This window comes from Mesorhizobium sp. USDA 4132 (assembly GCF_056279545.1).
Map to the genome: position 1 here is coordinate 3,214,330 of NZ_JBWCCP010000001.1, position 55,133 is coordinate 3,269,462.

General features: G+C 61.8%; 57 protein-coding genes and 2 pseudogenes (2 of these 59 only partly in view). 24 read left to right on the forward strand and 35 right to left on the reverse strand.

The genetic code is table 11. From position 1 onward, the window contains the following. Positions 1-428: the 3' portion of an NAD(P)H-dependent oxidoreductase gene (locus ACZ9IU_RS16440; protein ID WP_038544666.1), read on the forward strand. The gene continues 151 nt to the left of window position 1, outside the view; only the last 428 of its 579 coding nucleotides appear in the window; its start codon lies off the left edge, out of view; it ends in the stop codon at positions 426-428. Here ACZ9IU_RS16440 and ACZ9IU_RS16445 read toward each other — a convergent pair. Continuing rightward, positions 425-1,039, reverse strand: a complete 615-nt coding sequence (locus tag ACZ9IU_RS16445) for a GNAT family N-acetyltransferase (protein WP_080719193.1) — start codon at positions 1,037-1,039, stop codon at positions 425-427. The two genes, ACZ9IU_RS16440 and ACZ9IU_RS16445, sit on opposite strands and share 4 nt — an antisense overlap. A 106-nt stretch (positions 1,040-1,145) precedes the next feature. Here ACZ9IU_RS16445 and ACZ9IU_RS16450 point away from each other — a divergent pair, with 106 nt between their 5' ends. Both ACZ9IU_RS16450 and ACZ9IU_RS16455 read left to right on the forward strand, forming a co-directional pair. Beyond that, positions 1,146-2,345 (forward strand): low temperature requirement protein A, encoded by a 1,200-nt coding sequence (locus ACZ9IU_RS16450; protein WP_038544668.1) that lies wholly within the window; start codon positions 1,146-1,148, stop codon positions 2,343-2,345. A 54-nt stretch (positions 2,346-2,399) separates the two neighbouring features. Then, positions 2,400-2,975, forward strand: a complete 576-nt coding sequence (locus ACZ9IU_RS16455) for a transglycosylase SLT domain-containing protein (RefSeq protein WP_038544669.1) — start codon at positions 2,400-2,402, stop codon at positions 2,973-2,975. Positions 2,976-2,983: 8 nt separating this feature from the next. Here the strand turns inward: ACZ9IU_RS16455 and ACZ9IU_RS16460 are convergent. The 7 genes and pseudogenes from ACZ9IU_RS16460 to ACZ9IU_RS16490 all read right to left on the reverse strand — a co-directional run bounded on the left by ACZ9IU_RS16460 (position 2,984) and on the right by ACZ9IU_RS16490 (position 9,281). Next, a pseudogene (locus ACZ9IU_RS16460) lies at positions 2,984-3,413 on the reverse strand (L,D-transpeptidase). A gap of 222 nt (positions 3,414-3,635) precedes the next feature. Next, on the reverse strand, positions 3,636-4,028 hold the full coding sequence (locus tag ACZ9IU_RS16465) for a RidA family protein (RefSeq protein ID WP_038544673.1): 393 nt from the start codon (positions 4,026-4,028) through the stop codon (positions 3,636-3,638). Beyond that, on the reverse strand, positions 4,018-5,445 hold the full coding sequence (locus tag ACZ9IU_RS16470; protein ID WP_038544675.1) for an aldehyde dehydrogenase family protein: 1,428 nt from the start codon (positions 5,443-5,445) through the stop codon (positions 4,018-4,020). The genes ACZ9IU_RS16465 and ACZ9IU_RS16470 overlap by 11 nt, the downstream gene beginning before the upstream one ends. A gap of 286 nt (positions 5,446-5,731) precedes the next feature. After that, entirely contained in the window at positions 5,732-7,273 is a 1,542-nt protein-coding gene (locus tag ACZ9IU_RS16475; protein ID WP_038544677.1) for a DHA2 family efflux MFS transporter permease subunit, read from the reverse strand. Positions 7,274-7,279: 6 nt separating this feature from the next. Further along, on the reverse strand, positions 7,280-8,437 hold the full coding sequence (locus ACZ9IU_RS16480; RefSeq protein WP_038544679.1) for an HlyD family secretion protein: 1,158 nt from the start codon (positions 8,435-8,437) through the stop codon (positions 7,280-7,282). Then, positions 8,430-8,933: a MarR family winged helix-turn-helix transcriptional regulator gene (locus ACZ9IU_RS16485; protein ID WP_244447430.1), complete on the reverse strand. Its 504-nt coding sequence runs from the start codon at positions 8,931-8,933 to the stop codon at positions 8,430-8,432. Before ACZ9IU_RS16485 ends, ACZ9IU_RS16480 begins: the two co-directional genes overlap by 8 nt. Before the next feature lie 60 nt (positions 8,934-8,993). After that, a complete protein-coding gene (locus tag ACZ9IU_RS16490; protein WP_157885159.1) occupies positions 8,994-9,281 on the reverse strand; it encodes a hypothetical protein in 288 nt (95 codons plus the stop codon). Between the two features lie 54 nt (positions 9,282-9,335). On the opposite strand from ACZ9IU_RS16490, the gene ACZ9IU_RS16495 reads away from it, so the two are divergent. Next, entirely contained in the window at positions 9,336-10,253 is a 918-nt protein-coding gene (locus ACZ9IU_RS16495) for a DUF4344 domain-containing metallopeptidase (protein WP_051899790.1), read from the forward strand. Positions 10,254-10,323: 70 nt separating this feature from the next. Here the strand turns inward: ACZ9IU_RS16495 and ACZ9IU_RS16500 are convergent, their stop codons facing one another. The 4 genes from ACZ9IU_RS16500 to galE form a co-directional block, all read right to left on the reverse strand. Continuing rightward, positions 10,324-10,938: an alpha/beta hydrolase gene (locus ACZ9IU_RS16500; protein ID WP_038544681.1), complete on the reverse strand. Its 615-nt coding sequence runs from the start codon at positions 10,936-10,938 to the stop codon at positions 10,324-10,326. A gap of 24 nt (positions 10,939-10,962) precedes the next feature. After that, entirely contained in the window at positions 10,963-11,895 is a 933-nt protein-coding gene (locus ACZ9IU_RS16505; RefSeq protein ID WP_038544683.1) for a VOC family protein, read from the reverse strand. Positions 11,896-12,044: 149 nt separating this feature from the next. Further along, positions 12,045-12,731 carry a uracil-DNA glycosylase gene (gene ung, locus ACZ9IU_RS16510; RefSeq protein ID WP_038544685.1) on the reverse strand — a complete coding sequence of 229 codons (687 nt, stop codon included), beginning with the start codon at positions 12,729-12,731 and terminating at the stop codon, positions 12,045-12,047. 11 nt (positions 12,732-12,742) lie between these two features. After that, positions 12,743-13,732: a UDP-glucose 4-epimerase GalE gene (gene galE, locus ACZ9IU_RS16515; protein WP_038544687.1), complete on the reverse strand. Its 990-nt coding sequence runs from the start codon at positions 13,730-13,732 to the stop codon at positions 12,743-12,745. 116 nt (positions 13,733-13,848) lie between these two features. Here galE and ACZ9IU_RS16520 point away from each other — a divergent pair, with 116 nt between their 5' ends. From ACZ9IU_RS16520 to ACZ9IU_RS16530, 3 genes are read left to right on the forward strand one after another with little or no spacing between them, the layout of a single operon-like run. Beyond that, the gene (locus ACZ9IU_RS16520) at positions 13,849-14,208 is read left to right on the forward strand and encodes a type II toxin-antitoxin system RelE/ParE family toxin (protein ID WP_038544690.1); all 360 of its coding nucleotides are present in this window, start codon (positions 13,849-13,851) and stop codon (positions 14,206-14,208) included. Continuing rightward, positions 14,198-14,521 (forward strand): helix-turn-helix domain-containing protein, encoded by a 324-nt coding sequence (locus ACZ9IU_RS16525; protein WP_038544692.1) that lies wholly within the window; start codon positions 14,198-14,200, stop codon positions 14,519-14,521. Before ACZ9IU_RS16520 ends, ACZ9IU_RS16525 begins: the two co-directional genes overlap by 11 nt. Positions 14,522-14,541: 20 nt before the next feature. Continuing rightward, entirely contained in the window at positions 14,542-14,898 is a 357-nt protein-coding gene (locus ACZ9IU_RS16530; RefSeq protein ID WP_038544694.1) for a YbaN family protein, read from the forward strand. Positions 14,899-14,909: 11 nt separating this feature from the next. On the opposite strand, the gene ACZ9IU_RS16535 is transcribed toward ACZ9IU_RS16530, so the two are convergent. The 3 genes from ACZ9IU_RS16535 to ACZ9IU_RS16545 are packed head-to-tail and all read right to left on the reverse strand — an operon-like array spanning position 14,910 to position 17,661. Continuing rightward, a complete protein-coding gene (locus ACZ9IU_RS16535) occupies positions 14,910-15,692 on the reverse strand; it encodes a heme ABC transporter ATP-binding protein (protein ID WP_038544696.1) in 783 nt (260 codons plus the stop codon). Beyond that, the gene (locus ACZ9IU_RS16540) at positions 15,689-16,777 is read right to left on the reverse strand and encodes a FecCD family ABC transporter permease (RefSeq protein WP_051899791.1); all 1,089 of its coding nucleotides are present in this window, start codon (positions 16,775-16,777) and stop codon (positions 15,689-15,691) included. The genes ACZ9IU_RS16535 and ACZ9IU_RS16540 overlap by 4 nt, the downstream gene beginning before the upstream one ends. Further along, positions 16,777-17,661, reverse strand: coding sequence for a heme/hemin ABC transporter substrate-binding protein (locus tag ACZ9IU_RS16545; protein WP_038544698.1), 885 nt, complete (start codon positions 17,659-17,661; stop codon positions 16,777-16,779). Before ACZ9IU_RS16545 ends, ACZ9IU_RS16540 begins: the two co-directional genes overlap by 1 nt. A gap of 163 nt (positions 17,662-17,824) precedes the next feature. Here ACZ9IU_RS16545 and hmuQ point away from each other — a divergent pair, with 163 nt between their 5' ends. Beyond that, the gene (hmuQ, locus tag ACZ9IU_RS16550) at positions 17,825-18,172 is read left to right on the forward strand and encodes a heme-degrading protein HmuQ (RefSeq protein ID WP_037076909.1); all 348 of its coding nucleotides are present in this window, start codon (positions 17,825-17,827) and stop codon (positions 18,170-18,172) included. Between the two features lie 7 nt (positions 18,173-18,179). Then, complete coding sequence (gene hutX, locus ACZ9IU_RS16555) at positions 18,180-18,698, forward strand: heme utilization cystosolic carrier protein HutX (protein WP_038544700.1); 519 nt, start codon at positions 18,180-18,182, stop codon at positions 18,696-18,698. A 312-nt stretch (positions 18,699-19,010) separates the two neighbouring features. Here the strand turns inward: hutX and ACZ9IU_RS16560 are convergent, their stop codons facing one another. Both ACZ9IU_RS16560 and ACZ9IU_RS16565 read right to left on the reverse strand, forming a co-directional pair. Next, positions 19,011-19,256, reverse strand: coding sequence for a hypothetical protein (locus ACZ9IU_RS16560; RefSeq protein WP_038544702.1), 246 nt, complete (start codon positions 19,254-19,256; stop codon positions 19,011-19,013). A gap of 113 nt (positions 19,257-19,369) precedes the next feature. After that, on the reverse strand, positions 19,370-19,558 hold the full coding sequence (locus ACZ9IU_RS16565) for a DUF3008 family protein (protein ID WP_038544703.1): 189 nt from the start codon (positions 19,556-19,558) through the stop codon (positions 19,370-19,372). 156 nt (positions 19,559-19,714) lie between these two features. Here ACZ9IU_RS16565 and ACZ9IU_RS16570 point away from each other — a divergent pair, with 156 nt between their 5' ends. The 3 genes from ACZ9IU_RS16570 to ACZ9IU_RS16580 all read left to right on the forward strand — a co-directional run bounded on the left by ACZ9IU_RS16570 (position 19,715) and on the right by ACZ9IU_RS16580 (position 21,730). Next, complete coding sequence (locus ACZ9IU_RS16570) at positions 19,715-19,975, forward strand: hypothetical protein (RefSeq protein ID WP_157885160.1); 261 nt, start codon at positions 19,715-19,717, stop codon at positions 19,973-19,975. 166 nt (positions 19,976-20,141) lie between these two features. Continuing rightward, the gene (locus tag ACZ9IU_RS16575) at positions 20,142-20,936 is read left to right on the forward strand and encodes a nucleotidyltransferase family protein (protein WP_038549547.1); all 795 of its coding nucleotides are present in this window, start codon (positions 20,142-20,144) and stop codon (positions 20,934-20,936) included. Positions 20,937-21,043: 107 nt separating this feature from the next. Beyond that, positions 21,044-21,730, forward strand: coding sequence for a metallophosphoesterase family protein (locus ACZ9IU_RS16580; protein ID WP_038549548.1), 687 nt, complete (start codon positions 21,044-21,046; stop codon positions 21,728-21,730). Positions 21,731-21,786: 56 nt separating this feature from the next. Here the strand turns inward: ACZ9IU_RS16580 and ACZ9IU_RS16585 are convergent, their stop codons facing one another. The 7 genes from ACZ9IU_RS16585 to ACZ9IU_RS16615 all read right to left on the reverse strand — a co-directional run bounded on the left by ACZ9IU_RS16585 (position 21,787) and on the right by ACZ9IU_RS16615 (position 29,458). Beyond that, positions 21,787-22,137, reverse strand: coding sequence for a DUF4087 domain-containing protein (locus ACZ9IU_RS16585; RefSeq protein ID WP_038544707.1), 351 nt, complete (start codon positions 22,135-22,137; stop codon positions 21,787-21,789). Positions 22,138-22,209: 72 nt separating this feature from the next. Then, positions 22,210-23,607, reverse strand: a complete 1,398-nt coding sequence (lpdA, locus tag ACZ9IU_RS16590; protein ID WP_038544709.1) for a dihydrolipoyl dehydrogenase — start codon at positions 23,605-23,607, stop codon at positions 22,210-22,212. Between the two features lie 15 nt (positions 23,608-23,622). Then, positions 23,623-24,924 (reverse strand): dihydrolipoamide acetyltransferase family protein, encoded by a 1,302-nt coding sequence (locus tag ACZ9IU_RS16595; RefSeq protein ID WP_038544711.1) that lies wholly within the window; start codon positions 24,922-24,924, stop codon positions 23,623-23,625. A 3-nt stretch (positions 24,925-24,927) separates the two neighbouring features. After that, positions 24,928-25,941: an alpha-ketoacid dehydrogenase subunit beta gene (locus tag ACZ9IU_RS16600; RefSeq protein WP_038544714.1), complete on the reverse strand. Its 1,014-nt coding sequence runs from the start codon at positions 25,939-25,941 to the stop codon at positions 24,928-24,930. Positions 25,942-26,279: 338 nt separating this feature from the next. After that, positions 26,280-27,512: a 3-methyl-2-oxobutanoate dehydrogenase (2-methylpropanoyl-transferring) subunit alpha gene (locus ACZ9IU_RS16605; RefSeq protein WP_038544716.1), complete on the reverse strand. Its 1,233-nt coding sequence runs from the start codon at positions 27,510-27,512 to the stop codon at positions 26,280-26,282. 37 nt (positions 27,513-27,549) lie between these two features. Then, entirely contained in the window at positions 27,550-28,317 is a 768-nt protein-coding gene (locus tag ACZ9IU_RS16610; RefSeq protein ID WP_038544718.1) for a 3-hydroxyacyl-CoA dehydrogenase, read from the reverse strand. Positions 28,318-28,327: 10 nt separating this feature from the next. Beyond that, positions 28,328-29,458: an acyl-CoA dehydrogenase family protein gene (locus ACZ9IU_RS16615; RefSeq protein WP_038544719.1), complete on the reverse strand. Its 1,131-nt coding sequence runs from the start codon at positions 29,456-29,458 to the stop codon at positions 28,328-28,330. A 186-nt stretch (positions 29,459-29,644) separates the two neighbouring features. Between ACZ9IU_RS16615 and treZ the strand changes: the two genes are divergently transcribed. The 4 genes from treZ (at position 29,645) to ACZ9IU_RS16635 (ending at position 35,958) form a co-directional block, all read left to right on the forward strand. After that, positions 29,645-31,456, forward strand: a complete 1,812-nt coding sequence (treZ, locus tag ACZ9IU_RS16620) for a malto-oligosyltrehalose trehalohydrolase (protein WP_038549550.1) — start codon at positions 29,645-29,647, stop codon at positions 31,454-31,456. After that, the gene (gene treY / locus ACZ9IU_RS16625; RefSeq protein ID WP_038544721.1) at positions 31,453-33,996 is read left to right on the forward strand and encodes a malto-oligosyltrehalose synthase; all 2,544 of its coding nucleotides are present in this window, start codon (positions 31,453-31,455) and stop codon (positions 33,994-33,996) included. Before treZ ends, treY begins: the two co-directional genes overlap by 4 nt. A gap of 352 nt (positions 33,997-34,348) precedes the next feature. Then, entirely contained in the window at positions 34,349-35,677 is a 1,329-nt protein-coding gene (locus ACZ9IU_RS16630) for an NAD(P)/FAD-dependent oxidoreductase (RefSeq protein ID WP_080719194.1), read from the forward strand. Then, a complete protein-coding gene (locus ACZ9IU_RS16635; RefSeq protein WP_038544725.1) occupies positions 35,674-35,958 on the forward strand; it encodes a hypothetical protein in 285 nt (94 codons plus the stop codon). Before ACZ9IU_RS16630 ends, ACZ9IU_RS16635 begins: the two co-directional genes overlap by 4 nt. A 73-nt stretch (positions 35,959-36,031) precedes the next feature. Here ACZ9IU_RS16635 and ACZ9IU_RS16640 read toward each other — a convergent pair whose 3' ends face one another. The 3 genes from ACZ9IU_RS16640 to ACZ9IU_RS16650 form a co-directional block, all read right to left on the reverse strand. Beyond that, entirely contained in the window at positions 36,032-36,889 is an 858-nt protein-coding gene (locus ACZ9IU_RS16640) for an SDR family oxidoreductase (RefSeq protein WP_038544727.1), read from the reverse strand. 121 nt (positions 36,890-37,010) lie between these two features. Then, positions 37,011-37,259: a hypothetical protein gene (locus ACZ9IU_RS16645; protein ID WP_038544728.1), complete on the reverse strand. Its 249-nt coding sequence runs from the start codon at positions 37,257-37,259 to the stop codon at positions 37,011-37,013. Between the two features lie 101 nt (positions 37,260-37,360). Beyond that, a complete protein-coding gene (locus ACZ9IU_RS16650; RefSeq protein WP_038544730.1) occupies positions 37,361-37,774 on the reverse strand; it encodes a DUF983 domain-containing protein in 414 nt (137 codons plus the stop codon). 205 nt (positions 37,775-37,979) lie between these two features. Here ACZ9IU_RS16650 and ACZ9IU_RS16655 point away from each other — a divergent pair, with 205 nt between their 5' ends. Further along, the gene (locus ACZ9IU_RS16655; protein WP_038544732.1) at positions 37,980-38,834 is read left to right on the forward strand and encodes a glycerophosphodiester phosphodiesterase; all 855 of its coding nucleotides are present in this window, start codon (positions 37,980-37,982) and stop codon (positions 38,832-38,834) included. Positions 38,835-38,840: 6 nt separating this feature from the next. Here the strand turns inward: ACZ9IU_RS16655 and ACZ9IU_RS16660 are convergent, their stop codons facing one another. Further along, complete coding sequence (locus tag ACZ9IU_RS16660) at positions 38,841-39,143, reverse strand: hypothetical protein (RefSeq protein ID WP_038544734.1); 303 nt, start codon at positions 39,141-39,143, stop codon at positions 38,841-38,843. A gap of 164 nt (positions 39,144-39,307) precedes the next feature. Here ACZ9IU_RS16660 and ACZ9IU_RS16665 point away from each other — a divergent pair, with 164 nt between their 5' ends. From ACZ9IU_RS16665 to ACZ9IU_RS16690, 6 genes are all read left to right on the forward strand, one after another. Next, a complete protein-coding gene (locus ACZ9IU_RS16665) occupies positions 39,308-40,669 on the forward strand; it encodes an amidase (RefSeq protein ID WP_038544736.1) in 1,362 nt (453 codons plus the stop codon). Positions 40,670-40,895: 226 nt separating this feature from the next. Next, positions 40,896-41,672, forward strand: a complete 777-nt coding sequence (locus tag ACZ9IU_RS16670; protein ID WP_038544738.1) for an SDR family oxidoreductase — start codon at positions 40,896-40,898, stop codon at positions 41,670-41,672. 87 nt (positions 41,673-41,759) lie between these two features. Next, positions 41,760-42,830 (forward strand): LLM class flavin-dependent oxidoreductase, encoded by a 1,071-nt coding sequence (locus tag ACZ9IU_RS16675; protein ID WP_038549554.1) that lies wholly within the window; start codon positions 41,760-41,762, stop codon positions 42,828-42,830. A gap of 405 nt (positions 42,831-43,235) precedes the next feature. Further along, the gene (locus ACZ9IU_RS16680) at positions 43,236-43,787 is read left to right on the forward strand and encodes a helix-turn-helix domain-containing protein (protein WP_080719195.1); all 552 of its coding nucleotides are present in this window, start codon (positions 43,236-43,238) and stop codon (positions 43,785-43,787) included. Positions 43,788-43,874: 87 nt separating this feature from the next. Beyond that, positions 43,875-44,066 carry a hypothetical protein gene (locus ACZ9IU_RS16685; protein ID WP_038544740.1) on the forward strand — a complete coding sequence of 64 codons (192 nt, stop codon included), beginning with the start codon at positions 43,875-43,877 and terminating at the stop codon, positions 44,064-44,066. 200 nt (positions 44,067-44,266) lie between these two features. Continuing rightward, entirely contained in the window at positions 44,267-45,025 is a 759-nt protein-coding gene (locus tag ACZ9IU_RS16690; RefSeq protein WP_038544742.1) for a GGDEF domain-containing protein, read from the forward strand. Positions 45,026-45,088: 63 nt separating this feature from the next. On the opposite strand, the pseudogene ACZ9IU_RS16695 reads toward ACZ9IU_RS16690, so the two are convergent. The 7 genes and pseudogenes from ACZ9IU_RS16695 to ACZ9IU_RS16725 all read right to left on the reverse strand — a co-directional run bounded on the left by ACZ9IU_RS16695 (position 45,089) and on the right by ACZ9IU_RS16725 (position 54,800). After that, a pseudogene (locus tag ACZ9IU_RS16695) lies at positions 45,089-46,197 on the reverse strand (glycoside hydrolase). A 22-nt stretch (positions 46,198-46,219) separates the two neighbouring features. After that, positions 46,220-47,392: a polysaccharide pyruvyl transferase family protein gene (locus ACZ9IU_RS16700; protein ID WP_038544743.1), complete on the reverse strand. Its 1,173-nt coding sequence runs from the start codon at positions 47,390-47,392 to the stop codon at positions 46,220-46,222. Positions 47,393-47,446: 54 nt separating this feature from the next. Continuing rightward, on the reverse strand, positions 47,447-48,625 hold the full coding sequence (locus ACZ9IU_RS16705; protein WP_038544745.1) for a polysaccharide pyruvyl transferase family protein: 1,179 nt from the start codon (positions 48,623-48,625) through the stop codon (positions 47,447-47,449). A 39-nt stretch (positions 48,626-48,664) separates the two neighbouring features. Next, positions 48,665-51,343 (reverse strand): glycosyltransferase, encoded by a 2,679-nt coding sequence (locus tag ACZ9IU_RS16710; RefSeq protein WP_038544748.1) that lies wholly within the window; start codon positions 51,341-51,343, stop codon positions 48,665-48,667. Continuing rightward, complete coding sequence (locus tag ACZ9IU_RS16715; RefSeq protein WP_038544750.1) at positions 51,333-52,814, reverse strand: DUF6212 domain-containing protein; 1,482 nt, start codon at positions 52,812-52,814, stop codon at positions 51,333-51,335. The genes ACZ9IU_RS16710 and ACZ9IU_RS16715 overlap by 11 nt, the downstream gene beginning before the upstream one ends. A 181-nt stretch (positions 52,815-52,995) precedes the next feature. Beyond that, complete coding sequence (locus tag ACZ9IU_RS16720; RefSeq protein WP_038544752.1) at positions 52,996-54,243, reverse strand: glycosyltransferase family 4 protein; 1,248 nt, start codon at positions 54,241-54,243, stop codon at positions 52,996-52,998. A 44-nt stretch (positions 54,244-54,287) separates the two neighbouring features. Then, the gene (locus ACZ9IU_RS16725; RefSeq protein WP_046600977.1) at positions 54,288-54,800 is read right to left on the reverse strand and encodes a MarR family winged helix-turn-helix transcriptional regulator; all 513 of its coding nucleotides are present in this window, start codon (positions 54,798-54,800) and stop codon (positions 54,288-54,290) included. A 256-nt stretch (positions 54,801-55,056) separates the two neighbouring features. Here ACZ9IU_RS16725 and ACZ9IU_RS16730 point away from each other — a divergent pair, with 256 nt between their 5' ends. Beyond that, positions 55,057-55,133 carry the beginning of a type I secretion system permease/ATPase gene (locus tag ACZ9IU_RS16730; protein WP_038544756.1) on the forward strand. It continues 1,684 nt past the right edge of the window, so only the first 77 of its 1,761 coding nucleotides appear in the window; it begins with the start codon at positions 55,057-55,059; the stop codon falls past the right edge of the window.

Sequence of the window (55,133 nt, forward strand, 5' to 3'; positions counted from 1 at the left end):
ATGACCGGATGACCTACCACGATTACCCCAACAACCTGTCGCTGGTGAAACCCTATGTCGACCGGCTGCAGGCGGCCGAAGGCCTGGTGATCGTCACGCCGGTCTGGAATTTCGGCTGGCCGGCCATGCTGAAGGGTTATTTCGACCGCGTCTGGCTGCCCGGCATCACCTTCGAGCTGAAGGACGGCAAGCTGACGCGAAAGCTGCATATCGACAAGGTGGCGGTGGTGACCACCTACGGCGCCACCCGCTGGCGCGCCTTCCTCGCCGGCGACCCGCCGCGAAAGCTGTCGAAACGCGTGCTGCGGGTACAGACCAACCCTGCCCGGCCGGTGACGTTTCTCGCCCATTACGACATGAACAACTGCACACCGCAGACACGCGCTGCGTTCCTCGACAAGGTCCGGCGCGAGATGGAGCGGTTCTAGCCCTCCGTTTCGCGGCGGCGCATTACCAGAAGAGCCGCCGCCTCCACCATTGCGACCCGCGTGGCCGCATCCGGTTCGTCTACGTCCGGCGTATTCCGCTCGGAGATGAACAGAAACCGATCCACCTGCGCCCCAGCGGCCGTTACCGTCCGATAGATTTCCCAGCGCTGATGGATCCTCGCCGCAACCCGGAGCGACGGTATATTTTCCGGGCTGACGATCGAGACGATCCGCTCGAAACCGAGGCCGCCGAGACCAAAATCACGGCAGGCAGCGGCCGCCTCAACGGCATAACCACGGCCGAGCCATTCGCGCCGGAGATGATAACCAATCTCCGGCTCCAGGCCGTGGGGCGTCGGCTGAAGGGTAATGCCGCAATCACCAATCAACTCGCCGGCTGCCTTCTCGATGATACCCCAGAGACCGAAACCGTTTTCCGCATAACTCCGGAAAGCAAGCTTTTCGAACCATACTTCGGTTTCTTCGAGGCTCTTGGCGCGCGGATAAAAGCGCATGCTCTCGGCATCGCCGAAGATGCGAAACAAGATCGGCAGGTCCACCCTGGTAATTTCCCGCAATACCAGCCTTTCCGTTTCAACAACGTCACGCATCCCAAGCCTCGATCATCGCGATATGGCCCGCCACTCTTTACTTGAACACGCTTTTTTGCGCTATTTTCCTCGATCGCGAATCTTCATGTTCAGGGACAGGCAGACAATGACTGAGGCTTCACCACTCGCTACTATCCTGCGTCCCTTGCATCCTCGCGATCCTAACGAGCATCACCGGGTCGCAACCCCGCTCGAACTGCTGTTCGACCTGGTGTCGGTGATCGCGATCGCATCCGCCGCCGCCGGCCTGCATCATGCGATTGCCGAAAATCATGCCGCGCAGGGGGTGATGACCTTCATCATGGCCTTCTTCGCCATCTGGTGGGCCTGGATGAACTTCACCTGGTTCTCGTCTGCCTATGACAATGACGACGTCGTCTATCGGTTGCTGACCATGGTGCTGATGGGCGGCTCGCTGACGATTGCCGCCGGCATTCCGGCTCTCTTTACCGAGGCACCGGATTTCACGCTGGTGATCTATGGGTACGCCGTCATGCGCATCGCCATGATCATCCTGTGGCTGCGGGCCGCCTATCACGACCCTCGCTGCCGCCCCACCGCGCTCGGTTATGCGATCGGAATCTTCCTCGTCCAGCTTCTCTGGCTGAGCTTCCTCTTTCTGCAGCCCCTCACCTTCGGCGTATCCTATATCCTCTGGGCACTCGCCGTGATTCTTGAACTTGCGGTGCCCGCCGTCGCCGAACGGCTGACCGCCAACACGCCCTGGCATCGCCACCACATCGTCGAGCGTTACGGCCTGCTCAACATCATCGTGCTCGGCGAGACGCTGCTTGCCGGTTCGACGGCACTTCGCCAGTTCGCCGGCGAGGTCAACATCATGCTGGTGCATACGGCGCTTTCGGCGCTGGTCATCGTCTTTTCGCTCTGGTGGGTCTATTTCGCCCGCGAGGAACAGCTCAACAGCCATCACTTGAGGCGTTCGCTTCTCTGGGGCTACGGTCATTTCTTCATCTTCACCTCGGGCGCCGCGGTCGGTGCCGGCTTTGCGGTGCTCGTCGACATCATCACCCACCATTCCGAAGTCTCCATCCTCGTTGGCGATTATGCGGTGGCGATCCCAGTCGCGATTTATCTGGCGAGCCTGTGGTTCGTACGCGACCGTTACGTCTGCATCGGCCCGGCGCGTTTCACGCTCGCCGTGTTTGCCACCCTGACGCTGCTTGCGCCGGCAATCGGGCTCGGGCTCGAAGGCATTGCGGCCACGACCGCGCTCGGCGTCATCGTGCGAAACCTGTTTGCCGGACGCGCCTATTTAGCGTCACCAACATCTCATCCCGGCCACTAAACTTTTCCTTAAATTTTACCGGTTATTAATCTCTGGAAACCGAGAGATTAAGCGATGCGTATTGCGTTTTTCATCGCCCTCCTGACCGTGTCCCTGTCTGCCTGCGCGTCTGCGCCGAGTAGGGTCACCAATGCCTGCGCGATCTTCGAGCAGCGCGACGGGCTGTTCAACAACTGGGCGCGCGACGCCAAGAAGGCCGAGCGGGAATTCGGCGTGCCCGTGCCGATCCTGATGGCGACGATCTATGTGGAATCGGGCTTCCAGCCCTATGCCCGGCCGCCGCGCACCAAACTGCTCGGCTTCATCCCATGGACGCGCGCCTCGACAGCTTATGGTTACGCCCAGGCGCTCGACGGCACCTGGCTGACCTACAAGCAGGATACTGGCCGCTGGAGCGCCAGCCGCACCGATTTCGGCGATGCTGTCCATTTCGTCGGCTGGTATCACAACCGAAGCCATCTCAAGAACGGCATTCCGCTCACCGACAGCTACAATCTCTACCTCGCCTACTACACCGGCCAGGCAGGATATGCGCGCGGCGAATTCGGCAACGGGGTCAAGCAGACCGCGCAGAAATCCGCCGGCATGGCTGCCAAATACGAAGCGCAGCTGAGGAGCTGCGGCTACTGAGCCGTAACTCAGCGGCTGACGACGATGCGCGTGTTCGACAGACCGTATTGGCTGGTGAGCGTGAAGAATGTCGCTGCATTTTCGGGATGCAGGCGGATGCAGCCATGCGAGGCCGGGCGGCCGAGCCGCCTTGTCTCGAAGGTGGCGTGAACGGCATAACCGCCGTTATAGAACACCGCAAACGGCATCGGCGCGTTATCGTATTTGCGCGAACGATGGTTCCTGGACAACGACTTGGCGCCCCAGTTTCCTGTCGGGCGTCGAATAGCCTGGCCGAGCGGTCGAGACCTTCCATTCGTAAACCACGACGCCGTCACGCTCGACAGTCATGGTCTGCGACGACAGGCTGACACTGGCAACGAGACCTGCGGAAAAGGCAGCGGGCGCGAGAAATTGCGCAGACAGAAGTGCTAAGGCACCCATTACAATAGGACGCATGGAAAAACCCCCGAATAACCTTGATCAGAACCCCACGGCTCACTGATAGCCCAATCAGCTCAAGGAATATTTAAAGAGTGGCCGCGATTTTTCCGCAAATGAAAAAATGCAGAACTTTGCTTCGCAATAGAAACAATCACGTGATCAATAAAAAATAAATCAGCCTCGCCCGACCATGCTCGGCGTCAAAGATATAACGCCTTTATTTATTTGAAGGCAGCGTCAGAACACCTTCGCCGCCGTCACTTCCACTTCCACCAGGAATTCGGCCCGGGTAAAGCCGCCGACGACGATCAGCGTCGAGGCCGGTTTCGGGTCGAGCGTATAGCGGTCGCGCACCGCCATATAGGCCGGAAAATCCTCCCGGCTGGTGACGAAGCCGGAAATGCGGATGACGTCCGTATAGGTCATGCCCGCCTCTTCGAGGATGGCGCCGATCGCCTTGAAGCAAAGTTCGGCTTGGCCCGCCACATCCGGCGGGATCTTGTCCTCGGGCGAAATGCCGAGTTGGCCGGAGGTAACCAGCAGGCTGGCACCGGGCGGCACCAGCAGGCCGTGATTGTAGCCGCCGAACGGCTTGCGGACGGAGGAAGGATTGAAGGTCTTAAACGCCATACCCAACGATACCCTTGATTTCGAGGAAGTCGTGAATGGCCCAATCGGCATATTCGCGGCCGTTGCCGGATTGCTTGAAGCCGCCGAAGGGCGCGAAGAGATCCCATTCGGGATAATTGATGAACACCGAACCGGCGCGTAGGCGCGCCGCCACCCGGCGGGCATGAACGAGGTCGCCGGACTGGACATAGGCGGCAAGCCCATAGGGCGTGTCGTTGGCGATCTCGATCGCCTGCTCTTCTGTCTCATAAGGGAGGATCGACAGGACCGGCCCGAAGATCTCCTCTCGCGCGATGGTCATGTCGTTGCTGACGTTTCCGAACACGGTCGGGCGGATATAATAGCCGCGGTTGAGGTTTTCCGGCCGGCCGGGGCCGCCGGTGACCAGCGTCGCACCTTCCGCGATGCCCGCCTCGATCAGCCGCTGGATCTTGTCGAACTGGATCCTGCTGACCACCGGGCCGAGATCGATGCCATCGGCGCGCGGATCGCCGGTCTTCAGTTTCTCGGCCGCAGCCTTGGCAATTTGAAGCGCCTCGTCATGGCGTTTGGCCGGCACCAGCATGCGGGTCGGCGCATCGCAGGATTGGCCGGAATTTCCAAAGCAGGTGGTCACGCCGTCCGCCACCGCCTTTTCGAATTCCGCATCGGACAGGATGATGTTGGGGGACTTGCCGCCGAGTTCCTGCGCCACCCGCTTCACAGTATCGGCGGCGGTCTTGGCGACGATCACGCCGGCGCGGGTGGAGCCGGTGAAGGACACCATGTCGACATCCGGATGGCCGGCCATCACTTGGCCCACGTCCGGTCCGGTGCCGTTGACGAGGTTGAAGACGCCCTTCGGCGCACCCGCTGCCTCCATCACTTCTGCAAAGATGATGCCGCTGATCGGCGCGATCTCGGAGGGTTTGAGCACCATGGTGCAGCCGGCGGCGATCGCCGGTGCCACCTTGCAGACGATCTGGTTGAGCGGCCAGTTCCACGGCGTGATCAGAGCGCAAACGCCGATCGGCTCTTTCACGATGGTCGTCGTACCGCGCGTCTCCCTGAATTCGTAGGCTTCGAACGCCTCGATCGTCGCCTTGAGATGCCCCTGCCCGGCAGCGGCCTGCGCGTCCCTCGCAAAGCCGATCGGCGCACCCATTTCCTGGGAAACGGCTTGCGCGATATCCTCGTAACGCTTTTCGTATTCGGCAAGGATCCGGCGGAGCAACGCCAGCCGCTCCTCCTTCGACCATTGTGAGAAGGCCGGGAAAGCAGCCTTGGCCGCAGCAACGGCCTTGTCCACATCCGCCTTGGAGCCGAGCGCGATGCGCGTATAGGCCTCTTCGGTGGATGGGTCGATGACATCCAGAGCAACCGGAATGGCCGGCTCGACCCAGACACCGTCGATGAAGAATTTCAGGTGGTTACTCATGGGAGACCTCCGGGCAGCCAGAAACGTGATCGAGCCACTATCGGCCATCGTTATTTGCCTCGCAAGCCCGAAGGAGGTGTTTGCATGTGGAGCTTTGCCCCTCATCCGGCTGCCGCCACCTTCTCCCCGTATGGACGGGGAGAAGAGATATGCCGCACCACCTTGCCCAGCCGAAACCCCGATCCAGAGGGACGGGGATCACGCGGCTTGCGTCCTTCTCCCCGTCAGAACGGGGAGAAGGTGGCGGCAGCCGGATGAGGGGCAATTCCATGCCCCGGAAGGCCGATTATTCCATCGCCACGCTGTGATCCACAGCCGGTGCCTTGGCCGGCTTGCGCAGCACGAACAGCAGCGGCATCACCGCAAGCGACATGATCATCAGCAGCTTGAAATCATCCACATAGGCGATGATCGTCGACTGCAGCGTGATGATGCTGTCGAGTGCGCTGGCGCCGGCAACCGTCGTCGGGTCCAGGCCCGCCGCAGCCTTTGCGTGGAAGGCGTGGTTGAACGGCGTCACGTAGCTGACGATGTCCGCATGATTGCGCTGGACATTTTCCACCAGCAGCGCCGAGACGACGGCGATGCCAACGCTGGAGCCGATATTACGCGACAGATTGTAGAGACCGGTCCCGTCGCCGCGCATATGCGCCGGCAAGGTCGCGAACGCGATCGTCGTCAGCGGCACGAACAGGAAGCCGAGGCCCGCACCCTGGATGAAACCGACATAGACGATCGTCCACTGCGAGACGTCAGGCGTCCAGCCCATCATGTCATACATCGCCCAGGCGGTGATCGCGAGGCCAAGGAAGATCAGGATGCGCGTATCCACCTTGCCGATCAGCCGTCCGACCAAGAACATGCACACCATCGTGCCGAGACCGCGCGGCCCCATGACGATGCCGGCGGTAATCACCGGATAGCCCATCAGCGATTGCAGGTACGGCGTCATCAGGGCGAGCGAGGCGAGATAGGTCACCCCGATCACGAAGATGAAGATCATGCTGACGGTAAAGTTCTGGTCGAGGAAAAGGCGCGGATTGATGAACGACTTTTCTGCCGTGAACGTGTGGACGAGCAGCAGGTAGAAGGCTGCCGCGCAAACCATGGCTTCGACGACGATCTCGCTCGAGGAGAACCAGTCGAGCTGCTGGCCGCGGTCGAGGAAGAGCTGCAGCGACGCGATAGCGAGACTGAGCATGCCGAAGCCGAACCAGTCGAGCTTCGCCTGCGCGTCGATCTTGGTCTCCTTGACGAAGACGCTGATGCCCATGAAGGCCAGGATGCCGATCGGCACGTTGATATAGAACACCCAGCGCCAGCTGATATTGTCAGTCAGCCAGCCTCCGATGACCGGGCCGAGCACGGGGCCTACCATGACCGAGACGCCGAACAGCGCCATCGCCGAACCGCGCTCCTCGACGGAATAGATGTCGAGCAGGATGCCCTGCGACAGCGGCACGAGCGCTGCGCCGAAAAAGCCCTGCAGCAGGCGGAAACCGACGATCTGCGGCAGCGACTGGGCCAACCCGCAAAGCACGGAGGCGGCGACGAAGCCGAAGATGGCGACGAGCAGCACGCGCTTGCGGCCGAACTTGGCGGCCAGGAAGCCGGACGGCGGCGTCATGATTGCCGCGGCGACGATATAGGAGGTCAGCACCCAGTTGATCTGGTCGGCGGAAGCCGAAACGCTGCCTTGGATATAGGGCAGCGCGACGTTGGCGATCGTCGTATCGAGCGCCTGCATGATGACGGCCAGAATGACGCAGGCGGTGATCGCACCACGATTGGCGACCACCGACGCTGCCGATGAAACGACGTTGCTCATGATCGTTTACTCGTGCGCGTAGGCGGTCGACTGGTTGAGGAGCTTCTGGGCGAATTCCGGCAGGCCGCGCTTGTGGCCGGTATCGACATCGACCACCGTGCTCATGCCGGCGCGAAGCGGCGGCTTGCCGGCCGTGTCATCGATCGTCACGCGCATCGGAATGCGCTGCACGACCTTGACCCAGTTGCCGGACGTGTTCTGCGCCGGGAGCAACGCGAAACTGGAGCCGGAGGCGGGGCTGACGCTCGCGACCTTGCCCGTCCACTGGACACCCGGATAGGTATCGACGCTGATCGTCACCGGCTGGCCGGGCTTGATATAGGTAAGCTCGGTTTCCTTCGGATTGGCGGCGATCCACATGTTCCTGGTCGAGACCAGCGAGAAGCCCTGCTGAGCGGCTTCGAGATAGCTGCCGACCTGCAGCGCGCTGACATTGGTGACGATGCCGTCGAACGGCGCCCGCGCGACCGTGTTGTTCAACTGGCGTTGCGCATCGTCGACCGCGGCCTGGGCTTCGAGATAGAGCGGGTTCTGTTCGATGGGTTGGTCGGCATTGCCGCCGAGCTGGGCAAGCGTCGCATCGGCCTGCGCCTTGGCGACCGCCACCTTCTGGTGGGCGGCGTCGAGATTGTGCTTGGCGTCATCCAATGCCGTCTGCGAGGCGGCCGAACCGGAGATCAGCCGTTCCTGACGTTCGACAACGGTCTGGAAATAAGGAATGTCGGCTTCCGCCTGAGCGATCTGTGCGAGCGATTCACGGTAGGAGGCCTGCAGGTTGAGGAGCTGGTTGCGTGCGGCCCCGAGCTTTGCCTTGGCCCCGTCAAGCGCGATGCGGAAACTGTCCGGCTTCAGCGTGAAGAGAACCTGGCCCTGGCTGACCTCCTGGTTCTCGTGCACGTCGACGGACGCCACGGTGCCGGCGACATCGGTCGTTACGCCGATCATGTCCGCCTGGAGATAGGCGTTGTCGGTCGACAGGATCTGGCCGCCTTCGACGTAATAATAACCGCCGATGACCAGCGCGATCGGCAGTAGCGCGAAGAGCACCGGGCGCTTGAGGCTCCGTCGCTTGCGCGCCCTGCTGTGTTCGGCGGCTGCCGGAGCGGGTGTTTCGAGAACGGTGACGTTGCTGTCTTCGGACGAACGGGCGGTGGTCTCAGTCATGGGAGGACTTCTTTTGAGCTTTGTCGGCCGGCGCGCGGCAGGCCGTAACGAGGTTGGATTTCATGTGTTCGAGTATTTCAAGGAGACGGGCGCGGTCGGCGTCCGAAATGTTCTCGAGCGCATCCTGGCGCGTCGCATCTCCAAGTTCGCGGCCGTCGTCGATTAGAGCCCTCGATTTTTCGGTCGTGTAGAGCAATGTGATCCGCCGGTCGGTCTCATGCGGGCGTCGCTCGATGAGGCCGCGTTCCGCAAGGTTGTCGAGCACCCGCATCACCGAGATCGGCGAAATTTCCAGAAGCTCGGCAAGCGCCTTCTGGTGAATGCCTTCGCAGCGGGAGAGATAGACAATCGTCTGCCACTGGGCGCGCGTCAGGCCGATATGCTTCGCGCGCTGCTCGAAGCGCTTTCGAAACAGGCGTGCGACGTCATTAAAAAGAAAGCCGAGAGTCGGGTTGTTGTTTGGCATGGCAAATACTAGTGCGCTGATGATAAGCATGTATATATTCTGAGGTCGATTGACAACCAAGAACCCTGCGACGTTCTGTCGCCGTCGGCATCACAGTTTCGTGCGCGGATCGCCTCGCTGCCTGCTGTAGGGCAAACTTGATTTTCCGGACATGTGGAAGCTTTCGGCGATCTCGCTATAGGCCGGCAAATCAATTGCGGGACGATCCCGCTGCCACATTAGGAGTTCGCTCACCAATGAAAGCGAGGGAATTCTAACAAACCTTAAATGTTCGCGAAGGCTGTCGAAATACATCGGCAACAATACTGCTTCATCCAACCTTAAAAGCTCGGCGTTATAGAATAAATCAGCCTCGCGACGACCGGCAAATCTCCGCATCGCTTGGATCGCGGACGCGACAGATCAACATCGATTTCAGAAAGCACCGGCCCGATGCGACGCAGCCTTCTCCCTCTCGCCCTTATCGGGCTGCTTGCGCTGCCGATGCCCGGCGCTCAGGCGGCAGCACTCACCGACGACCTTCAAGGGCTTTCCAAGCAGCAGGTCGAGGACAGTGTCGAGTTCGCATTCGGCAATGCGCTGTTTTTTCTGTTCCATGAAGCCGGACATATGCTGGTTTCGGAATTCAACCTGCCGGTTCTTGGCCGCGAGGAAGATGCCGTCGACACGCTCTCCACGCTGCTCCTGTTGGAAGCGGATGGCGATGTTTTCGATACGGCGCTGACCGACTCCGTCGACGGCTGGACGTTATCCGCCGAGGCCAGCGAGGCGGCTGAAGAGGAGCAGGCCCTGTGGGATGTCCACGCACTCGACCGCCAGCGCGCCTTCAGCATGGTCTGCATGATGGTCGGCAAGGATGCGGAGAAGTTCAAGGAATCAGCCGATAACCTGGAATTTCCGGAGGAGCGCCGCAAGCAGTGCGTCGGCGAATATCAGAAAGCCCGTGACAGCTGGTTCGATGTCCTGAAACCGCATCAGCAGGCCGACGGACAGAACAACAAGTTCACGATCACCTACAAGAAGCCGAACAACAAGGAGCTCCAGGATTATGCGGACCTAACGAAGACGGCGAAGGTTCTGGATATCCTGGCCGAGCTTCTTTCCGGGCTCTACAAACTCGATGACGGCATCAAGCTGACGGCCGCCGAATGCGGCGAGTCGAATGCTTACTGGTCGCCAAGCGAACGGGAAGTGACCTACTGCTACGAGTTGATGCAATTGCACACGCAAACGGTTGCCAACTATTTCCGCAACGGCGAGAAGAGCAGCGACGACGAAGCGGAGGAGAAGACCTCCGAGGCAAAGCCGGCCCCGACAAGAGTATTCGGAACGGCGACTGCCCGCCAATAGAAAAGCCGGCAAAACTTGAGATCAAAATGCCCGGCTCTCAATCGAGGAGCCGGGCGTTTTCATTTTGGCGTCAAGCGCCGTAGGGCGCGAAGAACTTTTTGGCGGCCTCGATCTCGTTGGGACGGATCTCATGCCCGCCGCCATGCCATTCCAGCGTCACCGTGTCGCCCTGCGTCTTGAAGTAGTCCGCAAGGTCGGTAGTCTGGGCCACGGAGGCGATCGGATCATGCTGGCCGGCGGTGATCAGCACACGGCTCTGAAGCTTGCCCTTGCGGTCCTTTGGCGCGAACGGGATCAGCGGATGCATCAGCACGCCCGCGTCGAACAGGCCGGGCTTCTCGATCATGATATTGGCGAGAATGTTCGCACCGTTCGAAAACCCGAGGCCGAGCACGGTCGAGGAACCGTAACGTTCGCGGTTGGCGGCGACGAATTCGCTCATCCGCTCGGTCGCCCGGGCGAGATCCTCGCAATCATAGACACCTTCAGCCTTGCGGCGGAAGAAACGCGCCGCGCCGTGTTCGGAAATGTCGCCGCGCGGCGAGATTACGGTGGCTTCCGGCAGTAGCCGTCCGCCGAAATCGAAGAACTGGTTTTCGTCACCGCCTGTGCCGTGAAAGACGAACAGGATCGGCGCTCCGGGTGCACCGGCGCGCGCCCGGTGCACATAACTGTCGTAACTCATGATGGTCTCCTTGGACGTGCCTGATTAGGCGTCCAGCGGTTCGAGATGTTGTTCGAGCGTTGCCCGCAGATGTGCATGCTGTGCGGGCAGCTTCAGGGCTTCGCCGAGATGGGCGGTATCTTCGTCCCGATCGAAGCCGGGTTCGTTGGTGGCGATTTCGAACAGCACGCCGCCCGGCGTGCGGAAATAGATCGCCCAGAAGTAATCGCGGTCGATGACCGGGGTGACCTGGTAGCCGGTATCCATCAGCGCCTTGCGGACTTCGAGCTGCTTTGCGCGGTTCTCGACCGCAAAGGCGATGTGATGGACCGAGCCGGCACCGAGATTGGCGCGGGCAATGTTCGGCATGGTTTCGATGTCGATGACATCGGCGCCGTTGCCGCCCGGCATGATCAGGCGGGTCACGCCATCCTTGGCGTCGGCTTGGCTGTAGCCCATGAATTTCAGGAGCTCGGCGGTAGCACCCTCATCGCGAAGACGAAGCGAAGCGGAATGGAAGCCGCGGATCGCATGATCTTCGGTAATGCCGTTGCCGACGAACTGCTTGCGGGCATCGTCCCTGACTTCAACGAGCGCGAACCCGTCGCCGTCAGGGCCGGCGAAATGCAGGCGGTTTTCACCGAAGGCGCTATCGGCCTTGATGCCTTCCGCACCGGCTTTCGTCAGGCGGTCGGTCCAGAAACCGAACGAACCTTCAGGAACCGAGAAGAGTGTCGTTCCGACTTCGCCGGTGCCCTGACGGCCGCGGGCGATATGCGGGAACGGGAAATAGGTCATGACAGAGCCGGGAGAACCGACTTCGTCGCCGTAGTAGAGATGGTAGACATCCGGAGCGTCGAAGTTGACGGTCTTCTTGACCCGGCGAAGGCCGAGCGTGTCGGTGAAGAACTTGTTGTTGGTGCTGGCGCTTGCCGCCATCGACGTGACGTGGTGGAGGCCTTTGATCTGGTCGAGCATTTTAAACCCCTTTTCTGCGGACCGCCTGTGCGGCCTGCTGTTCTGGGGTAAAGATGGTGGAAGGACCGGGGATTGGATAGACGCGACGATCCGAACGCATTGTTCACTCTGCGTAGACGATCTTCGGTTAATCGTTCACAGAACTAGACTTATTCCGGCAGGCGCCAATCGACCGGATCCTTGCCGATCGACTGCAGATAGGCATTCGCCTTGGAAAACGGCCGCGAGCCCAGAAAGCCGTTATGCGCAGAAAGCGGCGACGGATGGGCCGACTTGATCACCAGATGGCGCTGCTGATCGACGAAGGCCGCCTTCTTCTGGGCATAGGAGCCCCACAGGATAAAGACGACACCGTCGCACTCGTCGTTGACCGCCCGGATCACCGCATCCGTGAACCGTTCCCAGCCCTTGCCCTGATGGGCCGCCGCCCTGCCCTCCTCGACCGTCAGCACGCTGTTGAGCAGCAGGACGCCCTGCTCCGCCCAATGTTCGAGGCATCCGTGCCTGGCCGGTGGAATGCCGAGATCCGTCTCCATCTCCTTGTAGATGTTGACGAGCGACGGCGGGACGCGCACGCCCGGACGAACGCTGAAGCAAAGCCCATGCGCCTGGCCGAAGCCGTGATAGGGATCCTGGCCGAGGATCACCACCTTCACCTCGTCAAGCGGCGTCAGGTCGAGTGCCCGGAAATATTCCGAGCCTTTTGGAAAGATACGTTTGCCCGCTTCCTTTTCTGCAACCAGGAAGCGGCGCAATTCGCTCATATAGGGATTGGAAAACTCAGGCCCGAGCGCATGTTTCCAGCTTTCCTCGAGCTTGACCTCGCCTTCCGCCATGTCTTGGCCCTTCAGATCACATGATGGTTGGAACGGGAATGCCAGTCCCAGGCGGAACGGATGATATCGCTCAGGCTGTATTTCGGCTCCCAGCCGAGAACCGCCCGCGCCTTGTCGTTATTGGCGACCAGCGATGTGGAATCACCTTCGCGCCGGCCGGTATATTCCACCGGGAACGGTTTTCCGGAAACCGCCGAGATCGCCGCCAGCAGTTCCTTCACCGTCGTACCGGTGCCGGTGCCGAGATTGAGTTCGACCGTTTCGCCACCGGCGAGAAGGTAGTCGACTGCCCGGACGTGCGCGTCGGCCAGATCGAGCACGTGGATATAGTCGCGCACGCAAGTGCCGTCGCGGGTGTCGTAATCGTCGCCGAACACCTTGAAACCCTGGCGACGGCCAAGCGCCGCCTCGATGGCGAGCGGGATTGCGTGGGTCTCCGGTGTGTGCCACTCGCCGACCCGGCCCTCGAAATCGGCGCCGGCCGCATTGAAATAGCGCAGCATGACCGACTTCAGGTCCTTATAGGTGCCGTAGTCCTTCAGCGCCTGCTCGACGATGAATTTGGTACGCCCGTACGGATTGATCGGCGCCTGTTTGTGGGTCTCGTCCATCGGCACGCGATCCGGCAGGCCGTAAGTGGCGCAGGTGGAGGAAAACACGAAGGCTTTCACACCCGCATCGATCGCCGCTGACAGCAGCGTCAGCGCGCCGATCACGTTGTTGTCGTAGAAGGCCACCGGGTTCTTGACCGATTCCCCCACCTCGATCAGCGCCGCGAAATGCAGCACGGCGTCCGGCTTGTGTTTGGCAAACACTTCATCGAGCCGGGCGCGGTCACGGATATCGCCCTGTTCCAGCTCACCCCAGCGCACGAATTCCGCATGCCCATTGGAGAGATTGTCGAAGACAACAGGCTGATAACCTCGCTCGGCGAGCACCAGGCACGTATGGGAGCCGATATAGCCAGCCCCGCCGACCACGAGTACTTTTTTCCCTGACATCATTTCCCCTGCGGTTATTGAAGCCGGCGGCACTATAACCGGCGGCGATCGAAAAGCCAGCACTTGACCACAACAAGCCACATTGAAAAATATAGCACCTGGTGCTATATTCAACTATGCTTGGTCGGGTATTCAAAACGGCATGGTTTGCCAAGGCGGCAAAGAAAGCCCGGATATCGGACCGCGAGCTTTGCAAAGCCATTGCTCAGGTTGCCTCGGGTCAGGCGGATGACCTCGGCGGCGGCGTTTTCAAGAAGCGCCTCAACGACAACCGGCATCGGTCCATCATTCTGGCGAAAGCGGCCGAGTTCTGGGTCTATGCCTATCTGTTCGCCAAACAGGATCAGGCCAATATCGACGATGACGAACTGGCGGCGTTCCGCAAACTGGCCGAACTTTATCGAAAGAAGACGCCCGGTGGTTTCGATGCGGAACTGAAAAGCGGCGCACTGGTGGAGATTTGCAATGGCAACTAACCGGAAATTTAAGAGCGATGCTTTCGAGGCGATCCATAACGCCGTGGAAGGCATGTACGAAGCAGGTACGATCGACAAGGAAACAATGCGGACCTTTGACGAGACCTGCCTTTCGGTACCGGTGGAACTTGGACCTGAGGAGATCAAGGCCTTGCGGGAGGGCAATCACGTCAGCCAGCCGGTCTTTGCCCGTTATCTAAACACCAGCGAATCGACCGTGCAGAAGTGGGAGACCGGCGCCAAGCGCCCCAGTGGGGCCGCGCTGAAACTTCTGGACATCGTGCGCAAACATGGTCTTCAGATGTTGGCCTAATTTTTCATTTAAGAGTTTTCATGCGTCTCCTTTTTCTCGCCCTCGGCTGGCTGTTCGTCGCAATCGGCATTGTCGGGGCTTTCCTGCCTGTCCTGCCCACCACTCCGTTTCTGCTGCTGGCAGTCGCCTGTTTTGCCCGCTCCTCGCCGCGGCTGGAGGCATGGTTGCTTGAGCATCCGAAATTCGGGCCGTCGCTCAGGAACTGGCGGGAAAAGGGTGCGATCGCGCGGAAGGCGAAGATCGCAGCGATCTCGCTGATGGCGGTGAGCTACGCGGTGTTCTGGTTCGGCACCTCGCCGCCGTTGTGGCGGGCGGCGCTGGTGGCCGCGGTCATGCTCGGCTCGGCGACCTTCATCGTCACCCGCCCGGACACCTGACCATCCAATCGTCAGCGGTGTCGCGACTGCGGCAATACGTAGGGGATGTGGGCAGCCGGCAGGCGGCCGACGGCACCGGTTATTCCATAGACGCTGGCGATGATCTCGTCGTTCACCGTTTCCGCGCAGGCGCCTTCCGCCACCACCCGGCCGTGGTTCAGCACCACGAGATGGTCGGCGAACTCGGCAGCCAGGTTGAGGTCGTGCAGGATGGCGAGCACGATGCCGCCGGCATTGGCGAAGTCGCGGGCGATTTCCAGCACCGAGATCTGGTGCCCGAGGTCAAGGCTGGCGGTCGGCTCGTCGAGGAACAGCGCCCGCGGCACGCCGTCAGTGATCGGCTGCGGCACCTGCGCAAGGGCGCGCGCGAACTGCACCCGCTGCTGCTCGCCACCCGACAGCGACGGATAGGGCCGGCTTTCGAAACCGCGCAGCCCCACGCGAGACAAGGCCAGGCGCGCCTGCTCGGTCGGATTGAGCGCCCCTTGCGCCACCGCGCCCATGCGGACGATTTCGAGCGCTGTGAACGGAAATGCAAGCTGCGTCGCCTGCGGCAGCACCGCCCGGCGCTTGGCAAGCTCGACCGGCTGGCAGAGATCGACGCTGGTGCCGTGATAGCTGACGAAGCCGATATCGGGTTTCATCTCGCCGGAGATCACCTTCATAAGCGTCGATTTTCCGGCGCCGTTCGGGCCTATGACGACGGTGAATCGGCCCGGCTCGAGATCGATGCCGACATTGTCGAGCAGTTTACGGCCCGAGCGGGCGACGGTGACGTGCTCGGCGGAAATCATGGCATGTCCCTCATGTTGACGCCGTTTTTACCCAGCAACAGGAAGAGGAAGACCGGCGCGCCGAACAGGGCGGTGATGACGCCAATCGGCAGTTCCGCCGGAGCAGCCACCGTGCGGGCAACGGCATCGGCCAGAAGCAGGAGCGCGCCGCCGCCGAGCGCCGAACCCGGCAGCAGGAAGCGATGCGACGGCCCCATGACGAGGCGCAGCAGATGCGGCACGACAATGCCGACGAAACCGATCGACCCGGCAACCGCAACGGTCGAGCCGCAGGCGGCGGCGACCGCGACGATGACGATCTTCTTCAGCCGCTGCACCGGTATTCCCATGTGGAAGGCGGCCGCATCGCCGAGCACCAGTGCGTCGAGCCCGCGCGCCACGAAGGGCATGATGAGCATCACCGCGCCGATGAAAGGCAGAATGGACAACACCCGGCCGAACGTCGCGCCGCCGAGCGAACCGAGGCTCCAGAAAGTGATGTCGCGCAGCTGCCGGTCGTCGGCCATGACGATCATCAGGCCCATCAGCGCTGCCGAAAGCGCACCGATCGCAATGCCGGACAGGATCAGAGCCGTCGTCGACGTCCGCCCGTCGCGGGTGGCGATGAGATAGAGCGCCCAAGTGTTGAAGAGACCGCCGAAGAAGGCCATCAGCGGCAGGAACTGGTTGCCGAGCAGCATGGCGACCGGCGCCAGAATGCCGTTGCCGAGCACGATCGCCGCAACCGCGGCAAGTCCCGCGCCAGAAGTCACCCCGACGATGCCGGGATCGGCAAGCGGATTGCGGAACAGGCCCTGCATCATCGCGCCGGAGACGGCAAGCCCGGCGCCGACCAGCAGGCCGAGCGCGGTGCGCGGCAGGCGGACCGCTTCGAGGATCACCCGTTCCTGTGTAGACAGGCTGGCGCTGTTACCGGTCGCATAGGTCCAGAGATCGCGCAGGCCGACGCCGGTCGGGCCGATACCGAGCGAAAGCAGGCACGCGGCAAACAGCATAACCGCCAGGAGAAGAAGCATGACGACGCCCTGGCGGGTCCGGTCTCCATCCTCCGCCGGCCGGAACGGCATCGCCAGCGCCTTCATCATCAGTTGATCGCCCCGGGATAGATCCGGGCGGCGAGCGCGCGGGCAGCGTCCGGGGTGCGCGGGCCGAAACCGAGCAGCAGCAGGCCGTCCATGGTGACCAGCGCCTTGTTGGCGGCAGCCGGCGTCGTCTGCATCGACGGCATCGCAAAAACCTGTTCCGGCGTCATGACGTGATCGCCGCGCGACATGGCGAGCACGACATCCGGCTTGGCCGCGATCACGGCTTCGTCGGCGAGCGGCTTGTAGCCGTTGATCGTCGGCGCGGCATTGATACCGCCGGCCATTTCGATCACCGCACCCGCTTCCGTATCGGCACCGCCGGCCATGACGCGGTTATTGGTGAGCGACAGCACGAACAGGACCTTCTTTTTCGGACCGGGAATCTGGGCGACGTCGGCTGCAAGTTTCTTCAGCCCCTCTTCCGTCTTCACGGCAAGCGCCTCGGCCTTGTCGGAAAGCCCGACTGCCGCTCCCACGTCGCGGATCTTCCTGCCGATCGCATCCGCCTTCGGCGGTGTCGGGATGACCACCATCGGCACTTCGCTGGCTTTGAGAATTTCGATGACCGGCGGCGGGCCGGAATCCTGCTCCATCAGGATCAGATCCGGCTTCTGGCCGAGAATGCCTTCCGCAGACAAGGCGCGCATGTAACCGACATCCGGCTTGGAGTTGGCCGCATCCGGATAGAAGCTCGTCGAGTCCCGTGCTACGATCCGGTCCTCGGCGCCAAGCGCATAGAGAATCTCGGTGATCGTGCCGCCGATGGAAACGATCCGCTTGGCCTCCAGATTGCCCTTGTCGGATGCAGCCGCGACGCCCGCGACGAGACCGGTGCCCAGGAGGACGGCTGTGAAAAGCCCCCTCAAGGTGAAGGAAGACCCCATGATACCCTGCTCCTTGTCTGCTCAAATCGAGGCGCAATATGCCTCGGGTCCGCCTGGCCGGCGGATATAACTTGAGTTGACTACGCAAGTTTTTTAGGCTTTTCAAGGGGACCGGCCGCAGATATCTTGAGCCGAAAGTGAAACTTTAAGTGAGGGACTATCCATGTACATCGCCATGAACCGATTCCGCGTCGTGCCGGGTTATGAAGAGGCGTTCGAAGCCATCTGGCGCGGCCGCCAGGGCCGCCTCGCGGAGCTGCCCGGTTACGTGGAGTTCCACATGCTCAAGGGCCCGAAGGCGGAGGATCACACCCTTTATGCATCCCATACCGTGTGGGAAACCTTCGAGGACTTCCAGGCCTGGACGAAGTCGGAACAGTTCCGCGCGGCGCACGCGAATGCCGGCAACAACCGCGGCAAGGTGGAATATCTTTCCGGTCCGCATTTCGAAGGTTTCGAAGTGATCATCCACGAAGACAAGAACGGCGTGCGCGCCGACGCTGCTGCCTGAGGTCCTGATGAACGCCGTTTCCGAAATCAGCCCGGACCGTCGCCAACGGGCTCTCACCGCTCTGGCGGAGAAGCCCGACGGCGTCGTCGAGGCGATCGCCGCCAATGCCGACGTGACGCCCGCCGAGATCCTCGAAATCCTGCCGAAAGGCGCGGCGATCATCGCCGACAAGGAGAGGTTCGCCGACATCTGGGCCGAGATGAGCACCTGGGGCGAAGTCCTGTTCATCGTCCATACCGAAGACATCGTGCTGGAGGCCGAAGGCACCCTGCCGATGGGTTCGGAAGGCCATGGATGGTTCAACATCCACGGCGACAGCCCGATCGGCGGTCACATCAAGAAGGATAACTGCGCCGCCGTGACCTTCGTCGATCGTGCCTTCCACGGCCGTCGCTCCTGCTCGGTCTGGTTCATGAATGCCAAGGGTTCGGCGATGTTCAAGGTCTTCGTGAAGCGGGATGCCGCACGCGAACTGATCGCCGAGCAGCTTCAGAAGTTCGAAGCACTGCGCGACAGCTACGCCTGAGCAGTGGCCGTTCCGTGAGTTTTGGTGATTCGGGCGAAAAATAACTGTTCGAATCACTTTTCAGCGGAACCTTTCCTTTTCTCGTGCATTTGCAGCGTCATGGCAGGCCTTGCGAAGCAGGCTGGCGGCTGCGTTACCATCGTTTCAGCCCGTACCGCCCTTGAGGTGATTGTCATTGAATGAGGCGCCGCCGCGCCATAGGCGGACCGATTGCTTGGCCAAGGCAGAGAAGAGCGATCCTTAGCGGCGCGGCGCGCCTCATCGACTTTTCCAGCCTCATCGAGGCTTGCTCATCGAGACTTGAAAGACGCGCTAGAGAGCCGGCACCCATTTCCAGAAAACGCCTTCCATCCGCTCCGGATAATATTTGAACTCGCATTCGAAGCGGCGGCCGTAGGCTTCCGCCGCCTTCAAGGCTGCCTCGCTCACGGGGTTCATGCCCGTTCCAGGCGCAAACCAGTCTTCCATCAGGTCGTCCGGAATATAGACGCCGATCCTCAGCGGCAGGGCGGTCAGCGTCTTGTCGAGTTCTTCAGGCGGTATGGTTTCAGACGGCATGACTTTTCCTCCTCCACGAAAAGACGAACGTCCCAAAGAACGTCCGTCTTTCCGCGAAGTTCCGGTCTCGGACCGGCAGCCCGATCTGGCGTCTCGGCAAATCGGGTATCTCGTCAGTGATGGGCGGCGTGGTCGGGCTTGCCCTTGCGCTTGGTCGAGGCGAAATCTTCAAGCTGCTTTTCGCTCATGGATTTCTCCATGCCCTTCGAAGCGCCCTTGAGTTCGCTCTTCTTCATATCGCCGCGTTTGGCCGCAAGCGCTGCGCCGGCTGCCTTCTGCTGTGCTTTGGATTTCGCTGGCATGTCTGCCTCCTGAAGTTTGCACGCTTAATCAACAGTCAGCCGCGGCTTTGGTTCCCGCCTAGGCCACCGGCGGAACCTGTTGCGTTGCCAACGGTTGAGAGATGAGCCCGGATGGATGTCTGGAATGGCTCGACATCAGAGAAAGGAACCATCGCCATGGACGCCAAACGCCCAGCTGCCGACAGCGGCAAGACCCCAGCCGACGACAACAAGACCAATGATGCGCTCCAGGAGCAATTGGACGACGAACAACTGGACACCACCAACCCGGAAGCGCTGAAGGAAGCCGCAAGGCTCGGCGGCAGCGACGCCTATCTGGTCGAGAGCGATCTTGAGGACCGGGACGGGCGCGAAGACGGCGACCAGCCGGACGGCCGCGCCAGCCCTATGGCGAATGCCGATAATCCCGAACGCTGAAGCGTCACGACAGTCGCAAAATGACCGAAAACGGAACCTCCGGGCATGCCCGGGTGTTCCTCTGCGCGAAGCCACATTTCGGAGATCCGTAATGAATGCTGAAGCGAATGCCGCGCAGAACCTGCCGAGGGAGAAGGCTACCCATCCGGTCGACACCATGCCGGGAATGGAGGTGAAGGCTGCGCCGACGCTTGCCGACGCGGATTCCGAAGCCTTTGTCGCCGAGGCGGTCGAGGATCTGGCCAAGTGCCATATCCCGTTCCTGCTGGCCGGCACGTTCGCCATCAGTGCCTATACGGGCATCACCCGTCAGACGAAGGATCTCGACATCTTCTGCAAGGCCGGCGACTACGCCCGCATCCTCGCCCATTTCAAGGACAAGGGTTATCATATCGAGGTCGAGGACGACCGCTGGCTCGGCAAGGTGAAGAAGGGCCGGCACTTCTTCGACGTCATCTTCGCCGCCTCGAACGGCACGATGCCGATCAGCGACGCGTGGTTTGAAAACGCCCGCCAGATCGAGATGAACGGCCACAAGGTGCGCATCATCGCGCCGACCGAACTCATCTGGTCGAAATGTTTCGTGCAGCTCCGCCACCGCTATGACGGCGGCGACATCGTCCATATGATCCTGCGCGCTCATGACCAGATCGATTGGGAACGGCTGCTGAGCCATATGGAAGTGCATTGGGAAGTGCTGCTGATCCACCTCCTGAACTTCCGCTGGATCTACCCGACCGAGCGCGACAAGGTGCCCGACTGGCTTCTGGACGAACTGCTCGACCGCCTGAAGGCGCAGCGCGAACTGCCGCTGCCGCAGATGAAGATCTGCCGCGGTCGCATGTTCAGCCGGGTGGATTTCGAGATCGACGTCAAGGAATGGGGTTTTGCAGACGTCGGCGGCGAAGGCGACCTTCGCGACGGCGTCGAAGAGGAAATGGCCGAAGGAGGCTTAGCGTGAGCAAAGCAACCGACGCGAAGAGCGTCACCGTCCAGACGGAAACAAAAAAGGCTGACAGCGACAAGGCATCGACGAAGAAGGCGAACGGCAAGCAGCGGATCGCAGCGATGGGCGACCTGCACATCAAGGAGCACGGTTCGGCGTCCTACAGGGAGTTGTTCAGCGAAATCTCGCAGGCTGCCGATATCCTGGTACTGACCGGCGACCTGACCGATCTCGGCAAACCGAAGGAGGCGGAAATACTGGCCGCCGATCTGCGCTCCTGCTCGATCCCGATCGTCGGCGTGCTCGGCAATCATGATTACGAATGCGGCTGCGTCGAGGAGGTCACCCATATCCTGAAGGATGCCGGCATCCACCTGCTGGAAGGCCAGGCCGTCGAGATCAATGGCGTCGGCTTTGCAGGCGCCAAGGGTTTCGCCGGCGGTTTCGGCCGCCACATGCTCGGCTCGTTCGGCGAGCCTGCCATTAAGGCCATGGTCACCGAAAGCGTCGAGGAAACCATGCGGCTCGAAAACGCGTTGCGCCAGGTTCGCTCGGAACGGGCCATGGTCATTCTGCACTACGCGCCGATCCGCGAGACCGTGATCGGTGAGCCGGAGGAGATTTATCCGTTTCTCGGCTCGTCGCGCCTTGCGGAAACCATCGACCGTTTTCCAGTCTCTGCAGTGGTCCACGGCCATGCCCATCGAGGCACTTACGAGGGCAAGACGCCCGGCGGCGCCCCCGTCTACAATGTCGCCTCGCATATCGAGAAGCCGACCGGCAAACCGTATGCGCTGCTCGAGCTTTAGGCCACTATCGCGACCAAACTCCTCTTGACAGGACACCGGGCGGGAGGCCTAATTGTTCATCGAGGCTCGCTGAGTGCCGGATCGCGTCGGCATTTTGAAAGGGGTAGCTGGCGGGTGGAGTAAATCTCCCGGACGATTTCGTCCTTGCCAGTCGAAACGTTCATGCAAAAGCAGGCGTAGCCATGGCTGTAGTTTATGGTCACATGCTCGCCTTCAGCCATGTCCTTGATTTTGTCCATGCCTTTGGCTTCGTAGCCGCCCTGAAGCATGATTAGCCATTCATTCTGGGCATCGATCAGCGTCCAGTTGCGCGGCGTCGGATTGACCAGCCAGCCGCAACGCGTTTCGGCAAGCGCCGCCGCCGGCACAAGCAAGCATGAAAAGCATATCGCAAATAGTTTCTTCATCATCGCCTCCCGTTCAACACAGGAATACGCTGCGGCGATCCACGCGTCCACGGCGATTTGCTACCGATATGCTCACACATGCAGTGCATGTCCCAGCGCCTTCAGCGCCGCCTCGGCAAACGCCTCCGACTGCGTCGGATGCGCATAAATCGTCCCCGCAATATCCTCCAGCCGCGCCCCCATCTCGATCGCCAACCCGAACGCCGCAGACAATTCTGAAATCCCCGCCCCGACCGCCTGGATGCCGAGCACAAGGTGGTTGTCGGCCCGCGCCACGATGCGGACAAACCCTTCCTCTGCCGATAGCGTCATCGCGCGTCCGTTGGCGGCGAACGGAAACTGACCGACCTTGATCTCGCGGCCCTGCGCCTTCGCCTCGTTCGGCGATAGGCCCACGGAGACGATTTCCGGATCGGTGAAGCAGACGGCGGGGATGGCCCGCTTGTCCCAGGAACGGCGCTTGCCGGAGACAATCTCCGCCACCATCTCGCCCTGCGCCATTGCCCGGTGCGCCAGCATCGGCTCGCCGGTGACGTCGCCGACCGCATAGATGCCGCGCATCGACGTGCGGCACTGCTCGTCGACCTTCAGGAACCGGCCGTCCATATCGAGTTCCAGCTCCTCGCGGCCCCAACCTTCGGTCACCGGCTTGCGGCCAACCGTGACAAGGATCTTGTCGGCCGCGATGCGTTTCTCCTCGCCGGAGCCGGTCTCCGCCAGCAGCGCCTCTCCGTTCGAGGAAATGCCCTTGACCTTGGTGCCGAGCAAAACCTCGACGCCTAAAGCCGCGAGCCGCTTGGCGACCGGCTGGGTAAGCTGCGTATCGTAGAGCGGCAGGATGCGGTCGAGCGCTTCGACGATCGTCACCTTCGCTCCGAGCTTCGCAAACGCCAGCCCAAGTTCGAGGCCGATATACCCGGCGCCGACCACCGCAAGCCTCTCCGGCACCTCGGTCAGGGACAGCGCGCCGGTCGAGGAAATGACCTTGCCCCCGAACGGCAGCATCGGCAATTCGACCGGCGCAGAACCGGTGGCGATGACGATATTTTCGGCGCGGATGACCTGCTCGCCCGTCTCGGTTTCCACCGCGACCGTCTTGCCATCCCGGAATTTCGCCCGCCCGACGACGATCTTGACGCCGGCTTTCTTCAGAAGACCGGCAACGCCCAGCGTCAGCCGGCCGGTAATGCCGTCCTTCCAGGCCATGGTTTTGGCAAGATCGATAACCGGGTTGTCGGTGCGGATGCCCATCGCATTTTTGCCGGCCGCCATCGCGACGGTCTTCGCAAAATCGTCGGCCGCATGGATGATCGCCTTGGATGGAATACAGCCGATATTGAGGCAGGTGCCGCCCGGCTTCGCCATTTCGACGATGACGGTGTCGACCCCCAGCTGGCCGGCCCGGATGGCGCAGACATAGCCCCCCGGACCGGCCCCGATGACGAGGAGCTTGCAGGTGATCTCTTTCATTGTTCTTGTTCCACCTCACTCCTCGACGAAAATAAGCGCCGGCGTTTCCATCAGCGCCTTCAGGCGTTGCACGAAACTCGCGGCATCCCAGCCGTCGATCACCCGGTGATCGAAGCTGGAGGACAGGTTCATCATCTTGCGCGGCACGAATTGCGTCCCGTCCCAATGCGGCCGGACGGCGAGCTTGTTGACGCCGATGATCGCCACTTCCGGATGGTTGATGACCGGCGTCGAGACGATGCCGCCCATCGCGCCGAGCGAACTGATGGTGATCGTCGAACCGGACAGTTCCTCGCGCAGCGCGGTACCGTTCTTGGCCGCTTCGCTTAAGCGTGCCACTTCCCGGGCGCAGTCGAAGATGTCGCGCGCCTCGGCGTGCCTGACAACCGGAACGACGAGGCCCGAGGGCGTCTGCGCCGCGATGCCGATATGCACGCCGCCATATTGGCGGATGATGCCGGCCTCGTCGTCGTAAAGCGCATTGATGCCCGGCTGTTCGGCGATCGCCTTGACCATCGCCCGCATCAGGAAGGGCAGGATGGTGAGTTTCGGCCGACCGGGCTTCTGGGTGCCGTTCATGCGGGTCCGCAGCTCTTCCAGCGCGGTCATGTCGACCTCTTCCACATAGGTGATGTGGGGGATGCGGGATTTCGACAGCGCCATCTTTTCAGCGATGCGGCGGCGCAGGCCAACCACCTTGACCTCCTGGACCGCCTTGTTCGGCTGCAGCCCGGCAGCGACACCTCCGCCGCCGCCCTGGCTGTCGAGGAACAGATCCAGATCCTCATGGGTAATGCGGCCGGCCGGGCCGGTGCCCGGCACCTGCCGAAGGTCGATGCCCACCTCCTTCGCCCGAAGGCGGACGGCCGGCGGCGCCAGCGGCTTTTCTCCCTCGGCACGGGGGGCTCCGACATTCCTCGGAACAGATGATGCGGCTGGCTTCTGAGGAATAACCTCAGCAGGCTTCGGCCTTTCCACTACCGGCTCGGACTTCTTCTGCGGTTCGACTGACAAAGCCTCCGGCTGGACCAGCGGAAGCTCGATCTCCGGCTCCTCCTCACCGTCGACGGCCTCGCCCACGGTCCTGATCTTGAGGATGACGGTGCCGGTTGCAATGATGTCGCCGATCTCGCCGTGCCGGAAGGTCACCTCGCCTTCCACGGGCGACGGGATTTCGACGGTCGCCTTGCCGGTCATCACGGCCGCCAGCACCATGTCTTCGCGGACCAGATCGCCGACATTGACGTGCCATTCGACCAGTTCCGCTTCCGCGACGCCTTCGCCGACATCCGGCAGCTTGATGAGTTTTTCCGCCATGTCTCAGGCCTCCATCATGTCGCGCAGCGCCCGGCCGACGCGGGCCGGGCCTGGAAAATAATCCCATTCCTGCGCATGCGGATAAGGCGTGTCCCAGCCGGCAACCCGGGTGACCGGGGCCTCGAGGTTGTAGAAGCAATGCTCCTGCACCAGTGCCGCCAGTTCCGCGCCAAAGCCGGATGTGAGCGTCGCCTCGTGCACCACCATGCAGCGACCGGTCTTCTTCACCGAAGCGACAATGGTATCGAGGTCGAGCGGCATCAAGGTGCGCAGGTCGATCACCTCGGCGTCGATACCGGTCTCCTCGGCCGTCGCTTCCGCCACATGCACCATCGTGCCATAGGCGAGCACGGTCACCGCCGAACCCGGCCGCCGCACCACCGCCTTGCCAAGCGGCACGACATAGTGCTCTGCCGGCACCTCCCCGAGCGGATGGCCGGCCCAGGAGGTTACCGGCCGATCGTGATGGCCGTCGAACGGGCCGTTATAGAGCCGCTTCGGTTCGAGGAAGATCACCGGGTCGGGGTTCTCGATCGATGCGATCAGCAGGCCCTTGGCGTCATAGGGGTTGGACGGCACTACCACCTGCAGCCCGCAGACGTGAGTAAACAGCGCCTCCGGGCTCTGGCTGTGCGTCTGCCCCCCAAAGATGCCGCCGCCGGTCGGCATCCGCACGGTGATGCCGCAGGTGAAATCGCCGTTGGAGCGATAGCGCAGCCGCGCCGCTTCCTGGGTGAGTTGGTCGTAGGCCGGATACATGTAATCGGCGAACTGGATCTCGACGCAGGGTTTCAGCCCGTAGGCCGCCATGCCGATCGCCACGCCGACGATGCCGGATTCGTTGATCGGCGCATCGAAGCAGCGCGTCTTGCCGTATTTCTGCTGCAGGCCTTGGGTGCCACGGAAGACGCCGCCGAAATAACCGACATCCTCGCCGAACACGACCACATCGTCGTCGCGCTCCATGGAAACATCCATGGCGCTGCGGATCGCCTCGATCATTGTCATGCGCGGCATGGGCGGGCCTCCGCGGAGAGGTTGGTGCTGCCGATATGCCCCTCATCCGCCCTCCGGGCACCTTCTCCCCGTAAACGGGGCGAAGGGGGCACGCCGACGCTGCGGCAAACTCCCAATGATCTCCCCCCTTGAGGGGGAGATGTCACCGAAGGTGACAGAGGGGGGTGGCGGCGGTGCGGCAGAGCGGACGATTCATGAGGTGCCGAGACAATACCCCCCTCTGCCCTGCCGGGCATCTCCCCCTCAAGGGGGGAGATCGGCAAGAAGCGCCGCTCATCTCCCCATCCACCGAAGATCGAAGACGCGAATAACAAACACAGCCCGCTCATCATCATCCCCTACACCCCCGCCTGCTGCCGCTGCCGCTTCAGATGCGGGGGCATCTCGGCATAAACACCTTCGAACATATCCCGCATCGACGGCCGGCCGCCGGAATGGAGCGTGCCGTGGCGCTCCGCCTCCTTCTGGGCAGCGACGACCGTGTCGCGGATTTCGGCTTCCATCTGGCGATGACGTTCCTCGCTCCAGGTGCCGATGCGGATCAGGTGGTTCTTCAGCCGGATGACCGGATCGCCGAGCGGCCAGGCTTCGGACTCCTCCTTCGGGCGATAGGCGGAAGGATCGTCGGAGGTGGAATGGGCGCCGACGCGATAGGTGACGTATTCGACCAGAGTCGGCCCGATATTGCGCCGCGCCCGCTCCGCCGCCCACTTGGCGACCGCGTGCACGGCGAGATAGTCGTTGCCGTCGACGCGCAGCGACGGCAGCCCGTAGCCGAGGCCGCGGGCGGCAAAGGTGCCCGATCCGCCGCGCGCCACGCCCTGAAAGGTCGAGATCGCCCACTGGTTGTTGACGACATTGAGGACAACAGGCGCCCGGTAGGTGGAAGCAAAGACCAGCGCCGAATGGAAATCCGACTCGGCCGTCGATCCATCCCCGATCCAGGCAGCGGCGATCTTGGTATCGTTCTTGATTGCCGACGCCATGGCCCAGCCGACGGCCTGCACATATTGCGTGGCGAGATTGCCCGAGATCGTGAAGAAGCCGAACTCCTTCGACGAATACATGATCGGCAGCTGCCGCCCCTTCAGGGGATCGGCGTCATTGGAATAGATCTGGTTCATCATCTCGACCATCGGATAACCGCCGGCAATCAGCAGGCCTGCTTGGCGATAGGTCGGAAAGTTCATGTCGCCCGGGAGAAGCGCCTTACGGAAGGCGCAGGAGACCGCCTCCTCGCCGAGATGCTGCATGTAGAAGGACGTCTTGCCCTGCCGCTGCGCCATCAGCATGCGGCTGTCGAAGACGCGCAGCAGCATCATGTGCTTGAGGCCCTCCATCAGCTCTTCGTCGGTCAGCGACCCTGCCCAGGGACCGACCGCCTCGCCCTCGCGGTCGAGCACGCGAATGATCGAATAAGCGAGATCGCGGATCTCCTTCGGATCGACGTCCACCTCCGGCCGCCGTACCGAACCGGCCTTCGGGATCGGCACATTGGAAAAATCCGGCTTGCCGCCCGGCCGCACTTCCGGCTCGGGCACATGCAGGCTCAGTCTCTGTCCATCCGTCATTCGTTTCTCCTCCCAAAGAACCGATCAAATCAGTCGTTCAACGCGGCGCCATCCTGAGCGCTCCGTCGAGACGGATCACTTCGCCGTTCAGCATCGGGTTTTCGATAATGTCGCGCACCAGCCGCGCAAATTCCGCCGGCCGGCCGAGCCGCGGCGGAAACGGCACCGATCTGCCGAGCGAGGCACGCACCTCGTCAGAAAATCCGGCCATCATCGGCGTTTCGAAAATGCCGGGCGCGATCGTCATCATGCGGATGCCGTCGCGGGCCAGCTCGCGAGCGATCGGCAGGGTCATGCCGGCCACCGCCGCCTTGGAGGCGGAATACGCGGCCTGGCCGATCTGCCCGTCAAAGGCGGCGACCGAGGCGGTGGCCACCAGCACGCCGCGCTCGCCCTCCTTGTTCGGTTCGCTCCTCGCGATCGCCTGCGCCGCCAGCCGGATCACGTTGAACGTGCCGATCGTGTTGATCTCCAGCGCGCGAGTAAAACTTTCGAGTGCATGGACGCCTTCTCTGCCGAGCACCTTTTCCGACGGCGCGATGCCGGCGCAGCAGACGGCACCCCGGATCGGTCCGTTGGCGGCCTCCGCCTTGGCAACCGCGTTTTCGACCGCCTCGCCGCTGCGCACATCGGTCTTCACGAAGATCGTGCCCTTGCCGAGTTCCTCGGCTCTCGCCTGACCGCCGGCCTCATCAAGGTCGAGCAAAGCCACGCAAGCGCCAGCTTCGACAAGCATTTTAGCTGTCGCGAGCCCAAGGCCGGAAGCGGCACCGGTCACCAGAAAATTTCCGCTTTCGATCCGCATCCCATCCTCCTCAGTTCGCCAGGCCGCGGGCGATAATGATCTTCTGGATGTCGGATGTGCCCTCGTAGATCTGGCAGACGCGGACATCGCGATAGATCCGCTCGACCGGGAAATCGGAAATGTAGCCGTAGCCGCCGAGCGTCTGGATCGCCGCGGAACAGACCTTTTCAGCCATCTCGGAGGCGAACAGTTTCGCCATGCAGGCTTCGTCGAGACACGGCGCGCCGCGATCCTTCAGCCGCGCGGCATGCAGTACGAGTTGCCGCGCCGCCTCGATCTGGGTCTTCGCATCCGCCAGCCGGAAAGCGACCGCCTGGTGGTCGAGCAGCAGCTTCCCGAAGGTCTTGCGCTCCTTGGCATAGGTCAGCGCCACATCGAACGCCGCCTGTGCCATGCCGACGCATTGGGCGGCGATGCCGATCCGGCCCGCCTCCAGCCCCGACAGCGCGATCTTCAAACCGGCGCCTTCCGCCCCGATCCGCTGGCTTGCCGGAATGCGCAGGTTGTCGAACATCAGCGCGGCAGTATCGGACGCCTTCTGGCCGAGCTTGTCCTCGATCTTGGAAATCGAAAATCCAGGCACATCGGTCGAGGTGACGAAGGCGGAAATGCCGCGCTTGCCGGCGCTGGGATCGGTTACGGCAAAGATGATCACCGTGCCGGCGATCTTGCCGGATGTGATGAACATCTTGGAGCCGTTGACGACATAGTCGCTGCCGTCTCTCACGGCGCGGGTGCGGATGGCCGCGGCATCCGAGCCGGTATCGGCCTCGGTCAGCGCGAAGGCGCCGATATGACGGCCTTCGGCGAGCGGCCTGAGAAACCGTTCCTTCTGGTCGTCGGAAGCGTGCATGTCGAGAAGGGAGCAGACCGGGGAATTGTGGACGCTAACCAGCGTCGAGACCGCACCGTCGCCGGCGGCGATCTCCATCAGCGCGCAGGCATAGGCGACATAGGAACAGCCGACGCCGCCCCATTCCTCCGCAGTTCGCATGCCGAGAAACCCGAGCTCGCCGAGTTGTTTCAGAACTTCCGGCTCGATCGCGTGCGACTTGTCGCGCGCAGCAGCTCCGGGTTTCAACACCTCCCGGGAAAACTCCGCGGCAGTCGAGCGGATCAGCTCTTCCTCCTCAGTCAGCATGCACTGATCTCCTCCCCGAAACCGCCTGCATGAGTGCTAAATTAGGACCGAACCGGGCCGGCGACTACTCCTTTGAACTTGTTATTTGTTACCCCGGCGCGCAATTTTATTGCGCCTATGCCCCACAATGGAACTCGAAGCCTCTTCGGCCGTTTGCCGGTCTCTCTCAACCAGGGGCTGGACAGCATGCCGGAATTGAATGCCGTTACCGAGTTTCGTGCGTTTCCAAAGACATGGGGCGCCGAATATGTCGCCGCCGGCGAGGTGCGGTTCCGGCTCTGGGCACCTGGCCAGGAAACCGTGACGCTGAGGCTGAACGGAGAAGATACCGAGATGAGCCGCGGCGACGACGGCTGGTTCGAGCTGCTCGCCCCCGGCATCGCCCCCGGCGCCGAATATGCCTATGTCCTTGCCGATGGCATGGTCGTGCCCGATCCCGCCTCGCGCGGCCAGAAGGACAGTGTCAACGGCCCGTCGCTGGTGATCGACCCGACCAGCTACACCTGGCAGCATCCGGAATGGCAGGGCCGGCCCTGGGAAGAAACGGTCGTCTACGAAATCCATATCGGCACCTTTACGGAAGAAGGCACCTTCCGCGCCGCGATCGACAAGTTGCCCCATCTCGCAGACCTCGGCATCACCATGATCGAGGTCATGCCCGTCGCCCATTTCGGCGGAAATCGAGGCTGGGGTTATGACGGCGTACTTCTCTATGCGCCTCACGCCGCCTATGGCCCGCCAGAGGATTTCAAGGCCTTCATCGATGCCGCCCATGGTCACGGACTGACGGTGGTTCTCGATATCGTGCTCAACCATTTCGGCCCAGAGGGCAATTATCTGCCGCTTCTGGCACCCGCCTTCTTCCACAGGCAAAAGATGACGCCCTGGGGCGCGGCGATCGCCTATGACGTCGAGCCGGTTCGGCGCTACATCACCGAATGCGCGCTCTACTGGCTGGAGGAATTCCATCTTGACGGATTGCGTTTCGACGCCATCGACCAGATCAACGATCCCTCCGAAAAACATGTACTGATCGAGATCGCCGAACGCATCCGCGCCGAGATCCCCGAGCGTGCCATCCACCTGACCACCGAGGACAGCCGCAACGTCACATTCCTGCACCCCCGCGACGAGGACGGCAAGGCGCCGCTCTTCACCGCCGAATGGAACGACGACCTTCACAACGCCGTCCATGTCCTGGCGACCGGGGAGACGCATGCCTATTACAAGGACTTCGCCAGGGAGCCGGAAATGCTGGTGGCGCGGGTACTGGCGGAAGGTTTCGCCTATCAGGGCGAAGTCTCGCCGCAGACCGGTAAAAAGCGTGGCGTATCGAGCCTCGATCAGCCGCCGGTCGCCTTCGTGGATTTCATCCAGAACCACGACCAGGTCGGCAATCGCGCCCAGGGCGAGAGGTTGATCGAGCTTGCAGGCCCCGACAAGGTGAAGCCGCTGCTCGCCATGCTTCTCCTCTCGCCGCATATCCCGCTTCTATTCATGGGCGAGGAATACGGCGAGACCAATCCCTTCCTGTTCTTCACCGATTTCCATGGCGATCTCGCGAAAGCCGTGCGCGATGGCCGCCGCAAGGAGTTCGAAGGGCATGCGGGCCACGAGGGAGAGACCGTCCCCGACCCCAATGCCAAAAAGACCTTCGATGCCTGCAGGCTCGACTGGAAGAGGCTGGAATCGGCGGACGGTAAGGACTGGCTGGAATCTACCAGAACGTTGCTGAAGCTGCGGCGGGACATCGTGATGCCTCTGCTCGATTCAGCAGGCGGTCGCTCCGGCAAGGTGCTGAGCACGGACAAGGGCTTCCTCGCGGTCTCCTGGGCTTTCCCGAAAGGCACGCTCTCGATGGCGCTCAACCTCGGCGAAAAGGCGCAGGCGCTGCCGGACATGCCCGGCAGGGTGATTTTCGCGTGGCCGGAACAGGCGAAGGACCTGCCCCCAAACTCCGTCCTTGTCCGTTTCGGAGCCGTCGGAGACGCCGCATGATGATCCCAACCGCCACCTATCGCATCCAGTTTCGCAACGGCATGACCTTCGATCGCGCCAGCGGACTGGTGCGCTACCTGAAGCGGCTCGGCATCAGCCACCTTTACGCCTCGCCCATCTTCACCGCCACGACCGGCTCCACCCACGGCTATGATGTGACCGACGCCAATGAGATCGACCCGGCAATCGGCGGTCGCGATGGTTTTGAACGGATGGTGAAGGCGTTGAAGGCCGAGGGCTTTGGCCTGATCCTCGACATCGTCCCTAACCACATGGCCGCGTCGCTTGAAAATCCCTGGTGGCGCGATGTCGTCGAAAATGGCGAGAACAGCCGATATGCCCGCCATTTCGATATCGACTGGACCAGGCGTCTGACACTGCCCTTCCTCGGCGACACGTTCGAGAAGGTGCTGGAAGCCGAGGAGATTTCCGTGAAGGCCGATCCGAAAACCGGCAAGCCGGCACTGGCCTACTACGACACCTTTTATCCGCTGGCCTCGGCGAGTTACGCCGGGCGCGAGACGGAAGTGCTGAAGATCACTGATCGCGCCGCGATTGCCAGACTGCACGACCAGCAGCCCTACCGGCTGACGTCCTGGCGGGACGCACCGCGCGAACTCTCCTATCGCCGTTTCTTCGAGATTACCGGGCTTGCCGGCGTGCGGGTGGAGGATGGCGCAGTGTTCGACGACACGCACCGGCTGATCCTCGAACTCGTCCGTGACGGCATGGTGGACGGCCTGCGCGTCGACCACGTCGACGGTCTTGCCGATCCGAAGGGCTATCTCGACCGCCTGCGGCACGAGGCCGGGCCGGATTGCTACATCACCGTCGAAAAGATCCTCGGAGAAGGCGAACAGATCCCGGCCGACTGGCCAGTGTCCGGCACGACCGGCTACGAGTTCATTGCAGCCGTCAGCGATGCCCTGGTCGATGGCCGCAAGCTGAACGAACTGCGCAGAGCTTACGAAAGGATCACCGGCCAACCGGTCGACATGCAAGCAGAACTGCGCGCCGCAAAGCTCCTGATGGCCGACAACAATTTCGCCGGCGAGGTCTCGACGCTGCTGAATATCGCCACGCAGATCCGGCCCACCGGCGACCGCAGGTCCGCGCTATCCGAGGCTGCGGTAAAATCGGCGCTGCGGGAACTGCTGGTCACCTTCCCGGTCTACCGCACCTATGGCACGCAGGAGGGCATGCCGCCAAAAGGTCGGGAGATGCTGGCGAAAGTTCTGGCCAAGGTACGCAATGGCCCGAACCCGCCGGACGACGCGGCGCTCGCCTTCGTGGAACGCATCCTGATCGGCGATGTCGAGCAGGCCGCAGCGAGCAGCGCGTCGATCTTCCGCACCCGTTTCCAGCAGCTCACCGGTCCGCTGATGGCGAAATCCGTGGAGGACACGCTGTTCTTCCGGCAGCACATGGCGCTGGCGCTGAACGAGGTCGGAGCCGAGCCCCTACCCCGCCCCTTCTCGCTCGATCGTTTCCACGCGGAAATGCAGACGCGGCTGGAAAGGCAGCCCGACGCCCTGTCTGGCACCTCGACACACGATACCAAGCGCGGCGAGGATGCCCGCGCCCGGCTTTATACAATCACCGAGGCCCCGGACCTCTGGGCCGATGCCGTGGATCGCTGGCGCAGGATCAACAGCCAAGCCGTCCGCGCGCTGGACGATGGACCCGCTCCGGAACCTGCGGTCGAATGGATGCTCTACCAGGCGCTCGCCGGCGCCTGGCCGAACGATCTCCACACCGAAGAAGCAGCAGGCCTCAAGGCGCTGGAGACACGTTTCCTCGGCTATGTCGAAAAGGCCCTGCGCGAGGCGAAGCTGCGCACCAATTGGGGCGCTCCAAATGAGATTTACGAGAAGGCGGTCCAGGAGTACGCCCGCACGCTTCTGTCGCCCAGCAACCAGGCCTTTCTGACAGACTTCACCGATACCTTGCGCCCCTTCATCCGAGCAGGCCTGGTGAACAGCGTCACTCAGACGATCATCAAGCTGACGGCGCCGGGCGTACCCGACATCTATCAGGGCAGCGAGGGCCTCGACCTCAGCCTCGTCGATCCGGACAACCGCCGCGAGCCGGATTTCGGCGGGCTCCAGCAGCGACTTACGGAGAGGGAAAAGCTTGCCTCCACCGAGGAGGGAGAATGGCAGAGCGGCCGGCTGAAACAGCATGTCATCGCCACCCTGCTGCGCGTTCGCCAGGAGGCACCGACCTTGTTTCGGCGGGGAGAATATCTGCCGCTCGGAGCGTCGGGCAAGCGCGCTGACAACGTCATAGCCTTCGCCCGCGCCGACATGGACGACGCCTTCATCGTCATCGCCCCGCGGCTGGTGTTCAGCGCGCTGCATGCGGGCCTTGCCCCGTCTCGGTCCGAACGCTGGGCGGAAACGGAGATAACTCTGCCCGAAAGGCTGGGGCACCGCCGCTATCGCGATGTCTGCACCGGCAAGGTCGTCGATCCCAAGGATCGCATCGCTGTCAACTTGGTGTTCGCAGACCATCCCTTCGCGCTTCTCCTTGCGGAATGATCCGCTCGCACCTCGAACCAGCCTTTTACAAAGCGAAGACGCCGATCCTTGGGGGACGGCGCCTTATCAATATTCTTCGGCTTGGGGTTCACGGATACCGGTGGAAGCAAGGCTTCCGATTGGATTCATTGAAAAATCAAGCAAACCCGACAAGATTAAGCACAGCGATGACGATGACCACCGCGCCGACCAACCAAACGATGCTGTTCATGACTTTCTCCTTTTGATGTCGTGAAATTGAACGACGACAGGCTTAAAAGGTTCCGGTAAAAACATGCCCGGAACAAACGGGCCTGACGTGGGTTGAACGAACGTCTAGCGGGGTCCTGCCCCGCCAAATGGGTGGGGCAATATGGTCGATGAAACTTTGCAGAACGGCATGACGGGCGGAGAAACAAAACCACCGCGCGTCGTCATCGTCGGCGCCGGTTTCGGCGGGCTGGCGACGGCCGGAGCGCTCGGCAACAGCCCTATCGACGTGACCGTCATCGACCGGCGCAACCACAATCTTTTTCAGCCGCTGCTCTATCAGGTCGCGACCGCCGCACTGTCTCCCGCCGACATATCGGAGCCGATCCGCCGCACGCTGGGGCGCTTCAAGAACATCAACGTCATGCTGGCGGAAGTCACCGGGGTCGATGCCGCAGCCAAGACCGTGATGCTCGATAACGGCACGTCGGTTCCTTACGACCGCCTCGTCATCGCCACCGGCTCGGACTACAACTATTTCGGCCATGACGACTGGCGTGCCTGGGCGCCGGGCTTGAAAACCATCCACGAGGCAAGGCTGATCCGCCAGCGACTGCTGCTCGCCTTCGAGAAGGCCGAGCTTTCCCATGATCCGGAAGAAAAGAAGGCGCTGCTCACCAGCGTTATCATCGGCGGCGGTCCGACCGGCGTCGAAATGGCAGGCGCGATCGCCGAGCTCGGCCATTTCATGATCACCCGCGATTTCCGCAAGCTCGAGCCGGATCACATGCGGGTCATCCTCATCGAGGCCGGCCCGAAGATCCTCGCCACCTTTCCCGACAACCTCACCCAATACGCCCTGAAGGCCCTGGAGAAGGCCGGCGTCGAGGTGATGACGAATCTGGCCGTCGAATCCGTCACCAAGGACGAGGTCATCGCCGGCTCGCAGCGTTTCCGCACCAGCTGCGTCATCTGGGGTGCGGGTGTCAAAGCCTCGCCCGCAGCCAGATGGCTCGGCATCGAAGGCAAGGCGGGAGGGCGCATTCCGGTCGAACCGGACCTCTCCATCACCGGCTTTCCGGATATCTTTGCGATCGGCGACACGGCGCTGGGGCTTGCGGAAGATGGCAAGCCGCTGCCGGCGCTCGCCCAGGTCGCCAAGCAGCAGGGGCAATATCTCGGCAAGGCGCTGCGGGCGAGACTGCTGGACGGCAAGGCGCCCCAGCCTTTCCGGTTCCACAACCGTGGCAATACCGCCGTCATCGGCCGCGATGCCGCGATCTTCGATTTCGGCAAATGGACGCTCAAAGGTCGGGTCGCCTGGTTCCTCTGGGCGCTCGTCCACGTCTACCTGCTCGTCAATTTTGAAAAACGCCTGCTGGTTAGCGTACAATGGATCTGGCGTTACTTGACCCAGCAGCGCGGAGCGCGGCTGATCGATGAAAACGCCGCCACCTCGGTTCCGTCTTCCACGCAAAGGACAGAGACATGAACACCGCCAATCCGCAGCTCGAAGGCCTCTATCTCGCCGTTGCCGCAATCAACCGGCTTCTGGTCGAAAAGGGTGTCGTCTCCCATGCCGACATTCAGAGCGCCCTGCAGGCGGCCGAACGCACCGTGCTTGCCGACGACAAGCCGCTCGCAGTCTCGACGTCCCATCAGAAGGCGATCGCATTTCCGATCCGGCTGCTGCTTCTGGCAAACGAAGCGAACGAGCAAGGCACCAAGTTCTGTTTTGAGGATCTGGCACGGGAAGTCGGCCGCCGCACCTGAGAAAATGTACCCGCCAAACATGAACGGCGGCGTGGGCCCACGCCGCCGCTGTTTTCGTGGGAGGAGAACTTAACTACAGGATGGGCTTGCCGCCGGTGACGGCGATCGTCGTGCCGGAAACGTAACTGGAGAGCGGATCGGCGAGCATCACATAGGCCGTCGCAAGCTCGGCCGGCTGGCCGGGACGTTTCATCGGCACCTGCTTGCCGAATTCCTTCACCCGGTCTTCCGGCATGGTGGAGGGGATCAGCGGCGTCCAGATCGGCCCGGGTGCGACCGCATTCGCACGTATGCCCTTTTCAGCCAGCAGCTGTGCGAGGCCTGCCGTGAAATTCTGGATCGCGCCCTTGGTGGTCGCATAGGCGAGCAGCGTCGGGCTCGGACTGTCGGAATTGATCGAGGCCGTGTTGATGATGGCGCTACCCGGCTTCATGTGGGGAACCGCCGCCTTGGTGAGATAGAACATCGCATGGATGTTGACCTGGAAGGTCAGTTCCCATTCCTCGTCGCTGATGTCGCCGATGTCGGAAAACGTCGCCTGATGAGCGGCGTTGTTGACGAGGATATCGATCCCGCCGAACTCCTGGACAGCTTTTTCGATGATCGCCCGGCAATACGCCGCGGTCTTGATATCGCCCGGAACCAGCACCGCCTTGCGGCCGGCCTCTTCGACCAGGCGCTTGGTATCCTCGGCATCCTCGTGTTCATCCAGATAGGAAATCAAGAGATCGGCGCCCTCGCGCGCATATGCGATCGCCACGGCCCGGCCGATACCGCTGTCGCCGCCGGTGATCACCGCCTTCTTGCCGGCCAGCCGACCGGAACCGCGATAGGAGAGTTCACCGTGATCCGGAACCGGATCCATGCGCCCGGTAAAGCCCGGCATCGGCTGCTGCTGTTCGGGAAACGGCGGAGTGGGATACTGGGCCATCAAAATCTTCCTTGTTGTCGAGGTCGCGAACTGATCGCCCCAACTGGCCTCGTCTGGAGTTGTTCCCAATCAAAATGCACAATCAAAAAAGAGAAAATACGACGCGACCCCACCTTTCGGCTCACGCCCCAGGGGTGATTGCTCCGTCGCCCCGCCGCAGGCGTTTCAGCTGATTGACGATCCGCAGCGAGCTTGCAGCCCGCGCCGCCGAAAAATCCGAGCTCTTCGACAGGATTTGCAACATGTCCTCCGCCTCGTCTGCCGAGATGGTGCCCCGGGCGGCCAGACCGTCAATCAGCATCAGCATCGCTCCCTCGACCGCGAGCGACCTTCGGCGCGTTTCCATTTCGATTTCATCGGCATCGGACATTGCAGGCTCCTTGAACTGTCACCTGCCGAATGGTTTGCGGAGAAGATTGTTCCTCATCTTCCGGCTCGGTTTTAACGCGAGCCCCGAAGTCCTTCCGTCGGTCAGCCGCCGTTCTCGCCGTCAACAGGCGATGATGGCCCCCGGTCGACCTTGCCAGGCCCCGCCTTGTAAAAATACTGGCTCGCGACCAGCCAGCCCTTCAACGGCCGCATCGGCGCAAGGCAGGTGAGGAGCAGGAAAGGAAGCGAGATCAGCAGATGCACCCAGAACGGTGGCTGGAAACTGGTCTCGATCCAGACCGCGAGCGCAATGCTCGGAATGCAGCCGAAGCACATCACGAAAAAGGCGGGACCGTCTCCGGGATCAGCGAAGGAATAATCGAGGCCGCAGACCTCGCAAGCCGGCCGCATCGACAGGAACCCGTTGAACAGATGCCCCTGGCCGCAACGCGGGCAACGGCCGCGCGGGCCGGTGCTATAGGGAGGAAGAGGCGCCCAATTCGCGTCATGGGACATGGAAATCTGCCTTTCGTGACAGGAGACAAAATGTGTTTTCCGGATAGTTATCCGGCAGACCTTTATAACAAGCCGTTCCCTGCCGGGCACAATCTCGGCTTTTGAGGCTCGGCACGAAACTTCTGTCATCGATCTATGGCAGGCAGCTCCAAAACAATAGTCTGGCGTCGATCGAATCGCTGCCCTTCACCTTAGACGGAATTTCATGGCTTCAGAATTTTCAGGCCTCGGCATCGCCCATCAGGGCCGTTTCACCCGGCTGAAGTGGCATCGCCTGCGCCGCAGCTTCAAGGACCCGCTGTTTTCCGCGCGCGTCATGGTGGAAGGCTTTCGCCTTGGAGCATCGACCGAACTCGACCTGCGCGTCCGCGCCGATGGCGGCTTTGTCGTGCTGCACGACGAGGAGCTCGAAGGCGAAACCACCGGCCACGGCCTCATCCGTGATGCTATGCCCGAAACCATCCAGGGCCTGACGCTTCTGCAGGGCGGCCATCCGCCGATCCTCAGCGAGGATCTGGCGACGATGCTTCAAACAGCGCATCCGGACGCCCTGTTGCAGTTCGACATGAAGGACGGGATGGAGGCGATCGGCGCACGCGGCATGGATCATCTCGCCGATCATTTCGGCAATGCCGGCTCCTCGATCATCGTCAGCGGCGCCGATCTCGATCTTGTCGTCGCCATCAAGCAGAGACTGCCGGGCCTCAAGCGCGGCATCGACCCGAGCGGCAAGCTCATGGAGATCTATCGCCACCAGGGCCTCGAGGCCGTCGAAACGGATCTGCGCGCCGATATCGCCGGCCCGACCGAGCCTGACACCATCTATCTGCACTGGCCGCTGGTGCTGCAGGCGGCCAAAGATGGGCTCGACCTGATCGGCCTCTGCCACGATGCCGGCAGGCTGGTGGATGCCTGGACCTTCAATCTCAAGAACCCGGACGCCGGGTTCGACGAGGCCGAAGCCCGCAGCTTCTCCGCCCTGATGGCGCTGAAGCCGGATCAGATCACCACCGACGAACCGGTCGCCACGGAACGTGCCTGGGCGGCGATTTCCGGTTGAAGTTCATCAATCGTCCAACCCGAACGGATCGCGAAACACCCGCCGGTTGACCAGCTTCAGGCTGCGGTCCGGCTGGATGATGTAATTTTCCTCGACCCGCTGGCCGAGTTCGTTGCGGAACTCGTGCGGCACGACGCTGCCGATCGGCGCCTTGGTGAGCTTGGTGCGCGGCTGGCCGCCATAGGTGATGCTGCCGGGGATCGGCCGGATGCCCGGCCCGATGTCGATTGCTCCGGTGGTTCCGCCGCCGTCCGTGCTGCAGCCGGCAAGCGCGATCACGAGACCGGTTATGGCGATGATGTTTCTCATGGGCTGATCCTTCCCGATGTCCCGCCGATGCGGTGGACTCACTGAACTTCGCGGATATGCGGGAGGTTCCATACCACCTGGCGAGCCGATAAATCCTCTACCCATCGCCAAAATATCCGATACATCTGTGGGCCGCCAGTAACGCAATGGGGAGAATGACAGCCGTGACGAAAACCTTTGGAGCGATGTCGATCGCCGAGCTTTCCGCGCTCATCCAGATGGGCAAGGTCGATCCGATCGAGGTCACGGAATCGGTCCTCTCAAGTATCAAGGCCTATCCCGACAAGGCCGTGTTCATCTCGCTTCTTGAGGACCGCGCCCTCGCGGAAGCGCAAGGCTCCTCCAAGCGCCTCAAGGAAGGCCGCTCGCTCGGCCTGCTCGACGGCATCCCGATCGCCTGGAAGGACCTCTTCGACATCGAGGGCCTGCCGACCACCGCCGGCTCGAAAGTGCTGAAGAAGGCCGCTCCCGCCGCGAAGGACGCAGCGATCGTCGACCTGCTGAAACAGGCGGGCATGGTCGCGGTCGGCCGCACCAACATGAGCGAATTCGCCTTTTCCGGCATTGGCATCAATCCGCATTACGGCACGCCGCACAATCCGCATGGCAAGGACGCGCCGCGCATTCCCGGCGGCTCCTCCTCCGGTTCCGCCGTCGCGGTCGCAGCCGGCCTCGTGCCCGTCGCGATGGGCACCGATACCGGCGGCTCGATCCGTATCCCGGCGGGTTTCAACGGCATCGTCGGTTACAAGGCGACCCGCGGTCGTTATGCGATGAACGGCGTCTATCCGCTGGCGACCAGCCTCGATTCGCTCGGCCCGCTCTGCCGCACGGTGCAGGATGCGGTCTGGGTGGATGCCGCCATGCGCGGGCTTGCAGTACCGCAGACGGCCCGCCAACCGGCCCGACCGCTCGATATCGTGATCCCGACCAATATCGTCCTCGACGGCGCCGAGGCGGGCGTGGTGGCCGCCTTCGAAGCGGCGATCGAGCGCCTTGCAAAGGCCGGAGCCAGGATCACCCGCTTCGCCTTCCCGACCTTCGACGAACTCCCGAAGCTGATGGTGAAATACGGGCCGATGGTGACCGCCGAAGCCTTCGCCCTGCATCGCGAGAAGCTGTCGGGACCGGATGCGGAGGAGATGGACCACCGGGTGGTCGCCCGCACCCGCCTCGGCGAAAAGACCAGCCTGTCCGATTATATCGCCATCGTCGAAAACCGCGCCCGGATGATCGCCGAAACCGAGGCACTGGTCGGCGACCGCTTGGTCGCCATGCCATCGGTCGCCCATGTCGCCCCGCCGATCGCGCCACTGGAAAAGGACGATGAGCTGTTCTTCGCCACGAACGGCAGGACGCTGCGCAATACCGGCTTCGGCAACTTCCTCGACTGGTGCGGAGTCTCCATCCCCTGCGGCACCGGCGATGCCGGCATGCCGGTCGGCTTCCTCCTGTCGGCCAATGCCAATTGCGATGAAACGCTGCTGCAGGCCGCGATGGCTTATGAGGAGACCATTCGCGGGTAGGAATGGCAGGGCGAGCAATGGCGCCGGATCATCTTCCGGCAGACATCGGCCCGCCGGCAAAGCCGCGAAAGTGCGCGCAGGCTCATCCCATAGAAGAGTTGCCTCCATGCGCAGCTAACTAAGGAACCGTTTCCCCGTAACCGGGATCACGGCAGTTGCCTTTTGCTTGTTCCGATATCCTCGGGAGCCTAGCCTCTCCCCTGGATTTTGAGGAAAGCGGCGCACCATGCAACTCGATTTGAACGGCAAGACGGCACTGATCACGGGCGGCTCCAAAGGCATCGGCCTTGCCTGCGCCCAATCTCTCCTGTCCGAAGGCGCACGCGTCGTCATCTGTTCGCGTTCCCAGACGAATATCGATACGGCTCTGGCAAAACTGCCCGGCGCAATCGGCTTTGCGGCGGATCTGATATCGGAAAACGAGGCGCTGTCGCTCGTCGACAAGATCGAAGCCGAAGTCGGGGAGCTCGATATCCTCGTCAACTGCGCCGGCGCCGCGCGCCGCACGCCGCCCCAGGACCTGAGCCCGGCCCACTGGCGGGCCGCGATGGACGCCAAATATTTCTCCTACATCAATGTCATTGATCCGGTGGTCAAACGGATGGCGGCCCGCCAGGCGGGCGTGATCGTCAACGTCATCGGCGGCGGCGGCAAGGTCGCATCACCGATCCACCTTCCGGGCGGGGCCGCCAACGCGGCGCTGATGCTGGCGACCGTCGGCCTTGCCAACGCCTATGCCGCCAGCGGATTGCGGATCATCGGCATCAATCCCGGCAATACCGAAACGGAACGGGTAACCGAGGGCCTTCGGGCGGAGGCGGCGCTCCACGGCATCAGCGAACAGGCGGCCCTCGAAAAACTGGTCCAGCGCATCCCCCTCGGCCGCATGGCAACCCCCGAGGAGATCGCCAACGTCGTCACCTTCCTGAGTTCGTCGAAGGCAAGCTACGTCACCGGCGTCGTGATCGGCATGGACGGCGCCCTCACCCCGATCGTCGTCTGACGGAACCTCTCGGATGCCGGCCGGCGTGCGCCACGCTGCCTTCCACTCATTTCCCTATTTCAGCCATTAGAGATGCAGGTCGATTACATGAGCAGCAATTCCGAGTTCCTCTGGTATATCCCGAACGATGTCAAAGCTGGCCATCGCGGCGATTCCTCCGCCGAGAACCACAACAGCCTGGAGACGCTGACCAGCCACGCCAAGGCGTTGGAGGAGCACGGCTGGAAAGGCGCGCTCGTCGGCACCGGCTGGGGCCGGCCGGATACGTTCACCATCGCAACCGCTCTTGCCGCCCGCACCACCACCTTCGAGCCGCTGATCGCCATCCGTCCGGGTTATTGGCGGCCGGCCAATTTCGCCTCCGCCGCGGCCACGCTCGACCACCTGAGCGGCGGTCGAGTGCGGGTCAACATCGTCTCCGGTCAGGATAACCTCGCCGCCTATGGCGACAGCGAGGGCGATCAGGCGCATCGTTATGCCCGTACCAAGGAATTCATGCGGCTGGTCCGCCGGCTGTGGACCGAAGAGAACGTCACGTTCAGGGGCGAGCATTTCCAGGTCACCGGTTCCACGATCGAGCCTCGCCTCCAACCCCGCGGCGACCGCAAGCACCCGAAACTCTATTTCGGCGGCGCTTCGGAAGCCGCCGAACGGGTGGCCGCGACGGAAGCCGATATCCAGCTTTTCTGGGGTGAACCGCTCGACGGCGTGGGGGAGAGGATCGAACGGCTGAAGACGCTGAGCAGGCAGTTCGACCGCGACCTTCCTCCGCTCCAATTCGGGCTTCGGATCACCACTCTCGTCCGCGACACGACGGAACAGGCCTGGGCCGATGCCGAGGCGAAGGTCGCCGAGATGGCCAAGGGTAAGGCCGGCAACTGGAACGACCACGGAAAGCCGGTCGCCGTCGGCCAGCGCCGGCTGCTCGAACTGCACGAGCGCGGCGATGTCCTCGACGACAACCTTTACACCGCGCCCGGCAAATTCGGCGGCGGTGGCGCCGGCACCACCTGGCTCGTTGGTTCAGCGCAAGACGTTACCCGTTCGCTGCGCAGATATGAGGATCTCGGCATCACCCATTTCGTGCTCTCCGACACGCCTTATCTCCAGGAGATCAAGCGGCAGGGCGACCAGTTGCTCCCGCTTTTGCGCCGCTGACGCGAAACGCCGGTTTATCGCGGAACCAGTCGGTCTCTCCTCCGCAGTCAGGCCTCCCGACCAGCGTTATCTCATCGAAGACGACGGGCATTCTTCGACTGAAGCGGCGCCGCCGGCACTTCACCGACTGCCAAAGAAAGCAACAGTTCCGGAACCATCGACCCGGAGCTTTTTTGATGTGGTGTGGGGCAGACACGCAGGCTTCCGAAGGTGGCAAGACAATTTCCGTGCGTCCCGGTCATACCTTTGGATAGGGGGAACAGTCCCCTTGTTCAATAGTCTCACCGCCTGCCTCGGCGTTAAAATTCCGATCATCGATACGAGCCGAGGGGCATCCCCCCATTTGCCTCCCTTCGACGTCGCGCCGACCGAGATCAAGCACAATAGCAGTGAAGGAGACTTAGGATGCACTCCCCACAGCCCGCGAAGGCACAGTCCGCCGCCCCCCTGACAAGGCGCGACGACATTTCAAGGTTTTGGGCGTCCGCGATCGACCTTGAAGGACTTGTCACCAGGCCGCCCATGGGCGATCCGGACCACTCCGGATCCGATCCGGCGCTCCGCCAGATCGCTGCCGGCGGCCTCACCCCCTGGCAGATGCGCAATGTGCAGACCTATGTCGACATGTATCTCCGCTCGACAATCCGCATCGAGGCCTTGGCAGGTCTCTGCAACGTGAGCAGCGGCCACTTCCAGCGCGCCTTCAAGGCAAGCCTTGGCGAGACACCGCACAAATACGTCACCCGCATGCGCATGGAAACGGCCTGCCGGATGATGACCGACACGAACGAACCGCTCTGCCAGATCGCCCTGGAATGCGGCATGACCGACCAGGCGCACCTCACCAACAGTTTCCGCCGCCTGTACGGAATTGCTCCTAATGCATGGCGAAAACAGATGCTGCGCGAAAGGTCCGGACACAGCAGCCACGAGCCGGTCACTGTTGCGCTAAACTGACCGAAATCATTCGAATTCGCGGCGGCGCGGCTGCCAAGCCGATCAAAGGTGCCCCTGGCTGACGGCATTCCATCACAGGAGAATATCATGGCCCAGGAGCACCTGGATGCGGTAGAAGCGGCAATCGAAAACCTCGTGAAGCGCAGGCGCGAGCTCGTCGCAGCCCTTGTATCGAGCATCACGCAGACCCATACTGACGAGCTTCTGAGGGCGCAAAGCGCCTTGGAAGCGCTCTATCATGCAAAGGCCGACGAACAGCAGCGGATGCCATCCATCTAGGAAACTGGCGGCATCAAGAAAATCTGAGGCAATGCCGGCTCTGCGCCAACGGCATCGGCGATAGGCCTCCCAGGCCAGCGATCCGGTTGATCGTGGCGATCAAATTCTTCGTACCCTGTTAAAATACCATAGGATTTATTCACCCGGTATTTCACGGAATATCTCAAAGATAGAGACCACCACAAAAGCTCCGCCAACCGATGACCCTGTATTCCCGTTTTCGCCAAGCTTTACTCATACCGCATATCAAGACGGCAATGCTCCGCACCCTCGCGGCTGCGATTGGAGCGATCGCGATTGTTTGGGTATTGAGCCTGCTTGTTCCCCAACGTCCGTTCTGGGTGGAACTGACAGCCGTGGCGTTGATATCGGCCGCTGTTACATTTCCGCTTCAATTGGCGCTTTATCTACGTAACGAAGCGCTTCGTGATACCCAAGAAGAGCTTCGGCATGCGCTCGGCCGCACCCCCGTCACAGGCACAATGCGCGTCGGCGAATTTGCGAATTCGGTCGAGCATGCGATAGAACGCAGACGCATAAGCAGCACGGAAAGCTCCGATGGCGTCTTGCTCGTTCTCAAGATTGATGATTTCGATGCGATCGATCGCCGTTACGGTCCACAATGGGCTGATACGCTGCTTCAATCGATGGTCCGGATCGTATATTCCTCCGTGCGCTTTGGTGATCTTGTCGCGCGCCTTGCCTCGGACGAACTCGGCATCTATCTGCCCGGCACGTCAACGGAAAATGCCAGCAAGATCTGCGAGCGTATCCGCATGCAGGTAAGGGAAACCACGTTCACAGCCGGACAGGAGCGGCAGATATCGGTGACGGTGCGGCTTGGCGGCACCAGGGTCGAGCACCAAACCGACTTTCAGGCGCTGCGCGAGGCTGCCAACCGCGCCGCCATCGCGGAGGAGGAAGCCGGCTCGCCCCTATTCCGAGAGCGGTTCTCTTGAACGGGAAACTCTAGCGTCTGCCGCGCATATCCAGCCTTTCCGATCTTGAGGTCATGGATTTTCCTACCTCGCGTCACCGTTACCCGTTCTCGTGGCCGCGACGCCGGCCGGGCTTAAGGCGCCGCAACGCCAGACGCTATAGACCGGTTGGGTGTCCCAGTCATAATAGAAGGCCGCTCTCAGCCTTCCTTCGTCCATCAGCTCTTCGCAAAGCTGCGGCGCACCGCACGAACCGCCACTTCCCGTTGGCGATCGTCGACCGGGCAGGAAAGTGCGGTGTTGGCAATGCCCCATTCGGTTACCCAGCACGGCTTGCCTTGACCTTCAGGCCGGCAGAAGTTGAGAAGCTTTCTGACATAGCGTGTCAGCGCCGCATCGTCCTTGCGCCCCGGATAGAGATGAATTCCATAGCCATCGACCAGCGCATCGATCCCTCGGGCCTGCAGGAGTGAAATGAACTCGCCGGGGTCAAGCCGTTCCATGCCGCGGCTATCGGCCTCGCTTGTGCCGACATCGGAAAGCCCAGCCGAAATCAAAAACGCCTCGCGGCTATGGACCGTCGCCCGCAATTCTTCCCGCGTGATACGAACGGCCCCGACATAGGCATCGAGCCCGCGCCCGAACGCCGAGCGGTCTGCGACTTCCGAAACGTTGCGCGGCGTCCGTCGCCCGGGCTTTTCGTAGACGACGAGGTCGCCGTTGTAGGCGCTATAGTTTATCTCGTTTCCGGGTTCAACGGCGTCGATGCGGATGCCCATGCCGTCGATGCGGCGAAGGGCCGCGCGCAACTGCGACCGGTAAAGATCAAGGTCGAGATCCGAAAGCCGCTGAACATCCCAGACACGGCCGAAACCGGAGCGGGGACGAGCCTCCGGGGGATAATAATCCTTGTTGCCGAGCTGGATCTCGAGAAGGACTTTCAGCCCCAGCCGGTCGGCGATTTCGAGCGCATCGATGCTCCTGTCCACCGGCATCGACAGCGAAAGCCGGACATGGGTGATGCCACTCGCCGCGATTTCCTTCAGGATGCGCTCCTGGTCGGCACGAGAAAGCCAGGCGAGGTTTACCCGGTTGACGCCGATGCGATCGGCAAGCACGTCGCGCGCGCCCGCGGGCGGCACCGGGGCAAACGCCCAGAGCACCGCCAAGGCACAGGCAAGGATCGCGCGCATCTGCACCGCCTCCTTCATCCGCTCAAAGTCCGATCTGCCCCAGAGCACTGCGGAAATTCGCCTCGCACGCGGAATAACGGTCGATCACGGCCTGCGTGTCGATCTTGCCGAGGAAGTTGGCGAGATAGGCGCGCTTGTCCGTCTCCCTGTTCCAGGTGGAGGCCTCGATATAAGGGAAGCCGATGAATTCCAGCATCTCCCGCATCCGGTCGTCGACGGCGATCATCAGGGCGGGCGTGCCGGCCTGCATGCCGATGATGCAGCCATGGAAGCGGCGGCCGAAGCAGAGATCTCGCTCCGACATCGCCCCGCGCCACTGGTTCGTATCGAAATAGACCAGCAACTCGTATTTCCGCTGCCATTTCTCCGAATGCTTGTATTCCGTGCCCCCGGTGATGCGCGCACTCGACCGGTCATAGGCGATGTCGGTGTCGCTGCCGGTCAGCGAAAGGTTGTAGGCAACAAGTTCGTCCTGCACGACATAGCTTGCGACACTGTCGGGCTTGAGCAGTGCGTGGGCGTCAACGATGGTGTCGGCGACGCTGCCGAGATAGCCGCCGAAGGCGATCTTCTGGGCTTCCGCCAGCGCCGGGTTGGCGAGCGCGGTCAGCGAACGTTTCATATCATTCGGCGAGAAATAGAGTGACGGGCAGCCCGTCGGCTTGACGAACTTCATCCCCTGCTCCCGCAGGAATTCGGCTGTGAAGTAACCGCGCGTGAGGAAGAAACTTTCCTTGTTCCGCAACACGTCCAGGAACTTGAGCGTACCGGCCGGCAATTGATCCTTGAGGCCCTCCTTGCGCTGGATGCCGATGCCCATCACCACGACCGGCATCGTCAGCTTCGCAAAGATTTCCGCCTCGAGATCGGCGGAATAGCCGGGCCGCAGCAGATTGGCGGAGGCGAAGACGCAGAGATCGAACTCGCTGTTCACCTGCTCGAAAATCTCGTTCGACTCCCGATTGTTGGCCAGATGCCAGAACGGCAGATAGGTGACGTTATGGCCGCGCAGGCTCTCGGCCGCTCCCTCGCCGATCAGGTAGTTGCCGGTATTGGCGATCTTCCTGACCTGCGCGATCAGATCCTTTTTTGTCCTCGTCTCGTCGAAATAGGGCCGATGGATAACGGTCGTGCCGGAGACGTCCGCAATCGTCCGCTGCAGATAGGAGGGAATGCCCGTAAGCAAGATACGCATGACTGTCCTCTGAACCGAAGGGTGATGGCCCGCAGGCCCCTGGATAGGGCCTCGCTAAAGACCGATGCCGATTTCGCGAAGCGTGGTGCGGAAGGCGCTCTCGCGATCGGAATACCGGTCGACGAGTTCGCTCGTGTTGAGCTGCGTCAGATGGTCGGCCACGAACTCGGCGCGATTCTCCGCCTTGTCGACCTCCGTGATATCGACAGCCGGCAGGCCGGTGAAGCCCAGCATCTCGCGCATGCGGTCATCCACCGCCACCATCAGACTGGGCACGGCCGCCTGCATGGCGATGATCGAACCGTGAAAACGCCGGCCGAAATTGAAATCCATCGAGGAGGCCCAGCCGCGCCACTGGTTGTTGTCGAAGAAGGTGCGAACCTCGAACCGCTGCTTCTCCCGTTCCGTGCCGGGATAAGTCAGATCGCCGATCATCCGGCCCGACGCGGAATCATAGACACGTCCCTCGTCATTGGGCTCCACCTTCATATCGAAGTGAAGGAACTCGTCCTGCACGACGTATGGCGGTACGGTATCCTCAGGAGCGAGCGCGTTCGCATCCAGGATCGCATCCTGATTGCCGCCGAGATAGCCCGAAAAAATGGTCTTCGCCTTACCGATCTTAACGCTCGGCAGCTTCTTCATCGACCGGCGCATGTTGTCCGGCATGAAATAGACGGAAGGGCAGCCGGTCGGGCGCACGAAGGAAAAACCCTGATCCTTCAGGAAGCCGGCGGACTCGTAGCCGCGTGTCAGGAAATAGTGCTCTCGTTCCTTCAGGACGGCCAGAAGCCGCTTCGTTCCTTCTGGAAGATTGTTTTCCAGGTCCTTGCGGTTCTGCAACCCGATGCCCAGCATGACGATCGGCATGTTGAGCCGGCTCAGCACATCCGCCTCGGCATCCGCGGAAAGCCCCTTGCGCAACAGGTTGGCGCAGGTGAAGACGCAGATATCGAAATTGGCGTTGAACTCATCGAATCCGCTGCCGCTCTTGCTCAGATTGTAGAGATGCCAGAAGGGAACCTGTTTCGCATGCGGCGCGAGCGCCCGCAGGGCGCCTTCGCCGATCAGGTAGTTCCCGGTATTGCTGATGTTGCGCAGCTCCTGCAGGAACTCCTCTTTCGTTTCCGGCTGCTTCTGCCGCTCCGAATAGGAGACGGACGAACCATGGGCGCCATTGGCAAGGCGCGTGTAGTGACCGGGAATACCCGTCACGAGAATTCGCGGGCGCATTCGACAAGACCTTTCTGTTTCAAAGGAGCGGCCCGGCAATCAGCCAGCTGCCGCGACCACGGGATTTGCCGCCGCCTGCTCGCGAAAGACCGCGGCGCGGGACAGTGACGAATTTTTCACGGACCGATCGCTCCACGCGATGAACTCCGAGAAGGAGGAAGTCCATGACCGGTGTGCGGCGGTTCTGATGCAGCCCTCCATGAGCGGCGCAAGTTTTCCGCGATTGCGCGCAACCTCTTCAATGATGCGTGCCATCTCCCTCACCATCTGAGGATCGGAAGCCGCGTTGATGAGTATGCCGTCCTCGCCGTCGCAAATGAGCTCGTCCACCGCGCCGACCGCGGTCGCGATGGGCACGCAGCCGAGTTGCTGTGCCTCGGCGATCATCAACGGCGCGCCCTCCCACCGTGACGGCATGAGGAGAACATCGGCCCAGCCGAGCGCCTTGATGAGATCCTTGCTCGCAAAGACCGGCGGGCGCACGTCCACGCCGAGGTCCTTCAGCCGTTCACTCCAGGAGACCCTGGAATCGGCAAGAATTTCTCCCCCGATAGCCCGGGCGTCGAAGGCGACGTTGGAGGCCCGCAATTCCGCAAGCACCGCCGCCAGCCTGTCGATGCCCTTCTGCTGGTCAAACCGGCCCATGTAGAGAATCCGCAAGCGGTCATCCTTGCGCTCAATCCGCCTGACGGCCAGAACCTCCGCCAGGGCTTTGGGCGGCACCGAAAAGCTCGCACCGTTCGCAACGGCGAAAACCTTCTCGTGCGGGACACCGTAGCTGTGCAGATAGATCTTGAGCTGTTCGGAGCAGGTCAGGAAGGCATCATAGCAATGCTCGTGGGCAATCGCTGCGAAGGGCTGACCGGCGGGTCTCTTGAAGCCCGTGTTGTCCACGACGTGCAGATAGCAGGCGGTGCGCGTGCCTTCGGAGCGCAGTCGCGCGATGAGGGGATGGACGGCCATCACGTGGTTGTTGATCACCAGGTCGAAGCCGGAAAGCTGCCCTTTGAGCGCTTGCCAGTCGACCGAGTGTTCCTCGGCGATGAAATCCTGTCCGAGGAAGGAACCCGACCCGCCCCAGGCCGGAATTCCTGCCTCCCAGAAATGGATGTAGTCGAAGCTGGCATCGAATTCGTCGATCACGTCCATCCGGGACGTGCCGAGCACGAAGAGGTGGGTCTCATAACCGGCCGCCTTCAACTCCCGGGCCGCGGCATAGACGACCTTTTCAGCCCCGCCGAACGAGGCGTTCGGCACGAGCAGCGCCACGGTGCGCTTGCCCTCGTTGTGTCCGAGCGGCAGGACCGGCGATCCTCCGATCTCCTTGCGCAATGCTTTGTGGAGATCGGTATAGGGCACGAGCCGCGCCGGGCGCCAGGTCCACCGCCTGCCCGCCGTCTCGCGGAGGGGGCTCGAAGCAATCGCGTTGAGGCAATTGATCATCACCTGCTGAGGCGTGATGAGAGAGCGGCGCGGGAGGCTTCTTGGAAAAGGGAAGCGCACTTTCAGAACGGCCGATGTCGGCCATACCTGCTGGCTTGCGATCGAGGCGAACCAGTCCACGGCATTGTTCTGGACCACGTCCTGGACGATGCGGGTCGACACGAAAACGAGATCGGCGGGGCCGATTTTTTGTGCGCCCGGCCCATGAATGATCGGCTCGATCTTGCGCTGGGCGGCGTCGTTGGCGAGCTGGACGAAAACGACGTTGCTCACCTCGCTCAGGCGCTCGAGGTGAGCGAGCACGTTCGGCAGCATGCGCGAGCGCCGCAGAAGGTCGAGCGCCGCGCCGCTTCCGGCGACCAGGAATGGCGGAAAATGTTCGTTGTCCGGCTCGCCGACATTGCCCCAGAAGGCCGGGATGATGTCGTCGAGGCGAAGCATCGTTGGTGGCTTGGTGGGATCGGTGAAGAAGGAGATCGCCGTATCTTCCGTCCGCGCAAACAGGTAACGCGGGCAATCCTCGTGCTCGAAATCCACCAGCATCGGACGCTGGAACAACGGCATGTGGCGCTTGCGCAGGAAGCTGACCGACGTGGCGCGGTCGCGATTGGCCTCCTTGAAGCGGCTTTCCGCCCTCAGCCTGTATTCGAAGACGGTGTCGTGGCAGGGAATGCCGACGAAACCGTGCTCGATGCACGACAGCCAGAATTCCCAATCCTCGAAACCGTTCTGCCGGTCGTCATTGAAGCGGACGCCGTCCTTGAAAACCTCGATCGAGATCATCGATCCCGTATCGCAGATATTGTCGGTAATGCAGTGCACCAGCCGCGAATAGCGATTGCCGTAATGGGCGCGCCAGCTGACCGAAAATGTGTCGATATTCGTGTAAACCCACCCGCAGCCGCTGGAGACGAGCTGCCGGTAAAGCGTCTCGATCGTGCCTGGGAGGATGCGGTTGTCGGCATCGAGGAAATAGACGGCCTTCGCCTCGGGAAGGTGCTCGATGACGAAATCGATGGCGCGATTGCGTGCGCCGCCCGGGCCGGCGTTCCGGCCGAATATGACATGGATGCAAGGATGGGCCGCGGCGTAGAGCAGCAGCTGATCGAACGTCTCATGCCGCGGATCGCCGTCAACGGACACGACGATGACAATCCGGCAGTCGCCGGGTTTCGAGGCAAGCACCGACTCGATCGCCTCAAGAGCAAGTGCCGCGTGACCGTAGAGAGGCATGGCCACGGCGATCAGGTCCGCTGGCTCCCTGTTACCGGACATCGGTGGCCTCCGTAAATTGCTTGACCATCCTGAAGCCGGACACTTTAAGCCAGGAGAAGTCGACGGAATCCGTCACTGCGCGGCTGAGGATCATCAGATCCATCGGGCCGCGTACCGGCTCGTCCAGCTGAATGTTGATGTTGACGACCTCGCTGGAAGTGACTTCGCGCCATCCGCTGAAGAATGCCGATGGTCTGGCCGTGCCCTTTCGCGCGATCTCGGCCACTTCGGAACGCGCATTCGAATTTGCCGGCGCAAGTAGGAAGCTGACCGCCGCGGGCTTGCCTTCCGGATGATCGATAAAGGCCGTCACCGAAAAGGATATCGTTCCGGGCTCGACGGCGCGGCTGACCGCGCCGGCCGATATGCCGCTCGGCAACGGATGGCAAACGATGGCATGCTCATGCTCGAGGAATCGCACCGTCTGAAATTCCGGGACGATAGGCGTGACCGAAACGTCGGCGATCTGACTCAACGTAGCGACCGCCAAGCGATAGTCGACAGTGTACTGGCCTTCAAGCAGGTTGCTCGGCGCGATCATGTTGGGGGTTCTGGTGGGCTTGACCCCGGGCAACCCCGTGAACACCTTGAACGCCAGCGGGCGCAGGTCGAGATCCGGATGCGGAAGTTCCGAGCGCGCCGAATAACGCTCGCCGGCGATCGGATAGCCGAGCGAAAGGCCGATAGTCTCCGGCCCGGTCGCAGAGATCCGCAGTCGCAACGTGCGCGCAGCTCCCCCACAGGCGCGGGGCAGCGAGAAGAAATTCCAGTTCGGCACGAGCTGCGCATAGGGGACAGTCCACTCGGCAACCCCTTCGCCGCTCTCGAGATAGCTCAACGCGACGACAAGCTCTCCGCTGACCCTGGGCACCGAGTGAAGGTGAAGGGCAAACCCCGCCACGCCAAGGCTGGATACCGGCAGAAGCTGCTCGATAAAGGCTGCGGCAAGCAGCGGCCCGATGCCCTCGTCCTTCGGATCAGCATAGGGATCGTGGGAGAAAATCTCCGAAACCGGCTCCCAGTTTCGCGCCTGGAACGCATCTTCGAGCGCCCGGTAGTTTTCCAGCAGTGTTTCTCGTTCCCTTCGCAGGATCGCAAGCTCCGAAGTGATCGAGGCGCTGTATCGCGCAAGCCGGCCGACGCTGCCTTCGGTCAGAGCCTGCAGAAGCGGGAGGCTTTCCGGCCTGTTTGCGGGATCAAGCCGGCGGATGGGAACAGCGGGGACCGTCCCCAACGGTCCAAGCAGTGCCAGACCCGCCTGCAGATCCGCCTCTCCCTCGTCCGAATAGGCGACGGCGACCAATGGAAAAGCATTCTGCAATGTCACCGGAGGAAGGCCATCGGCATCGAGGAAAACGACCTGATGCTCGATATCGCTTCCTTCGAAGCAGGACCGATCCCGGGCAGATGCCGCGATCAGCTTTCTCGTCACCAGTTGTTTCCCAATGCCGGAAGACGTCAAATTTAGCACGCACCGCCCCTGAAGAATTACCCTGCAACAAAGAACAAATATCCCGGATAACCAAACTTTATCAAAGTCATCCGGCGCCTTTGATGAGAAGCCTAACAACTAACATTGCAGCGCACAATAACAAAATTCAACCGATATAAAGAAATGAACTCAAAATATACTTTAAAAATTGAAGTAATAATCATGAAGCCGCTCCTTGAATGCCTAAAAACGGTTTTCCGGTCAGCTTTTCAATAATATTCTGTTGACGATTAAGGCATTCCGCTAGCCGGAAACGCCTCTCGACTGTCCGGCGCGCTGCAACGCGCATCGCGAAATGACGTTCCGGATTCGCTAGGGCGCCGAGAATGGCCTCGGCGAGTGCATCCGTATCGAAGAACGGCACCAGAAGGCCATTTTTGCCGGACCGTATGACCTCCTGAACGGGCGCGGTATCCGATCCGATGACCAGCGCGCCACACGCCATAGCCTCCAGCACCGACCAGGACAGGACGAAGGGATAGGTCAGGTACAGATGCGCGGACGAGATCTGGTAGATCTGCCGTAAGACCGAATGCGGCACCGGGCCGGGAAAGACGATATTCTCCTGCGGTATGTCCAGCGACTTGAGGAGGTGATCCTTCCACGCCCCGCCGCCCGGCGGAGGCACGCCATAGCTGACACCGTCTCCTCCGACGCAGACGAACAGAGCATCGGGGCGCTGGTGCACGACCTTGGCGGCAGCCTCCAGAACCTGCGGGAAGCCGCGATACGGCTCGAGATCGCGCGCGACAAAAGTGACGATGGGAGGACCATCGGCACTCAGCACGCGTCCATCCGGAAGCGTGGCCGAAGCTGTCGGGTCGGGTCGAAACCGCGCCGTATCGATCCCCTCGTGACACACCGAAATGCGCCCCCGGGCGTCGGCAGGATAGAGACTTCTCTGCCAATGGGTGGGGCTGATACCGGCCTCGATGGCCTCGAGGGACAGGAGTTGCGCGACATTGCGCAGCCGCAGCCTCTTGCGCGTCTCGAGATCGGGCCGATCATCGGGGGAGAACCCGATATCCGCCCCTTCCGACCGGTAGAAGAACTCGCAATACCCCAATGCGGGCACCTGCGGGAGCACATCCTTCAGGAACATCATGCTTCCCCAGCCGATATGGCCGACAACGACATCGGGAACCATCCCCTGCCGCACCATGGCATCGAGCGTCTCGGCGACGCGATGACCGATTCGCGCATGGTGATCGGGAGTCCCCATATGTCGGGCCATATGGGGATCTGCACGCGGCCCCGCTTCCGCTCGATGTCGAACGACTCGAACGGAAGGGATCTTCTGATCTATGGTCTCGGTGATGAGGCTGACCTCATTGCCCTGCTGTGCGAGTTGGGCGGCCAAGGCAGCGAACTGACCGAAACCCCGTCGGTGAACAAACGCCACGTGCATCGCGTCTATTCCCCCACGGCCAAGGGCACGCCCTCACCCACCATTCAAACGCCGTACCGTGGGGTGCTGCCCCAAGCCAGCTCGAGCTGATGCAAAGTCTGGAATGCCGTTTCAAGCATCCGTTGCTCCTGGTCGCCACGATTCACCGCGCGCTCATAAGCCATCGCTGCGTCACGGAGATTTGCCCTGAGCTGCCGCCCCTTCTCCGTCAGCTTGATGCGTGCGGACCGCTTGTCGCGCTGGGAGGCAACCCGATCGATGTAGTCCCCATCGCCAAGCTGTTTCAGGTAATAGGAAACGTTGGAGCCGACATAATGCCCCCGATCCAGGAGCTCGGCGACCGAGAGTTCCGAATCGCCGATTGCCAGCAGAATCATCGCCTGTGCCGGTCCGATATCGTCGACCCGAAGCTTGGTCAGCTCCGCACGGATCAGTCCCGAGAACCGCCGGCTTGCCCGCTCCATGAGGCGAGCGAGCTCGAAATATGTAACCTGTTGGAGGTCCCCCAACTCTGCATCCTGAGGATGCTTGGGGTCTGTCTGTGCCGTCTGGCCCATTTGAACTGTCAGTTCGCCGTTCAGATCAACAGGCAAATTAAGCACAACTTCTTCTTTCATCCCACTCTCCATTTCAGGAAAATACTTCAAAAATTGAAGTAATATTCAACTACGCCCATTCCCCCCAATTGCCATGAGCTTGCATAAGCCCTCCGTTATGTGCCAGATTGGAGGAAGCAATACTATCCTTCGGTTTAGCTATAACGAAATACGTCCTCCGACTGATTGATCTAACGTTAACTTGAGGCAAATTGCCATGCGCGATACTGTTCAAAATGGGACAACAATCAAGGGGCAAATCCGAGGAGGTCGAAAACAAAGCAGCCCAGGGTT

Coding starts and splice junctions, on each gene's coding strand:
- ACZ9IU_RS16575 (WP_038549547.1), top strand. CDS start 20,142: ATGGAGGTGAAGGCTGCGCCGACGCTTGCCGACGCGGATTCCGAAGCC.
- ACZ9IU_RS16645 (WP_038544728.1), bottom strand. CDS start 37,259: ATGTCCGATGCCGATGAAATCGAAATGGAAACGCGCCGAAGGTCGCTC.
- ACZ9IU_RS16580 (WP_038549548.1), top strand. CDS start 21,044: ATGGGCGACCTGCACATCAAGGAGCACGGTTCGGCGTCCTACAGGGAG.
- ACZ9IU_RS16670 (WP_038544738.1), top strand. CDS start 40,896: ATGCAACTCGATTTGAACGGCAAGACGGCACTGATCACGGGCGGCTCC.
- ACZ9IU_RS16570 (WP_157885160.1), top strand. CDS start 19,715: ATGGACGCCAAACGCCCAGCTGCCGACAGCGGCAAGACCCCAGCCGAC.
- treZ (WP_038549550.1), top strand. CDS start 29,645: ATGCCGGAATTGAATGCCGTTACCGAGTTTCGTGCGTTTCCAAAGACA.
- hutX (WP_038544700.1), top strand. CDS start 18,180: ATGAACGCCGTTTCCGAAATCAGCCCGGACCGTCGCCAACGGGCTCTC.
- ACZ9IU_RS16490 (WP_157885159.1), bottom strand. CDS start 9,281: ATGCGGAGATTTGCCGGTCGTCGCGAGGCTGATTTATTCTATAACGCC.
- ACZ9IU_RS16705 (WP_038544745.1), bottom strand. CDS start 48,625: ATGCGCCCGCGAATTCTCGTGACGGGTATTCCCGGTCACTACACGCGC.
- ACZ9IU_RS16600 (WP_038544714.1), bottom strand. CDS start 25,941: ATGCCGCGCATGACAATGATCGAGGCGATCCGCAGCGCCATGGATGTT.
- ACZ9IU_RS16605 (WP_038544716.1), bottom strand. CDS start 27,512: ATGACGGATGGACAGAGACTGAGCCTGCATGTGCCCGAGCCGGAAGTG.
- ACZ9IU_RS16615 (WP_038544719.1), bottom strand. CDS start 29,458: ATGCTGACTGAGGAGGAAGAGCTGATCCGCTCGACTGCCGCGGAGTTT.
- ACZ9IU_RS16675 (WP_038549554.1), top strand. CDS start 41,760: ATGAGCAGCAATTCCGAGTTCCTCTGGTATATCCCGAACGATGTCAAA.
- lpdA (WP_038544709.1), bottom strand. CDS start 23,607: ATGAAAGAGATCACCTGCAAGCTCCTCGTCATCGGGGCCGGTCCGGGG.
- ACZ9IU_RS16635 (WP_038544725.1), top strand. CDS start 35,674: ATGAACACCGCCAATCCGCAGCTCGAAGGCCTCTATCTCGCCGTTGCC.
- ACZ9IU_RS16525 (WP_038544692.1), top strand. CDS start 14,198: ATGGCAACTAACCGGAAATTTAAGAGCGATGCTTTCGAGGCGATCCAT.
- ACZ9IU_RS16655 (WP_038544732.1), top strand. CDS start 37,980: ATGGCTTCAGAATTTTCAGGCCTCGGCATCGCCCATCAGGGCCGTTTC.
- hmuQ (WP_037076909.1), top strand. CDS start 17,825: ATGTACATCGCCATGAACCGATTCCGCGTCGTGCCGGGTTATGAAGAG.
- ACZ9IU_RS16480 (WP_038544679.1), bottom strand. CDS start 8,437: ATGACTGAGACCACCGCCCGTTCGTCCGAAGACAGCAACGTCACCGTT.
- ACZ9IU_RS16640 (WP_038544727.1), bottom strand. CDS start 36,889: ATGGCCCAGTATCCCACTCCGCCGTTTCCCGAACAGCAGCAGCCGATG.
- ACZ9IU_RS16725 (WP_046600977.1), bottom strand. CDS start 54,800: ATGGGCCAGACGGCACAGACAGACCCCAAGCATCCTCAGGATGCAGAG.
- ACZ9IU_RS16470 (WP_038544675.1), bottom strand. CDS start 5,445: ATGAGTAACCACCTGAAATTCTTCATCGACGGTGTCTGGGTCGAGCCG.
- ACZ9IU_RS16700 (WP_038544743.1), bottom strand. CDS start 47,392: ATGCGTATCTTGCTTACGGGCATTCCCTCCTATCTGCAGCGGACGATT.
- galE (WP_038544687.1), bottom strand. CDS start 13,732: ATGTCAGGGAAAAAAGTACTCGTGGTCGGCGGGGCTGGCTATATCGGC.
- ACZ9IU_RS16690 (WP_038544742.1), top strand. CDS start 44,267: ATGACCCTGTATTCCCGTTTTCGCCAAGCTTTACTCATACCGCATATC.
- ACZ9IU_RS16505 (WP_038544683.1), bottom strand. CDS start 11,895: ATGCTCGACCAGATCAAAGGCCTCCACCACGTCACGTCGATGGCGGCA.
- ACZ9IU_RS16530 (WP_038544694.1), top strand. CDS start 14,542: ATGCGTCTCCTTTTTCTCGCCCTCGGCTGGCTGTTCGTCGCAATCGGC.
- ACZ9IU_RS16445 (WP_080719193.1), bottom strand. CDS start 1,039: ATGCGTGACGTTGTTGAAACGGAAAGGCTGGTATTGCGGGAAATTACC.
- ACZ9IU_RS16540 (WP_051899791.1), bottom strand. CDS start 16,777: ATGATGAAGGCGCTGGCGATGCCGTTCCGGCCGGCGGAGGATGGAGAC.
- ACZ9IU_RS16565 (WP_038544703.1), bottom strand. CDS start 19,558: ATGCCAGCGAAATCCAAAGCACAGCAGAAGGCAGCCGGCGCAGCGCTT.
- ACZ9IU_RS16520 (WP_038544690.1), top strand. CDS start 13,849: ATGCTTGGTCGGGTATTCAAAACGGCATGGTTTGCCAAGGCGGCAAAG.
- ACZ9IU_RS16595 (WP_038544711.1), bottom strand. CDS start 24,924: ATGGCGGAAAAACTCATCAAGCTGCCGGATGTCGGCGAAGGCGTCGCG.
- ACZ9IU_RS16685 (WP_038544740.1), top strand. CDS start 43,875: ATGGCCCAGGAGCACCTGGATGCGGTAGAAGCGGCAATCGAAAACCTC.
- ACZ9IU_RS16650 (WP_038544730.1), bottom strand. CDS start 37,774: ATGTCCCATGACGCGAATTGGGCGCCTCTTCCTCCCTATAGCACCGGC.
- treY (WP_038544721.1), top strand. CDS start 31,453: ATGATGATCCCAACCGCCACCTATCGCATCCAGTTTCGCAACGGCATG.
- ACZ9IU_RS16585 (WP_038544707.1), bottom strand. CDS start 22,137: ATGAAGAAACTATTTGCGATATGCTTTTCATGCTTGCTTGTGCCGGCG.
- ACZ9IU_RS16680 (WP_080719195.1), top strand. CDS start 43,236: ATGCACTCCCCACAGCCCGCGAAGGCACAGTCCGCCGCCCCCCTGACA.
- ACZ9IU_RS16485 (WP_244447430.1), bottom strand. CDS start 8,933: ATGCTTATCATCAGCGCACTAGTATTTGCCATGCCAAACAACAACCCG.
- ACZ9IU_RS16710 (WP_038544748.1), bottom strand. CDS start 51,343: ATGTCCGGTAACAGGGAGCCAGCGGACCTGATCGCCGTGGCCATGCCT.
- ACZ9IU_RS16495 (WP_051899790.1), top strand. CDS start 9,336: ATGCGACGCAGCCTTCTCCCTCTCGCCCTTATCGGGCTGCTTGCGCTG.
- ACZ9IU_RS16610 (WP_038544718.1), bottom strand. CDS start 28,317: ATGCGGATCGAAAGCGGAAATTTTCTGGTGACCGGTGCCGCTTCCGGC.
- ACZ9IU_RS16560 (WP_038544702.1), bottom strand. CDS start 19,256: ATGCCGTCTGAAACCATACCGCCTGAAGAACTCGACAAGACGCTGACC.
- ACZ9IU_RS16455 (WP_038544669.1), top strand. CDS start 2,400: ATGCGTATTGCGTTTTTCATCGCCCTCCTGACCGTGTCCCTGTCTGCC.
- ACZ9IU_RS16535 (WP_038544696.1), bottom strand. CDS start 15,692: ATGATTTCCGCCGAGCACGTCACCGTCGCCCGCTCGGGCCGTAAACTG.
- ACZ9IU_RS16475 (WP_038544677.1), bottom strand. CDS start 7,273: ATGAGCAACGTCGTTTCATCGGCAGCGTCGGTGGTCGCCAATCGTGGT.
- ACZ9IU_RS16545 (WP_038544698.1), bottom strand. CDS start 17,661: ATGGGGTCTTCCTTCACCTTGAGGGGGCTTTTCACAGCCGTCCTCCTG.
- ACZ9IU_RS16660 (WP_038544734.1), bottom strand. CDS start 39,143: ATGAGAAACATCATCGCCATAACCGGTCTCGTGATCGCGCTTGCCGGC.
- ACZ9IU_RS16630 (WP_080719194.1), top strand. CDS start 34,349: ATGGTCGATGAAACTTTGCAGAACGGCATGACGGGCGGAGAAACAAAA.
- ACZ9IU_RS16720 (WP_038544752.1), bottom strand. CDS start 54,243: ATGCACGTGGCGTTTGTTCACCGACGGGGTTTCGGTCAGTTCGCTGCC.
- ACZ9IU_RS16450 (WP_038544668.1), top strand. CDS start 1,146: ATGACTGAGGCTTCACCACTCGCTACTATCCTGCGTCCCTTGCATCCT.
- ung (WP_038544685.1), bottom strand. CDS start 12,731: ATGGCGGAAGGCGAGGTCAAGCTCGAGGAAAGCTGGAAACATGCGCTC.
- ACZ9IU_RS16500 (WP_038544681.1), bottom strand. CDS start 10,938: ATGAGTTACGACAGTTATGTGCACCGGGCGCGCGCCGGTGCACCCGGA.
- ACZ9IU_RS16465 (WP_038544673.1), bottom strand. CDS start 4,028: ATGGCGTTTAAGACCTTCAATCCTTCCTCCGTCCGCAAGCCGTTCGGC.